The following is a 57671-nucleotide window of genomic DNA, read 5'->3' as shown; positions in this document are numbered from 1 at the left end:
GCTCGAGGCCGAAGACCAAGGCCGCCGCTTCGACCTCGAGACATCTTCTACCGAGCGGGCCGCGGATAGCCGAATACGCTGAGGATGGTGCCGAAAACACCTAGAGACTCGGCCCAGCCGCTGGTCAGAGCTGCGGCGGCGGCCAGGCTCGTAGCCAAAAACAGCACTATCAACGGGTGTACCTCGATGGGTCCTGGTTCTTCCGGCTGAGGGCAACCCTGTACGCGTGAATCCAAAGCAGGCATGATGATCCTGTCCGTGAGATTGGAATTTACATGGACTTGCCGCCCCTGTCTGGTGCATCAGATGGGGGTGGCCCCATGGGGACGGCACCCGCCATTGGACCACGTTCCGACCAATCGGCCAACGGCCAAACTTTGGGCTCGATCCTTCGAAAAGGATTGGGAACATTGCAGTTTGAGGGGGCAATCCCCCCAGGGGGTGGGGGTTCGCCCCCCACCCCCTGGGGGGGAACGAGGAGGGTACGAGCCCTGAGTGGGGGGAGAGCCCCCGGGGGTGGGCGGGGGGCTCCACGGGAGGGGGCGCGAGCCCGGGGGCGCGGCAGAAGCCTCCCCGCAGGTGAGGCATGGGGGTGAGCTGAGGGGAGGGGGTCGGGGGTGGGGAGGGGACCCCCAACGGGGGACGGGGACCCACGGGGACGCCCCCCGGGGGCGAGGACTCTCGGGGGGCGGGATCCCCCGGGGGGTGGATGGAGAGGGGCTATCAGCATGAGTGGCAGTCGATTCCGGCGGAGGCACCGACCGGAGGCCATCGAAGTGAAGTGTGACGAAGGCCATATCCTCAGCTCCGTGGCTGCGGCCACTTGTCGTCTAATTCGAGCCGCTTCGACGTCCCGATTTGCTCGCAATGTCCGGCCACTCGGCCGCCTGGGTGACAGGGCTCAGCGCTGCGGCCAGAACAACGCCCAGAGCAGAACGCACAGCGGTAGGCCGATCGCAACCGCCAGACCGAGCGCGATCACCGCGCCGACCCGACCGGGAACCACCGGGCGAAGGACAACCGGGGCAGCACCGTTTCCACATCGGCCACGTCCATAACCCGGTTCAACTCCAGCGGGTCCAGGTGGTTCGGGGCGGGCAGTATCACCACATCGGCCCCAGCGTTCCGCGCCTGGACGGCTACCGGTAGCACTGAGCGTTCATCCGGCCAGACCACGCGGTAGCCGAGATGACGCGCGAACCTCGACACCTGCGCCTGGTCCCAATCGGGCGAGGTGCTCACCTCATAGTTGATCCACCCCAACGCGGTCGGCTCCACCCTGATCCCCTGTCTTCTCCCGGACTGGCTTGCACCCGCCGCCGGGGTTGCGACAGCCACCCGGCGGCGGGGCTGGAAGAAGCCTCACACCGAGTCGAGCGCGCGCTGTTCCCCAGTGGAACAATGCACTCAAAGCGTGGGAACTCGACCGGGAAAGCGCAGGTGCGCGGCATGATCGACGAACCGGATACCTTCATCGGGCAGCGGGTGCGCCAGATCCGTGCGCGGCGCGGTATCTCCCAGCAGGTTCTCGCGGATCGGGCGGGGCTGACCCGATCGGTAATCGCCAAGTACGAGACCGGGATACGGCCCGTCGACTCCCGCCGGACCTTGCTCGCGTTGGCCAGTGCGCTCGGCTGCACACTCGGTGACCTGACCGGCAGCGATGACCGGATCGACCCGTCTATGAGTGCGTTTCACCGAGCGGTGCCCGATATCGAGACCGCGCTGTGGACACAGGGGAATATCACCGACACCGCGCCGCCGCGCACCGTGGATGAACTGACGTCGGCCGTCGAGCATGCATCGCGGCTGCGGCATGCCGGGGATTACGCTGCACTCGGCCCGCTGCTGCCCGGTCTGCTCACGGATGCCTACCGTCTTGCCGATGACGGTAACGCTCAGGGGTGGGACCTGCTGGCGACCGCCGCTTACGGCGTGGCGTCGGCGCTGCGACAGCGTGGTCACGATGCGCTCGCCTGGACGGCTGTGCAGGAATCCGAGCGTGCGGCGGCGCGTGCCGATTCACTCGCTCCGATCGCTGCCGCCGGTTTTCTGAAGTCACAGATTCTCGCTGCCCGCCCCGGCGCGCTGGGGGCTGCGCTCAGCGTCGCTACCGATATCGCTGATCGGCTGACCCTCGACGCACGCACGCTCGGCGAGCTGGAAACCGTCGGGATGGTGCGCCAGCAAGTCGGTTTCGCCGAGACGCTGGCAGGCGGTGACCCACATCCGCATCTCGCCGAAGCCGCCGAATTGGCCGGGCGCCTCGCGCAGGCTCCCTCCGGCCGGAGCACAGCACGCAACCGGACATTCGGCCCGGCGAATGTCGCTCTGTGGCAGGTGAGTTCTGCTGTCGAACGGCGAGAACCGGTCGAAGCGCTGCGGATTGCACAGACGCTGAACCCGGACGACCTCCCGAGCGGAGTGCGGCACGCCCAGTACTTCGTCGAGGTCGGCCGGGCGCACGCGATGCGTCGGGATCACCGCGCGGCGCTGCATGCCCTGCTGCGAGGTGAGCATGCCGCGCCACAGCATGTGCGCGGGATGGCGCCGGTTCGCGAACTGGTGGGCTCGATGCTGCGGGAGACCCGCCGTGACCTCACCACCGGGGAACTCGGACGGCTGGCTCGGCGTGTCGGCGTGGTGTCGTAGCCCGACGCCGAGGCAGGGGCGGAACCTGTCGGCAGTTGTCGCGGGTCAGGACGTTGGTGACGCCGAAGCGGACCGGGCGGATCGATTCGTGGCGATGACGAGTGCGCTGACTGCGAGCGGGAGCACTGCCCACAATGCCGCGGTGATGTAGCCGTTTTGGGTGGGGAGCATGGCGCCGGTCGGTGTGGCGGCGGCGAGGAGGGCTACTGCGGAGAGGACGGCGAGGAGCGACTGGTTGGCGGCGGCGAATACGAGTGCGGCGGCGATAGCGATCACGACCGAGAGCGTGTACGTCCAGCGTTCGGTGATGCGCGCGATGAGGCGCGGCACCGCCTTTCCGGCAACGAAACCGAGTAGCGAGAACGGGATCAGTGCCGCACCTGCGGCGACGCCGGGGAGTGCGAACCCATAGGAGGCGCCCACGGGTGTTTGCACATAGCGGGTGGACACGCTGAACAGTAGGTACAACCCGGCCCCGGCCACGAGTACTGCCAGGTTCGCGCGCACGATGGGCCCCTTGACCGAGCAGACGCAGGTTCGCCAGGGGTGCCGTGGTGCGCAATTCGATGAACGCCCACAGGGCCAGGACCGCGACGGAACCGGCGAGGAGGCCACCGGCGAGCCACGCGGTCGCCCATATCGAGGGTTCCGCGATGACCAGGAGGAGCCCGCGGGTGCCGAAAGCGAGGAGCAGCGCTCCGGTGACGTCGATCCGCGGCAGCTCTCCTGGGGCCTCGGCAGGCAGTGTCCGCCAGGCGACGACCAGTGCGGCGGCGGACAGGAGGAATCCGAGTCCGTAGGCGGCGCGCAGGCCGGCGAGTTGATCGAGCAGGCTGATCACCGGGTAGCCGACCCCGATGCCTACCGTCGAGGTGACCGCCGAGTGTCCGCACCCCGGAACCGGCCCGCCCGAGTCGACCCCTATTGTAGGATTGTCGACAATTCAGCCCAGGGCATGACCGGGCGCCGAGAGGGAGGAGCCGTCGCCGTGCTCACCGAAGAGACACTCACCGACGCCGAACGCGCTGCCGTCGAGTCCGTACCCGACGGCCTCTTCATCGGGGGCCGGTGGCGCCCGACCTCCGCCGCCATGCCGGTGGTCGATCCGGCCTCCGGGCGACAGCTGCGCACGGTCGCCGACGCCACGCCCGAGGAGGGTATGGCCGCGCTCGATGCCGCCGCGGCAGCTCAGTCGGCGTGGGCACGGACCCCCGCTCGCGAGCGCAGCGATATCCTGATGCGCGCCCATCGCCTGATGCTCGACGAGGCCGATCGCCTTGCACTGATCGCCACCCTCGAAATGGGCAAACCCCTCGCGGAGGCCCGCGGCGAGGTCACCTATGCCGCCGAGTTCTTCCGCTGGTTCGCCGAGGAAGCCGTCCGGCTCGACGGTGGTTACATGCCCGCACCCGGCGGCGGCTCCCGGTTCCTGGTCACCAAACAGCCCGTGGGTCCGAGCTTGCTCATCACGCCCTGGAATTTCCCGATTGCCATGGGGGCCCGCAAAATCGGCCCGGCGCTCGCGGCCGGCTGCACCTGCGTCGTGAAGCCCGCCGAGCAGACACCGCTGTGCACGCTGGCGCTCGCCGAGATCCTGGACCGGGCCGGGGTGCCCTCGGGCGTGGTGAACGTCGTGACGACCGCGGATCCCGGAGGTCTGATGACCCCACTGATTCTCGATCCCCGCTCCCGGAAACTGTCCTTCACCGGATCGACGGCAGTCGGCAAAGTGCTGCTGGAACAGTGCGCGCGCACCGTGATGCGCACCTCCATGGAACTGGGTGGCAACGCCCCCTTCCTCGTTTTCGAGGATGCCGATCTGGACGCGGCCGTCGAGGGCGCGCTGGCCGCGAAAATGCGGAATATCGGGCAGGCGTGCACGGCGGCGAACCGGTTCTTCGTCCACCGTGACGTGGCCACCGATTTCGCCGAGCGGCTCACGGCTCGGATGGGCCAACTGCCGCTGGGGCCCGGGACCGAACCCGGAGTCGTCGTCGGTCCGCTGATCGATGCCGATGCCGTGGCGAAGGTGACCGAGCTGGTCGCCGACGCCCGCGCCCGCGGGGCCCGGGTCCTGCTGGGCGGCGAACCCGTCGACGGCCCCGGCAACTTCTATCCGGCAACCGTGCTCACCGACGTACCCGACGACGCACTGATCTGCCATACCGAAGTCTTCGGTCCGGTCGCCTGCCTGAGCACCTTCGATACCGAAGACGAGGCCGTCGATCGGGCCAACGACACCCCATACGGCCTGGTGAGCTACGTCTACACCGAGAACCTGCGGCGCGGGCTGCGGGTGAGTGAGACCCTCGACACCGGAATGGTCGGGTTGAACCAAGGTGTCGTATCCAACCCGGCGGCCCCGTTCGGCGGGGTGAAAGAATCGGGCCTCGGCCGTGAAGGCGGCCTGGTCGGTATCGACGAATTCCTCGAGATCAAATACATCGGAGTGGCCCTGTGAGTTCCTATCGGATCGCGACCATCCCCGGCGACGGCATCGGCGTCGACGTGACCGTGGAAGCGGTGAAGGTCCTCGACCGGGTGCTGCCCGGTATCGAGTGGACCGAATTCGACTGGTCCTGTGAGAACTATCTGCGGACCGGATCGATGATGCCCGCGGACGGGCCGGAGCGGCTCGCCGGTTTCGACGCGATCCTGCTGGGCGCCGTGGGGTTTCCCGGCGTAGCCGACCATATTTCGCTCTGGGGGCTGCTGATCCCGTTGCGGCGCGCCTTCGGGCAGTTCGTCAACCTCCGCCCGGTGCGGCTGCTGCCCGGCACCACCTCGGCCCTGCGTGACCGGAGCGCGGACGATCTCGACCTGCTCATCGTGCGGGAGAACTCGGAGGGCGAATACTCCGAGATCGGCGGCCGGCACAACCCGGGCCGTCCCGACGAGTTCGTTCTGCAGGAGTCGGTGTTCACCCGCGTCGGCTGCGAGCGGATCATCCGTTACGCCTTCGAACAGGCAAGCGAGCGCAAGCGCCGGTTGTGCTCGGCGACCAAGTCGAACGGGCTGATCCATTCCATGCCGTACTGGGACGAGATCTTCGACCGGATCGCCGCCGAATACCCGGCCGTCGAGACCCGGCAGATGCATGTGGACGCGCTCGCGGCCGAGATCGTGCTGCACCCCGACCGGCTGGACGTGATCGTCGGCTCGAACCTGTTCGGTGACATCCTCTCGGACCTGGCGGCTGCCGTCACGGGGGGACTCGGGCTGGCGCCCTCCGGCAATATCAACCCCGACCGCACCGTTCCCTCCATGTTCGAGGCGGTCCACGGGAGCGCCCCCGATATCGCCGGGCAGGGCATCGCGAACCCGGTCGCGCAGATCCTCGCGGGAGCCATGCTGCTCGACCACCTCGGCGAGCACGCCGCGGCCGCCGCAGTGGACCGCGCCGTCACCGACGTCCTCGGATCGGGCGGTCCCCGCACCCCCGATCTCGGTGGCACTGCCACCACCACCGAGGCCGGTAGCGCCATCGCCGACCGGGCCGCCGCCCTGCTCCCGGCAGGCTGACACGCGGCAAGGTGCAGTCCTGCCGCCGGTCGGCGGACCCGTCCGCGGTGTCCGCCGGCCGGGAAATCACCCGGGAAAGGTGATCCCACCACCCGATCGGCGGGCGCCACGGCACGACACTTTCCAACCCGAGTACACGGTGACATCCTGGGTACAGCCAGTGTGTGGACGGTCTGCGGGCCAGCCCGTTTCTCGCGCTCGATCCGGCCGTCCCGTGAGGTCGCCGGCACCGCGCCGCGGTGCCGGCCGGACACGCTCGGAAGGAGACGCCGCGAGCATGACCAGCGAAAAGCCCGAAATCCTGACCACGGACGCCGGTATCCCGGTCGAAAGCGACGAGCATTCCCTGACGGTGGGGCCCGACGGCCCGATCCTGCTGCAGGACCACTACCTCATCGAACAGATGGCGCAGTTCAACCGGGAACGTATCCCGGAGCGCCAGCCGCACGCCAAGGGCAGCGGCGCGTTCGGCCGTTTCGAGGTCACCGGCGATGTCAGCGCCTACACCAAGGCGGCGGTGTTCCAGCCCGGCACCAAGACGGAGATGGTCGCCCGGTTCTCGACCGTCGCCGGTGAACGGGGCAGCCCCGACACCTGGCGCGATCCGCGCGGTTTCGCCCTGAAGTTCTACACGTCCGAGGGCAACTACGACATGGTCGGCAACAACACGCCGGTCTTCTTCATGCGCGACCCGCTGAAGTTCCAGAACTTCATCCGCTCCCAGAAGCGGCGCGCCGACAGCAATCTGCGCGACCACGATATGCAGTGGGATTTCTGGACACTGTCGCCGGAGTCGGCCCACCAGGTCACCTGGTTGATGGGTGACCGCGGGATCCCGAAGACCTGGCGGCATATGAACGGCTACTCCAGCCACACCTATATGTGGGTGAACGCGGAGGGCCAGAAGTTCTGGGTCAAATACCATTTCAAGACCGATCAGGGCATCGAGTTCCTCACCCAGGAGGAGGCCGACCGAACCGCCGGTATCGACAGCGATTACCACATGCGCGATCTGTTCCAGGCGATCGACCGGGGCGAATACCCCAGCTGGACGCTGTACATGCAGATCATGCCGTTCCGCGACGCCGAGACCTACCGGTTCAATCCCTTCGACCTCACCAAGGTGTGGCCGCACAGCGACTACCCGCTGGTCGAGGTCGGGCGGATGACGCTGGACCGCAACCCGACCGATAACCACACCGAAATCGAACAGGCGGCATTCCAGCCCAACAACCTGGTGCCGGGTATCGGCCCGAGCCCCGACAAGATGCTGCTGGCCCGCATCTTCTCTTACGCCGACGCCCACCGGGCCCGGCTGGGCGCGAACTACCAGCAGATCCCGGTCAACTCCCCGCATGTGCCGGTCCGCAGCTACAGCAAGGACGGCGCGATGCGCATCCACCCGGTCGCGGACCCGGTGTACACCCCGAACTCCAAGGGCGGGGTCCGGCCGGATACCGACCGCTACGGCGAACCCGCCGGCTGGCACACCGACGGCGACATCGTCCGGGCCGCGTACACCCTGCACGCCGAGGACGACGACTGGGGCCAGGCGGGCACCATGGTCCGCACTGTCCTCGACGATGCGGCCCGGGAACGCCTGGTGAACAATATCGTCGGTCACCTGCTGGACGGTGTGACCGAACCAGTTCTCCAGCGCGCCTTCGAGTACTGGCGCAATGTCGACAAGGAACTGGGTGACCGGATCGAGAACGGAGTCCGCACTCAGTCCTGATCGCCGGCTCGTTCGTTGTGGCCGCGGGGAATTCCCCGCGGCCACAAGACTGTTCGCGGGATTCGGGCCGCAAGCAAACCGGCTGGCCTGCAAGGGATACGGAAGATCGGCACGGGTGTTCGGGCTGCTGAGTCTCCGGGCAGTGAGTATGATGCTCCGACGTGGAACCCGTTGTGTGCGAATGTCTCGGTGGGCGTAACCGGTCGAGATCGGCGATATTGCCGGACCGCCGGTGCGTCGACGCAAACGCCGGTCGCACGCCCGCAGTCTTCTCGGTTTCCATGGCATGACCGGCGGCAACGGTCCACGGGCGTTCAGGCATATGCCTCCCGACGCACTGTCGTCGCGAGTTCGTGTGGAGGCGTTCCACGCCCGGCGCCGGCGGAAGCTATAACGCTGCAGCGGGCCAGCGCAGCCCAACGCCCGAGACCCTGAGCATGTTCGTCGTGTTCCTGTTACGTACCTGGAGTCACCGCATTGACCACACATTTCGAGTCACCGCATCACCAACCCCGGTATACCGGGAGTCAGCCCGTACCCACCATCCACGACCCGGCCCGGGTCCCGCTGTACCGGGAGGATTTCGCCGCGGACCCGCACCGCACCTACACCACTATGCGCGCCCGGCACGGTTCCCTGGCGCAGGTGGAACTGTCGCCCGGGGTCCCCGCAACGCTGGTGATCGGCTACCGGACCGCGGTGCGGATCGGCAACGATCCCTCCCATTTCCCGGCCGACCCACGCACATGGGAGCAGAGCATCCCCGACGCGTGCCCGGTGAAATCGATGATGCAGTATCGCCCGAATGCCCTGCGTACGGCGGGAACCGAACATCTGCGCTACCGCGGAGCCACCGTGGACAGCATCAATGAGATAGACCTGTACAACCTGCACAGGGAAATCGAGGGGATCGCTGTCCCGGAAGTCAACCAGTTCTGTGAAATCGGACAGGCCGATCTGGTCAGCCAGTACGCCGTTCCGGTCACCTTCGCCTATCTCAACACCATGGTCGGTTGTTCGGCAGAGATCGGCAATCGGGTCCGCCAGGGTATGGCCATGATGTTCGAAGGCGATCCGACCGGCGAAGGCAATCAGATGTTCGTGAGCGCGCTGTCGGACCTGATTCTGCTCAAGCGGGAGCAACCGGGCAACGATGTGGCCACTCGCTTGCTGCAGCACGGGGCAGGATTGGGGCACGAGGAACTCGTGCACCAGCTGGTCCCCATCTACGGCGCGGGAATCGAGCCACTGGCGAACCTGATCGCCAACACCCTGTTGCTGATGCTCAGCGACGACCGATTCCAAGGGGATGCGGCGCTGACGACGATCGATGCGCTCAACGAGCTGCTCTTCAAGGATCCGCCGCTGGCGAACTTCCTCATCACCTATCCCCCGCAGCCCATCCTCGTCGAGGATGTCTGGTTGCCCGCTCATCAGCCGGTCGTCACCAGTATGGCGGCGTGCAACAACGACCCCGAAATCGCGGGCAACTTCACCGATAACCGCTCACATCTGGCCTGGGGAACCGGGCCACACGCCTGCCCTGCGCAGTCGGTCGCGTATTCGGTCGCGCAGAACGCTATCGACCAGCTCCTCGATATGCTGCCCGAAATCAGGCTCGCGTGCCCGGCCGAGAAGCTGGTGTGGCGACCGGGGCCCTTCCACCGCTCCCTGGCGAGTCTGCCGGTGGTCTTCGAACCGGCCCGCCCGTTTCCGCCCGTCCCACGGTGAACGGCTGATTCGCCGACGGCCCTGGGATGATGCGGTACCGCATCATCCCAGGGCCGTCGGCGAGGGCAAGAGGTTCTTCCCGGCGGTAAGCCCGAACCGGGCCTACCGCCGGACGGTCAGCGACGGCTCGGCTCGTTGCAGCGAGAGTCCCAAGCGCCGGGCAGATCATCAGACAGCACCGGTGCGTCGAGAATCTCGTCGTCGAAGCCGAACGCCTCCAGCAGTGCGGGCAGGTTACCCGCCAGGTCATCGATGGCCCGGCGGAGTTCCTGCTTGACCTTCTGGGCACCCGCGATATCGAGCAGGCCGTGGGTGAGGTACCACGCGGCATGCTGGTCGAGATAGTGCAGTGCGAAAACGTCCCGCACAGCGGCTATCTCGGGGAGATCGGCATGTTCGTCGAGCAACCGCAAAGCCGCTTGGGCGCAATGGGCCTCGGTGAGATCGAGTGCGTGCGGAATAACCGCCAACCGATCCGTGAGCCCCGGATTGTCCAGGTGCGGCTGCGCCTCGTGCGCGATCGTCAGGGTGCGAGCGCCGAACAAGCGTGCGCGGTCGCCGGCGTCGGCGGGATCGTGCAGAACCGGTTCGGCCGGCGGCGTGGCGAGCAGCTGTTTGGCCAGCGCACGCCCGGCAACGGAACCGAGGACGGCGCAGTCGCCCTCGCCGGTGATGGCGGCATGACAGACCCCGAGGTAGTTGGCGATCCGGTTGGCACTGAACATGCCCTGCGCACCCATCTTGATACGGCAGTGCGTCACCGTGTCCAAGGCGTGGAGCTGGATGAAGTACTTGGCCAGCATCGCCGTCACGACGGTGTCGCGATCTGTCAGATCGCTGCCCGCCAGCATGCTCTTGACCTGGTTGCCGTAGATGGTCCTGGCCACGGTTCCGGCCAGATCGGTGAGCAGGGTGTCGCGGACATGGGGGATATCGATCATGTGTGGATGATCGACAGCTGTCATCGGTACCACCCGCCTGGTGGCGTAGCTCAAGGCAATGTAGAGGGCTGCGCGTGCCGAGGCGTTCAGACAGGACGCGAGTGCCATCCTCCCGACGGTCAGCTGGCTGATCGCCGACGGGAACGACCGCCGGCGGCTGTCCTCGTCCCGCCAGGTCAGCACACCGTTGTTGTCGACAGTGGCCAGGTCGTTGCTCAGCCAGGCAGTGCGATCGACCCGGAGGTTGTCGAAGCTGATGATCGCGTTGTCCATGACGACCAGCGGCTGATGGTCGAGCTGGGTGATCGTCACGCCGGGAGCCGGATCGCCGTTGGCGTCGCGCAGTCGCGCGGCGAACAGGTGCACGCCCTGATCGACACCCGCCCCGTCGACGTATCGGGCAGCGACGATGCAGACGCGGGACACCGGAATACCCACCGACGGCATGAATTTCCGCGCCCGCGGATCCGGGGTGTTGATGACGAACCCGTCACCGTCCCAGGTCGCGGTGGTCTGCATGAACTGGATATTCGAGCCGCACCCGTACTCGGTCAGCAGGATGACACCGATACTGGAGGCGTTGTCCAGGTCGTGCAGATACGGCGCGGCGGTATCGGCGTCGGTCAGGGTGGCCAAGCTGCCCGAAACCAGGTTGTAGTGCCCAGAGATCAGCGGGACCAGGTCCGTCGCCAGCACCGCGGACCAGTCGAACACCGCGAACAGGGCGGGCAGATCGGTGGCGGTGGCGCTGGTATCGCCGAACTTTCCGACCAGATATTGCAGCTGCTCGTAGGCATTGGCCCGCCGCTCCTCCTGGTTCTGCTTCTCGGTGACGGCGAAGTCAGGATTACTCAGGATCTCTTGCAGCTGCTGATGAATCTCCGGGCTACCGTGCCGGATCAGCTCGGCGAGCGATGTGCGTTCCATTGTCCGTCCCTTTCGAAACACATTGAGAAACCGAAACGATCGCGGGGCGCTCACGTGGATACTCCGATACGTGACAGAACCGGACCGTCTTCCCCCGGTCGGTATTTCACCCCGCGCAACGCTGCGCCGTACTGGTCGGCGGACGGCCTGTCCGCGCAATCGACCGCACATCCGTGCGTAACCATAATCGCCTCCTACTCACTTCCGATCCCGTCGGTCGCTCGTCCACCGCTGGGCATGCTGGGTCATCGCTGCCGACTACCGGGCATCGGAACCGACCGGCACCACACGTTCATGGGGCACCAGCCGGGGACCGGGCAAGAGAGCCGGATGATCACCTGTCAAGAGCTCAATACACCACACACCTTCACGTGGGGTTTCGTTCCAGCACCTGGCCGATGGAGAGCGGTGGCCGCACCAGGGCGGCGTCTACCGGATCCGGCTCTCCGTCAAGTGCGCGGGAGATTGCCGCGGTCGCGCCGCAGCACGTCCCTGCCGATACCGCGACCACCTCGACCGACAACGGAACCATTGCCGTAAAGTTGCCCACGAACCGCCCGAACACGAAATGTATTGTGCCACAGCCGGTATTCCCGTTCATGCGGAAACGTCACATGAATTGGTCTAGGCCGATGACCTGGCATTCTCCGAAATATCGACTGACCAGGCCGGACCCGCGCCGATCGGACAGCGGAACTGGCTGCAGATTCGCCCGAACTATTTACCTACGAGACGGTCGGTACTTTTCGGGATTCCCGCGATCGAGGCCGTGCGGTGCGATTCAGAACGATCCGCACCGCCACGCTGCCTGCAGCGAGCAGGCCACCCGGTGGCGAATGAAACCGTACGGGACTTCCGGCCGACCGCAGTCCGGTGACCGGCCGCCGATAGAGTCACGGACATGAGCGTCTCAGGGAACCGTGCTGCCTGTGCCGACCGGATCGACGGGGCAACCCCGTCGTGACGGTGCTCGTCGCCCCGGACAGTTTCAAGGGCACCTACACCGCGCCGGAGGTTGCCGAGGCCATCGGGCAAGGGGTCGAGGAGGCCGGGTCCCGAGCGATCCGGCTGCCCGTCGCCGACGGCGGCGAGGGGACCCTGGACGTGCTCATGGCACCGCTCGGTCTGCATTCGGTGACCGTCACGGCGCGTAATCCCTGGGGCGCACCGTGTTCCGTGTCATTCGGGCTGTCGGACAACGGTACGGCGGTGGTCGAGATCGCCGCGGCCAGCGGGATCACCACACCGCACGAGGGTCCGCGGGACCCGGTTGCCGCCGATACCTACGGCACCGGCATGGTCATAGCCGCGGCGGTGCGGCACGGTGCTCGGAAAATCGTGGTCGCGGCCGGAGGGTCCGCCACCACGGACGGTGGCGCCGGTGCCATCGCCGCGATCGAAGACGGTGGTGGAACGGGTGGGGCGGCGATCACCGTGCTCACCGACGTCACTACGCGTTATATGGATGCTGCCCGGGTTTTCGGACCGCAGAAGGGTGCCGATCCAGCCACCGTGGAGCTGCTCACGCGGCGTCTCGCCGAGACCGCGCGCCGCCTGCCGCGAGACCCGTCCGGTATCGATGCCACCGGTGCCGCGGGCGGGTTCTCCGGTGGAATGTGGGCACAGTATGGCGCCGAATTGCGTTCGGGCGCAGAGTATGTGCTGGATGCCGCCGGATTCGGTGCAGCGGTCGCGCAGGCGGGGGCAGTCGTGGTCGGCGAGGGCCGGCTCGATGGGCAGACCAGAGCCGGCAAGATCATCTCGGCAATTCTCGCGCGGGCCGCCGGAACGCCGGTGTACGCGGTGGTGGGATCGGTCGGCGACGACCTCGGCGAGTACCGATCGCGATTCGCCGACGTGATCGTGGCGTCGGATGCCGCCGCGATGCGCGCGGCGGGCCGGCGTATCGGCACGGAGATATCGCACGGGCGCCGGTAACCAGGTGTCCCGCGACCGGCCCATCATTTCCGGGGCGCCGCCGGACGCGTCAAGGCGGCAGCTGCGCCCCGGCTCGCCTACCTGGGTGGAAACCGGCTCGGAATGCGAAGGTACTCGGCGACTCGCCGCGGCGGGTGAATGCCTCAGCTCGCCGGGTCGTGCTCCGGCGGGAAACCGCCGGTGGCGACCGGACCCCAGCGCTCGATCGTGATCCGGATCAGTGATTTGTCCTGCCGGGCCATTGCGGCCCGGTAGTCGTCCCAGTCCGGGTGTTCGCCGGCGATACCCCGGTAGTAGTCGACCAGGCCGTCGAGCGCTTCGGGCATATCGAGTACCTCGGCTCGCCCGTCGACCTGCACGTAGGCCTCGTTGAAGTCGTCGGAGAGCACACAGATCGAGGTCCGTGCGTCACGCCGGATATTGCGGGTCTTGGCGCGGCCGGGGTAGGTGGAGACGACGATGCGCCCCTGCGGATCGAGACCACAGGTCACCGGGGACATCTGCGGTGACCCGTCGGCTCGGGTCGTGACGAGGACACCGTGGTGGCGCGTCCGCAGGAAGTCCAGCAGGGCGGCACGGTCGACGCTGGTGGCACTGGCGATTCGTGGCATGGAACCCTTTCGGTCGCTGCGATAGCTGCTTCCGCAGCATAACCAGCACCCCGCGACACCCGTTCGCCCTCGGGCCGGGTGCCGGCCCGTACTTCCGCGAGCGGAGGCTGGCCCGGCTGCCGCAAGACCGCCCGGCACCGGGAAAGGCCGCCGTTCCGCGGACCGGTCCGGCCGCACGGTTTACCGATGGTTCGACCGGGTAGGGCGCCCCGTGACGGTATCGGACATCGTCGACAGGAGGCGTCACCCTTCGGGTGCGTCCACGACCGAACAGGAGGCCGCTATGAACATTCAGCAGGAAACCGGCCAGTTCACCGGAACCAAGGACAAGGACTACAACCTCATCTGGTTCACGGAGGCGTGCTTGAGCAATGCGCTGCGCATGGAGGTCTATAGCCGGGACGCCGAGCGCGCGGGTGATACCGAGATCGCCGAATTCTTCCAGCGCGCACAGCACGAGAGCCAGAAGGGTGCCGAGCAGGCCAAAGCCCTGCTCGCCCAACGGCTGAGCTGAATTCGTCCCGCTGCGGAGCGGGTATTCCACCGGTTCCCAGAGCGGTACAGCGGACCGGGTCATCGTTGTGGTGACCCAGATCGCGAGGTTGCGCCCCGGTCCCCGACGGAAATCCCACCTGCACCGGGCCCGGCCGGGCAACCGCCCCGCGGGCCGCACGGGCCCGGATTGTCGGAGCGCACAACACTGGGTCACGTCGCCGGGGCCACTCGCAGCATCGCCCGAAACAGCGAGAGGACGACCATGCGTGACATCGATCCGCGACCTCTCCCGGATCCGGAACCGCACCCGGGCCCCGCACCGGTGCCCGATCCCCCGCCGCTTCCACCGGACCCAGGGGAGCCACCACCTCCACCCCCACCGGACCCAGGACGGCCACTACCCGACCCCGCTCATCCGCCACCGCCGCCTCCCCCACCGGACCCGGGCCGGCCGCCACCCGAACCTGCCCCGGACCGGCCACCGATACCCGACCCCGGCCATCCGGTGCCTCCTCCTCCGAACCCGATCTGAGCCGCACCGGCGGATAGGTATCCGGTGGTTCAACCCCCGCCGAGCGGGTATCCGGGCCGAAATACCTGGTCCTGAGCTCGACAGGAAGGAAACGACCATGGTGGCCGGACACGAGCCGCAACGCAGTGACGAACCGTACGAGCACCGCTTCCCCGACAACACGCGGACAACCCGATCGCATGCCGGAGAATCGATCGAGGACGCCCGGAACTGGCCGGGCATCATCCTGACGGCGCTCGGCATCGTGCTGGTGGCGCTCACCCTCACCGCCGCCGGTTACGGCTTCGAAGGCTGGGCGATCGTGGCCGGTATCTGCGGTGGCGTCTGCCTGGTGGCCGGTGTGGGGCTCGTGGTCCTCGAGCACCGCCGGGTCAAAACCGGCGAAGGCGCATCCCTCCGCGAGCCGCGTGGGCACTGACGGACGCGGCCGGGCCGATCTCGATCATTCCCGGGCGCCTCTCGTCGAAGCCCTGCACGATTACCACCGGCTCAACCGCTACGGGTTCACTCCGCCCGGGCATCGTCAGGGGCGCGGTGTGGACGAACGCGTTCTGGCGGTGATCGGCCGGGACGCGTTCGCCGCGGATGTACTCGCCACCCCGGGCCTCGACGACCGCCTGTCGCGGGGTGGCTATCTGGCCCGGGCCGAGGAGCTCATGGCCGATGCCGTCGGCGCGGATCAGGCGTTCTTCTCCACCTGCGGGAGTTCCCTGTCGGTCAAGGCCGCGATGATGGCCGTGGCCGGCGGGAGCGGGAAGGGGCTGCTCGTCGCCCGCGACAGTCATAAATCGATCGTGGCGGGCTTGATCTTCTCCGGGGTGCTGCCGCGCTGGATCACACCGCGCTGGGATACCGAGCGCCATTTCTCCCATCCCCCGTCACCCGACCAGGTGCGGCAGGCGTGGGAGCAGCATCCCGACGCGGCCGGCGCGCTGATCGTGAGCCCGAGCCCGTACGGCACCTGCGCGGATATCGAAGGTATCGCGCGGGTGTGCCATGAGCGCGGGAAACCGCTCATCGTGGACGAGGCGTGGGGAGCACATCTGCCGTTCCATCCGGACCTGCCGACCTGGGCGATGGATGTCGGCGCGGATCTCTGTGTGGTGAGCGTGCACAAGATGGGCGCCGGTTTCGAGCAGGGGTCGGTGTTTCATCTGCAGGGCGATCTGGTGGACCCGGTGCGGCTGCGGCAGTGCGCGGACCTGCTGACGACCACCAGTCCGAGCGTGCCGATCTATGCCGCACTCGACGGCTGGCGCAGGCAGATGGTGCAGCGGGGGCGTGAATTGTTCGATTCCGCGTTGCGCACCGCCGGGCACATCCGGGCGGAGCTGGACCGGATTCCCGGGGTGCGGGTGATGGACGAGGAATTGCTGGGGGTGGAGGCCTCGCACGACCTCGACCGGCTCCAGGTGCTGATGGATATTTCCGCGACCGGCGTCACCGGGTACGACGCGGAGGCGTGGTTGCGCGAACATTGCCGCATCGACCTGGGCATGAGTGATCACCGCCGGATGCTGGCGACTCTCTCGCTCGCCGACAACGCCGAGACGGCCGATACCTTGATCGCGGCCGTGCGCGAGTGGCGGGCACAGGCACGCGCCACGTCGGCGCCGCGCGAGATCCGGTTGCCCGAGCCGGCCGAATTACAGCTGGATACGGCGATGCTGCCGCGCGATGCCTTCTTCGGGCCCACTGAAATGGTGCCGATCGGCGACGCCGCGGGCCGGATCGCCGCCGAACAGCTCACGCCGTATCCGCCCGGGATTCCGGTGGTGGTTCCCGGTGAACGGCTCGACCCGGGTGTGCTCGAGTATCTGCGCACCGGGCACGACCACGGGATGAATGTGCCCGACGCCTCGGATCCGCGCCTGCGTTCGGTGCGCGTCGTCGCGCCCTGACAGCGCGGCCGGACGCCCGCCGGCGCGGTCCTGATTCGACCGGCGGGCCCCGGGTACGCGCCCGGTATGGAACTACTCGTGATCATCGGGATCGCGATCCTGGTCGCCGCGGTCGTCGGATACCGGCGGTGGGCCGGTCAGCGCCCGAAAACGCCCGAAGTCCCGGGTAACGACGGCAAGTGAGCCGGTGCTCGGCCGCTCGCCGAGCCCGCTGCGCCGCTCACCGCGATACCCGAGGAAGACCGCATCCGCCCTGGTGCGGCGGTACACCGATGCCGAAGTGTTTCGATCCGGTCACGACGGGGCACTCTGTTCACCGGGGCCAGGCGCGGCGCGCTGTCGCCGGCACCCACCACCTGCTCTCGCCGGCGTCGCGCCGCGCCGGCACCCGGTCCGGACGCGGTGAGGCCGCGACAGCCCCGCGGTACCGGACAACTGGAGGTTCACCCTGGATACGCTGTGGACCTTCGTCGTCGAGCGGCGGCACCAGCTTGTCGTGGATTCGTATCTGCACGTCTCGGCCGTGGTGCAGTCCTTGCTCATCGCCACCGTGGTCGCGGTACTGATCGGTGTTCTCGTCTATCGCAGCCCGATCGGCTCCGCGGTCGCCACGGCCGCGGCCGGCACCATTCTCACTGTGCCGTCGTTCGCCCTGCTCGGCCTGCTCATCCCGATATTCGGACTGGGTGTGGTCCCGACGGTGACCGCCCTGGTGCTCTACGCGCTGCTGCCGATTCTGCGCAATACCCTGGTGGGCCTGTCCGCCGTGGACAGTGCGGTCGTCGATGCCGCGCGCGGGGTCGGGATGAACCGGCTGCGGGTGCTCACCGCGGTGGAACTACCGCTGGCCTGGCCGGCGATTCTCACCGGAATGCGGGTCAGCACCCAGCTGATCATGGGCATTCTCGCGCTCGCCGCCTACGCCAAGGGCCCCGGGCTGGGCAACCTGATCTTCTCCGGCCTGGCCCGGCTCGGTAGCCCGAACGCCGTCCCGCAGGCGCTCACCGGCACGGTGCTCATCGTCGTACTCGCTCTACTCCTCGACGGGTTTTTCCTGCTCGTCGGCCGTTTCACCATTCCGAGGGGGATCCGTGACTGATTCCGATACCGCCGGGAACTCGGCGGTCTCCGGTGTCGAGATCGTGCTCGACGCTGTCACCAAGCACTACCCGGGACAGCGGCAACCGGCCGTCGAATCGGTGTCGATGACCGTTCCGGCCGGTGAGATCGTGGTCCTGGTGGGGCCGTCGGGCTGCGGCAAAACCACCACCATGCGGATGATCAACCGCCTCATCGAACCCACCTCCGGCACCGTCACGATCGACGGACGCGATGCCGCGGCAATGGACCCGGACCGGCTACGCCGCGGGATCGGCTATTCGATCCAGCAGGCCGGATTGTTCCCGCATATGACGGTCGCGAAGAACATCGCCACCGTGCCCGGGCTCATCGGCTGGGACCGGAAACGGATCGCCGCCCGTACCGACGAGATGCTGGACCTCGTCGGCCTGGACCCCGGCACCTACCGCCACCGCTACCCGCGGCAACTGTCCGGCGGGCAGCAGCAGCGGATCGGGGTGGCGCGCGCCCTGGCCGCCGACCCGCCGGTGCTGCTGATGGACGAACCGTTCGGCGCCGTCGACCCCATCACCCGCGGCCTGCTGCAGGACGAATTGCTCCGCCTGCAGGCGGAACTGGGCAAGACCATCGTGTTCGTCACCCACGACTTCAACGAGGCGGTCAAGCTCGGCGACCGGATCGCGGTACTCGGCGACCGGTCGCGCATCCTGCAATACGACACGCCCGCCGCGATCCTGGCCGACCCGGCCGACGACACGGTGGCCGGGTTCGTCGGCGGCGACGCCTCCCTCAAACAGCTGACCCTGACCCGTATCCGGGATATCGAACTCGCCGACTGCCCCACCGTCACCGAGGACGATACGGTCGAGTCCGCCCGCGCGGCGGTCGCGGACCGGCCGTGGGCCCTGGTGCTCGACGCCCGCCGCCGGCCACTGCGCTGGATCTCCACCGGACAACTCGCGCACGCGGACTCGGTGCGGGCCACCGGGACCCCGCTGGGCGAAACCCTGTCCATGGCGTCGACGCTGCAGGACGGGCTGGAAGCGCTGCTGACCGACCACCACGCCACCGGAGTCGTCACCGGCGCCCGCGGCGAATACGCCGGGCTGATCACGATCGACACCCTGGTCGCACACCTGTCGGCACTACGCGCCGAGCACTCCGGTGACCCGGTCGCGACGGACGCGCCGGCATGACGGCCGCGACCACGCCGCCCGCGACCGAAACGGGCACACCGCAGGCTGTCCGGCGCGCCGACGGGCTGCGGCTGCTCGTACAGCCTGTCCTCGTGCTGCTGCTCACCGTCGGGGTCCTGATCTGGGCGTTGCGACGCGATCTCACCATGACCCAGCAGGCCAGCCTCACCGCGGGCAATATCGCCACCGTCACCTGGCAGCATGTACTCATCACCGCCGCGGTGGTGTTGATCGTCGTGGTGGTCGCGGTACCGCTGGGCACCCTGCTCACCCGGCCCGGGTACCGCAGGCTCGCGCCGTTTTTTGTCGGTATCGCGAATATCGGTGCCGCCGCGCCGGCCATCGGCCTGATCGTGCTGTTCTATCTCGTCACCCGGACCACAGGCTTCTGGATCGGTGTCGCGCCGATCGCGTTCTATTCGCTGCTGCCCGTGCTGCGCAACACCATTCTCGGTTACCAGCAGGTGGATCCGCTGCTCATCGATGCCGGCCGCGGGCAGGGGATGTCCGCGGCGACGGTGCTGCGCCGGATCGAATTCCCGCTGGCCGTGCCCTACATCCTGGCCGGGCTGCGCACCTCGCTGGTCCTGGCCGTGGGAACGGCCACCCTGTCGTTCCTGGTGAGTGCCGGCGGGCTCGGAATTCTCATCGACACCGGATACAAGTTGCGCGATAACGTCACCTTGGTCGTCGGCGCGGTGCTCGCGGTGGCGCTGGCGCTGCTGGTCGACTGGCTGGGCGCGGTCGCCGAACGCGTGCTCGGACCCAGGGGGCTGGTATGAGCGCGCCGCAGGGCACGAACCCGCTCCGCGCTCCGGGCCGCACGAGGGCGCACAGCGCACAGCGCCGGATGAGGGCGCTGCGCGCACGGGGCCGCACGCGTGTGCTCCGCCCACTGTCCGCACTGCTGATCGCCGGGATGCTCCTGCTGGCGGGTTGCGGTCTGCAGTCCGGTGGCGCGGTGCCGTTACGGGTGGGTGCGGGCAGTATCGGGCCGGTGCCCGAACTCCGGGACGTGCCGATCACGGTCGGGTCCAAGGATTTCAGCGAACAGCAGATCCTCGGCTACATCATCGAGTTCGCGATGGTCGCGGCCGGCGCCGAGGTACGAGATCTGACCAATATCCAGGGTTCGAACAGTTTGCGCGACTCCCAGCTCAGCGGCCAGATCGATATCGCCTACGACTACACCGGGACGGGCTGGGTCAACTACCTCGGCAACGAGAAGCCGATACCGGACGAACAGGGCCAGTTCGACGCGGTCCGCGACGCAGACCGCGCCGCCCATGGGATGGTGTGGGCGGCAATGGCCCCGATGAACAACACCTACGCGCTGGCCACCGCCCGGCGGACAGCCGAACGCACCGGTGTGTGGTCGCTATCGGACTACGCCGAACTCATCGCCACCGATCCCGCCGCGGCGACCTGCGTCGGCACCGAATTCAATGTGCGTCAAGACGGATATCCGGGAATGGCGCGTGCCTACGGTATCGACGAGAGCCGGGTGACCAAGCGCATCGTCCAGGATGCCGTGGTCTTCCAGGCGACCGCCGACGCCCAGCAGTGCACGTTCGGTTCGGTGGCGGCCACCGACGGCCGGATCCCCGGGCTCGACCTGGTGCTGCTGGAAGACGATCGCGCGTTCTTCCCGAAGTATAATGCTGCGCTGGTGATGCGTGCCGAGTTCGCCGACGCGCACCCGGAGGTGACCGCCGTCATGACGCCGATCTCCCGGTTGCTCACCAACGAGACGATCACCGAACTGAACCGGCAGGTCGATGTCGACGGGCGTGAACCCGCGGAAGTCGCGCGTGATTGGATGGTTGCGCAAGGGTTCGTCACCGAGGGCTGACCTCCTCCCGGCCCCCGAGGATCGGGATTCCCACCCCTTGCAGACCGGGTTTCCTGTTCCACCGCAGACCGTCGAGGGGGACATTCCGGCGTTGTCCCGGTGCACGGCTGAACGAGGAGGCGGTGGAAAGTGGTTGTCCCGGATGGCCCGAAGATACCGTCTCCCGCACCGGCCAGGTCGGTGCTGTTCGGGCTGCCGCCCGCGGGCCGCCGTTTTCCCGGCGCCGCCCGCGCCGCGGTGGCGTTCGGGGCGCCCGCGCTGCTCGCGGTGGCTCTTGGGCATGAGCAGCAGGGCTTGATGGCGGCCACCGGCGCGCTGGCTGTGATCTTCGGCGAAGGTCAGGTGTACCGGCGCCGCTGGCGGGTGATCGGCGTGGCGGCGCTGGGGCTTGCCATCACGGCGTTCGCCGGTGGTCTCACCGGTGAGCTGATCCAGTCGCGGCTCGCCGCCGGCGGGTCGCACTGGTGGCAGTTGCTGCTGGTCGTGCTGATGTCGGCGGTCGCGGTGGCAGGTACGTTCGTCAACTCGGCACTGCGCCTGGGCCCGCCGGGCGGGTTCTTCTTCGTCCTGGCCGCCGGCGTCGGATCGCTGATCACCGGTCACGGGGTTCCGCCGGATCAGGTGGGCCTGTGGACGGCCCTCGGTGGGATCAGCGCGCTGATCGTCGGTATGTCGGCGGCGCTCACCCGCGCCCGCCCGCCCGAGCAGCGGGCGGTGGCCGCCGCGGTCGCCGCGGTCCGCGATTTCGCCGCCCTCGACCCCGGCGCGGGCGATCGCACCGACGCCCGCTACGCCACGGCGATGAAGGTGCAGACGGCGTGGGCGCTCCTCGACGATGCCCGGCGGACCGGGTCCGGGTCGGACGATCTGGTGGACGCCCTCACCCGCGCCCAGCGGTCCTTCGCCGAGGCACTGCGCGGGATCGGGGACGACGAGTCGGACCTGCTGTTCGACACCGGCCGCCCCGCCCCGACCCCGCGCCCGTCGCTGCGGTACCGGATGCTGCGCTCCCTGTCGCCGGACAGCCATGCCGCGGTGTCGGCGAACCGGATCGGTATCGCCGCGCTGCTGGCCGGCGGCCTGACCGTCGCACTGGACCTGGGACGCCCCGACTGGGCTGTCCTCACCGTCACGGTCCTGCTGCACCAGGGCCCCGACCGCGTGCGCGGCACCTATCGGGGTGTGCACCGGATCGGCGGTACCGCGCTGGGACTGGTGCTGTTCACGGGTCTCTACGCCCTCGAACCGCGGGCCTGGGCCCTGATCCTGACCCTGATGGCCTTGCAGTTCGCGATCGAAACGTTCGTCGCCCGCAATTACGGGCTGGCGGTCGTCTTCATCACTCCGCTGGCGCTGCTGATGGGTGGTGGCGGACAGTACGGCAATGTCCTGCCTGTTGTCCGGGACCGGCTGACCGAGAGCGTGATCGGCGTCGTGATCGGCCTGGCGGCCCTGTGGTCGGTGGATCGCCGCGCACACCGGCGGGTGCTGCTGCGCAACGACCAGCGGGTACTCGAAGTACTCGATCGCATGCTGCCACTGATGACCGGCCCTCCGGACACGCGCCCGGCACTTTCCGGCCCGCGACGGGAGCTGGAATTCGAACTCATGGGTTCGACCCTCGGCGCCATCGACGCCGCGCACAACGAACCCGAGTGGACGCAGGCGCACTGGACCCGGCATCAACGCATCCGCCGGCTCGGGCACGGCGTCCTCGCCACCGACTCGTCCCCGGCCGCCCCACCGATCGATCCCGGCAAGCTGGACCGATGGTCGCGCAGTCTCGCGGAACTCGCGTGACCCGGCGGCACCCGGCCGGACATTCCGGCGTTCGCCGCGATCAAGGAACGATCGGCTCCCGCAGAAGTGCGTCGAGGTCGTCACGATCGCCGGCGACGGCGAGTTCCGCCTCGTCCACGGTCATCCGGCCCCACAGCAGCAGCGCCAGCCCCTCCGCCGAACCCGAGACACGCAATGCCACGCCATCGATGTCCCGGCCGTCCCCGCCGAGCACCCAGCCGGGAGTGCTCTCGACATCCGTGGCCACCAGCGCGAGCGGGAGTCGCAGCGGTGCCATACGCCCGGTACCCACCTGGCGCGGGTAGAAGACCGTCACCACTTCGTCCACCGTGTCGGCCCATATCTCGGGCACCGCCCGCATCAGACCGAATGCGGGTTTACCCGCGATCGCCGCGCGTAGATCGTGTCCGTGGACGAGTGTTTCGTGGACCTGCCGGCGATGCCAGAACGAGACCGGCCCCGCACCCATCGGTTCCGGGTGCGCCAGAATCCGCGCGGTGGCCGCGGGGTCCAATTCGGCAAGCGTTTCGCGTAATTCGGTCGCACAGGTGGCGTAGTGGTCGGCCAGGTCGAACGGGCCGTCGCCGAGCCGCGTCGCCTTCTCCGCGCGCGCGTTGGCGGCGGCCCAGTGGTGGGTGAATGCGAGATGCTCCACGAGTTCGCGGACCGTCCAGTCGCCGCACCCCGGGATCGTGGCCGCCGGATCCGCGTCGGCGATGGAGGCCAGGAATTCGCCCTGGTACTCGGCGAGCAGAAGCGGAAAGTCCAGGCCGGTGTGCGCGCTCATGACGCAAAACTACCGTCGATCGGCACCGTCGGCACCCCGGATCGCCGCGAGGTGGCATACCTCTCCCGGGTTTCCGGATCCGCCCGCCGGCTCGGGACATCGCTACCGCGGTGACCCATACCTACCTCGCCGGCACGGTCGGATAGCCTGCATACATGCTCGCCGACAGTCCACCGCAGCGGCCCTTCAGCAGTATCCGCTGGACCGCGGCGCAGCGCCGGACGATGGCGGCCGCGCTGGACCTGATCGGCGTGCACGGAGTGAGCGGAACGTCGCTGCAGATGATCGCGGATGCGGTGGGTGTCACCAAGGCCGCGGTGTACTACCAGTTCAAGACCAAGGAAGAGATCGTCGTCGCGGTCACCGCCAGCGAGCTGGCCATCCTCGAGGATGCACTGATCGCTGCCGAAGCCGAACCGGATCTGGCCCGCGCCCGCAGGGTGCTGCTCGACCGGGTCATCGATCTCGCCGTAACGCGCCGGCGCTGGGTGAGCACATTGACCAACGATCCGGTGATCGTCCGGATCCTCGGCGAGCACGAACCGTTCCGGCAGTTCATCAGCCGCCTGTACACGGTGCTCCTCCACGAGGAGCACGGCGACGATACGCTCGCCCGGGTCTCCGCGGCCGTGCTGTCGGCGGCAATCGCCGGTGCGGTGATCAACCCGCTGGTCACCGATATCGACGATGACACCCTGCGCACCACCCTGATCCACCTGACCCAGCGGATGCTGGATCTGCCGGACTGAGCAACGCACCCGCGCTACCAGAGATAGATACCCAGCACCGCACCCCACAGCACGACTAGCCAGGCGTCGGTGGCGATCCGCAGCCGGCGCGGCGCGGTGCGCACTTCCATGAAGTAGCCGACGATCAGCCGCCCTTTGACTACGCCGAGCAGAACGACCAGCACTGTGATCGGGGTGCTCGGCGATACCGGCGTTTCGCCGTGTCCCGGCGCCAGCGCCCAGGACAGCAGGGTGATCACGGACAGCAGGAGCCATACCGTGGTGGTCGCCTGCGCGGAAACGGTTCGGAGCACCGATGTCACCTCATCACGTACAGGAGGCCGAAGATGACGATCCAGAGCAGATCGACCATATGCCAGTAGACGGCCCCGGATTCGGCGACCGCGATGCGCCGCCGGTGCGGATCGCGCAGTTCCCGGACCACGATGCCCAAGATGAGCAACCCCAGGGCGACATGGAACAGATGCACGCCGGTCAGCATGTAGTAGAAGGTGAAGAACTCGCCGGCGGCCAGCGTGTAGCCGCCGGCGACCTCGGCCGACCACTCGTAAATCTTGATTCCGATGAACAGCGCCCCCAGCCCGGCCCCGGCGTAGATCAGACGCAGTGCTCGTTCGGTCGAACCGGCTCGCGACGTCTGAACGCTCCGCGCGACGCACCAGGAACTGGTGAGCAGGACAAGGGTGTTCACCGTGCCGAGGTCGATGTTCAGATGCTGTTGCGCGGCCAGGAATTCCTGCGGTGCCATCGCACGATGCACCATGAAGATCACGAAATACGCGCCGAAGATCAGCAGATCGCCGAGCACCATCACCCACATATGACCATCGCCGGGCAGCGGGAGACGCTCGGTGACCGCCGGACGGGACTCGCGCGTTTCTTCGGATGCGGCGCTGAGGGACCGGTCGGTGTCGGTCATCACGAACCCCTCTCGTCGGGACGGTATCTCGGCGCCCGGGGTCACGGCAGCGGCGGTTCGCCGGCCGGCTGCAACTGCCCGGCTCTGCGCAGGAAGGTGATCACACACATCAGCCAGAATCCGAACACCACGGTGCCCATCCAGAAAGAAATCGACCCGTTCCAGGCGAAGGGACCCGCCATGGAGAGAAACACAGGTGTGGCGAGTATTTCCGTGACGATCTGCCAGATCGTCACGTAGCCGAGCCATTTCGGGAAGATTTCGTTGCGGTCGTAGAAGATCGCGATCGCGAACCCGAAATATGCTGTTACGAAACAGCCGAGCGACCCCACATACGAGAGCAGACCCAGATCGTAGAGGAGTGCGAGAATCTCGGGATCGCGGTCGTCCCGGTAGACGGCAACCAGGAAGCAGAAGGCTACGAGCAGGCAGCCGGGCAACGCTCCGACGGCCATACCGGCCATATAGATGTAGGCGCCCACCGAACCCGCCGACATCCGTTTCATGTGATAAACGACGATGCCGTTCGATATTCCCGCACCGCCGACAATCAACAGCAGTATCGCGAAACCGATCTGGATGGTCACGGTGTGGGCGTCGAAGAAATTCCCGATCTGCGCCGGACCGGTATCGGGCCGGGGCGGGGGCATCACCCGGGCGAGCAGAACGAAGATCAGCCCGAAAGCGGTGTAGAAGGCCGGGACGATCGCGAAGCAGACCCAGACATCCCTTTTCCCAGCCGGTTTCGCGCCTTTCGCTCGCGGTTCCCGGTCGACCGCTCTGTCGAATACGGGCTGCGGAACTCTCATCGCGACCCACCCGCCTCCGCGGCCTGTCGGCGCAGCACGGTACGCAGCACGAAGAACAACACCACGATGAACGCCGCGAAAGCACCGTTACGCAGCCAGAACGAGATGGCGCCGTCCCAAGCCAGCGGACCGCTGGTCACCACCGCTGCGGCGGTGGCCGGCGCCATCGCGATCGCCGTGCCGACAGCGTAATGGGCTACCCAGCGCGGGAATACCGGGCGCGGCCCGTCATCGAAATAGATCGCCACGGCCAGCAGCAGGTTCTGTGCCACCAGGATGCCCACCGGGGCGATGAAAACGATCCAGGCCATATCGTTGAGCAGCAGAATCAATTCGGGATCACGGTCGGGCCGGAAGGCCGCGACAAGATAGAAGATATCCGCCAGCGCGAATATGGTCGCGCCGCTCACCGTGGCGGTCAGGTAGCAGTAGGCGAACACATGACTCTGGGTGGCCATCCGTTTCAACTGTGCGACGATCACCATGAAGAACGGAATCAGCATGATTCCACAGAGATTGAAGGTGATCATGCTGAATCTGATCAGCGCCTGATTGTCGGCGTAGAACGCGGCGACTTGTTCCGCCGGCATGTGCGGGGATATCGGTGGGAAGAAACCCGGAAACGCCAGGAATGCGATCAGCAGGATCACCCCGGCCACCGGCCCGGTCCAGATACCGATCCGCTGGATCTCCAGATCTGCGGCGGAGCTGGTTTCTTCCGCTTCGGCCGGAATCTGCATCGCACCTCGATTCGCTGCGGATCGGCGCCGGGCGCGGTCCCGCATCCGTCGTATCGGGACGACCCGTCGATCTAGCCGATCGGCTAGGTCGACTGTAAACGGATGGCCCTGAATTGTCGATACCCGCTCACCGACTCCTCCTGCGGCACAGACGGCTACCACACAGCACACCGTTTGTACGCGAGTTTCCCGCATATCATTTTTTCTAGCCGATCGGCTAGCACGGCGTAACCGGATCCGTTAGCCTCGCTCCAACGCCGCTGAGCAGAAGCTGATTACTCAGCGGGGGGCGGAGGTTTCGTGAGCATCGAACCAATCCTCGACACAGACAAGACCGCGGCAACCGACCAGATTGCGGCCTGGTTCCGCGGTTACTTTCGACGCCATCCGATTGCGGCCCTGGAAACCCTCGGCCGCCAGGTACTCATGGGCCGCCGGGCTCTGCGCTACCTGATCACCGACCTGGCCACCGGCCGCTTCCCGGTGGGCGAATTCGTGCACCAGGCCGCCTTCATGGTCCGGACTTCCTGGTTGCCGACCGTCGCTGTCGCACTTCCGATCAGCGCGACCCTGTCGATCCAATTCGGTTTGCTGGCCGGGCAGGTCGGGGCGACTTCGCTGGCCGGCGCCGCGAGCGGCCTGGCGGTGATCCGGCAATCGGCCCCCATGGTCACCGCGATCCTGCTCGCCGCGGCGGTGGGCTCCGCGATCTGCTCGGACCTCGGCGCCCGGACCATCCGCGACGAAATCGACGCCATGGAGGTCATGGGCGTCTCGGCGCTGCGCCGCCTGGTGGTGCCCCGGCTCGCCGCCGGCATCGTTGTCGCCACCGCCTTGACCGGATTGAGCTGTTTCATCGGATTTCTGGCCGGCTACCTGTTCAACGTCTATGTGCAGGGCGGGACTCCGGGCAGTTTCATGGCGACCTTCTCCTCCTTCGCCACGGCGAGCGACCTCTATCTGGCCATGGTCAAGGCGGTCGTCTTCGGGGTGATCGTGACGGTGATCGCCTGCGAGAAGGGGCTGAGCAGTAAGGGCGGGCCGGGTGGCGTGGCCGACGCTGTGAACGCCACGGTGGTCGCCTCCATCATCTTCCTGATGGTCGTGAACGTCGGATTCACCGAGATGTACACGATCCTGTTCCCCAGGACGACGCTCTGATGGCCGCGACCTATCAGTTCCCGGGGACCGCGCTGCCGATCGCGGTCGTCCGGGCATGCGGTCGCACGTTCATCAAGCTCGGCCATATGATCACGTTCTTCGTGCGGGCGGTCGTCTCGATACCGGTGGCGCTGCGCCACTACAACCGCGAATCGATGCGCATTCTGTCGGATGTGACCTGGGGAAACGGATCACTGGTCGTGGGCGGCGGCACCGCGGGCGTGATCATAGTGCTGGGGGCCGCCGCGGGCGCGATCGTCGGTATCGAGGGCTACAGCGCGTTGAAACTGCTCGGGATGGAACCCGCCACGGGTATGGTCGCCGCGACTGCCGCCACTCGCGAACTGGCGCCGATCATGGCCTCCATCGCCTTCGCCGCGCAGGCGGGCTGCCGGTTCACCGCCCAACTCGGCGCGATGCGCATCGCCGAAGAGATCGACGCCCTGCACGCCGTAGCGATCAGGCCGATCCCCTACCTGGTCTCCACCAGGTTGCTCGCGTCGATGATCGCGGTGGTGCCGCTGTATCTCGCCGCGCTGGCCGCCGACTATCTGGCGGTGGAATTCTTCGTCTGGGTCGCCGGTGGCGAATCGTTCGGCACCTACGAGCACTATTTCAACCTCGTGCTCGGCGGCACCGATGTGCTGTACTCGATGCTCAAGGCACTGATCTTCGTGGTCATCACCACCACTGTGCAGTGCTACTACGGCTACTACGCCGCCGGCGGGCCGCAGGGCGTGGGAGTTGCCGCCGGGCGGGCCATGCGGGCCAGTATCACGGTGATGATCTCGGTGAATCTGTTGCTGACCCTGACGCTGTGGGGTTTCGACACCGGTTCGCGGATCAGCGGGTAGGGGGTAACTGTGCCGAGTCCTTTCGAAGCAGACGACCGGAACCTTCCGGACTGGAAGCTGGTGCTGCGCGGGATCGGGTTCGCGCTGGTCGCCACCGTATTGATCACCGCCGGGATCGCCCGCTCACAGGGAGCTTTCGAGTCCACCGTGCCGGTCACCGCGCTGATGACCGATATCGGGGACGGGCTGCCGGTCAAGTCGGATGTCAAATACCGTGGTGTCCTGGTCGGCATCGTCACCGGTATCGAGCCCGGCGCCGCGGGCGGGCCGAATCGCGTCGGGATCGAGCTGTGGCCGGAGCAGGCGCGCGGAATACCCGCCACGGTCACGGCCCGCGTCGTCCCCAGCAACGTCTTCGCCGTGCCCTCCATCCAGTTGGTGGACAACGGGCCCGCCCCCACGCTGCGCGCCGATGCCGAGATACCGCAGGACCACAGCCTGGCCACCGTCCAGTTGCAGACCTCGCTGACCGCGCTGAGCCGGATCGCGGCGGCCGCGGGCCGCTCCCCTACCGATCCCACGGTCGGGATCCTGGCCACTGTGCAGGCCGCGACCAGCGGTCGCGGCGCGGAGATGGTGCAAGCCGGCGCGCAGCTGGAACGAATTGCCCAGGCGCTCAACGAGTTCGCTGCACCAAATGGCGCGCCTTCGACCATCGATGTGCTCGCGCGTGCCCTGGCCGGTTTGCAGTCGTCGGCGCCGGATCTGCTGGCGGCGGTGAATCATACGGCCGGGCCGATGCGCACCGTCGCCCAGCAGCAGGACCGCATCACCGCCCTGCTGTCCGGCGGGCTGGTCACGTCGACAAGTGTCGGTACCGCCCTCGCGAACCACACCGGCACCCTCACCGATATCACCGGCAAGATGGCACCCGTTCTGGATGTACTGGCCCGCGGGAGTCAGAACTTCGTGCAGATGACCACCTCGCAGGCGCGTCTCTCGCGCAAGTTCGGGACCGAGATCTGGAAACCCGAAACCCAGAGCGCCGCCGCCGCGGTCATCGTCGAACTCACGCCGCACAAGCAGTACACCCGCGCCGACTGTCCCCGCTACGGCAATCTTGCCGGACCCAGTTGCGCAACCGGCCCGGCCGGATCCGCGCCGGTGATTCCCGGCGGGTTCGTGCCCGCCAGTGCGGACTCCGGCGCGACCGGCGGTCCCGGCGAGCGCGACCGAGTGGCCGCGGTACTGGGCAGCGAAGCCGACGAACTGTCGACCCTACTGCTCGGGCCACTGGTACGCGGCAACGATGTCACTGTCACACCGGCCGCAACGGAGGGGCCGCGATGAGCTACCGCCGACCCCTCATCGGACTGTCGATCTTCCTGGTCATCGCCATGACCCTGACCTGGATGGTGTATCTCACCCTACAGCGCGGCGTCGCCGGGGAGACCCATTCGTATGCGGCGGTGTTCACCGATGCCTCGGGGCTGCGCGCCGGCGACGATGTGCGGATGGCGGGGGTGCAGGTGGGGCGCGTCGACTCGATCGCCGTCGACGGTACCCATGCCCGGGTCACCTTCGAGGTCACCCGGGATCAGACGCTCTACGGCAACACTCTCGCCACGGTGACCTACCAGAACCTGATCGGCCAGCGGTACCTCGGGCTGGCACCCGACGATTTCGGCAGTCCCGAACCGCTCGAGCCCGGGTCGGTGATCCCGGTCGAACACACCGAACCGTCCTTCGATATCTCCGGTCTGCTCAACGGTTTCCAGCCGCTGTTCAGCATGCTCGAACCGCACGATATCGACAAGATCACCGCCGCGCTGATCAGGGCGCTACAGGGTGAGGACGGGGCGCTGCTGGCACTGATCACCGAAACCAGCGCGCTCGTGAAATCGTTCGCGGGCCCGGATCAGGTGCTCGGCGCGATCATCGACAACCTCGGCCGGGTACTCACCGATCTGGCGCGGCACAGCGGCGAATTGCAGACCACGATCACCCAGACCCGCAAGATCTTCGACAGCCTGCACGCCCGGCGCGACACTCTTCTCGCGCAGACCACCGATATCGCCGTCGTCCTGGACCGGGCGGCGCAAGCCGTCGGGGGCGCGGCCCCGGCACTGAGCCAGTTCGTCGCCCGCGAACCGGGTTTCGCGCGGCATTTCCTCGAGAACAAACCGAAGTTCGCCTATCTGGGGGCGAACCTGCCGCTGATGCTCAAGGCGCTGGCACGGATCGTCGACAAGGGCGCCTATATCAATGCCTACGTCTGCGATATCGGCTTCAGCATGGTGCCCGGTTTCGACCCGCTCATAGCCCAGGTACTCGCGCTCGCGTCGCCCAGTGGGCGCGTCGAACATTCGGCGATCTGCAGGTGAGGACAAGTGACATCGATACTGCGCACGGTCGGCGGATACACCGCGACACTTCGGAATCGGCTACCGGCACCGCGGCGGCACACTGCCGCGGCCGGCCGCTCGGCCGGTCCGCTACGTCTCGGGATCGTTTCGGTCGCCCTGGTGGCGGCGGTTCTGGGGGCGACCGTATTCGTCAACTCGCTGCAGCTGGGAAAGACCACCTATCGCGCGCATTTCCAGCAGGCCGCGGGGATATCCGCCGGTGATTCGGTGACCTATGCCGGGGTACCGGTCGGCACGGTCACCGGTACCCGGCTCGACGGCGACCGAGTATCGGTGACGATGAAGATCGACCGAACTGTGCAGCTCGGCGCGGACACCCGGGCAGCGATCAAGCTCACCACCCTGCTGGGCTCGCGGTATGTCGAATTGCGTTCCGCCGGAACCGGTGTCCTGCCCGACCGCCTGATCCCACTCGACCGGACCAGTGTTCCCTACGCTCTGGAAACCGCCCTGCAGGACGCGACCACCACGTTCGGCGGGGTCGACGCCGACCGGATCGCGGCGTCGATGACCACACTCGCGCAGCAGTTGCGGGGACTGCCCCCGCTGGTCCCGCAGGCACTACGGAACATCGAGACCGTGGCCGGCGTCATCGCTCAGCGCCGCGACCAGATCGGTGCGCTGCTCCAGAGCACCGAGCAGGTCACCACCGTATTGCGCGACCAGCAGGCCGATCTCGGGGCATTGATCGGCCAAGGCCGCACCGTTCTCCAGGAGATCACCGCCCGGCAGGCGGCGCTGCGCCGGCTCCTGGAAGCGACCACGACACTGGTGCGGGAATTGGAGCCGATCGTCGTCGATGACCGCGGCAAGATCCAGGCACTGCTCGACGATCTGCGGGCGATGACCGCCATGATCGCGGATAACGACGCCCTGCTACGCAATATATTGCAGGTCCTGCCGGTCCCCTGGCGGCTGTGGGCCAATGCCACCGGCACCGGGGTGGAACTGTCGGCGAACGCCCCCGACGGCGCGTTCATCGACGCCTTCATGTGTGCCCTCAGCGGGCGCGCTGTCCAAATGGGTAAGGCACCGTACTACGAGGATTGCCGATGAACCGATTTACCCGCCGGATCGTGCTCGCTCTCATCGTGCTGGGGGTGGGCTTCAGTGGTTGTTCGAACGCGCCCGGCCTCCGTGACGCCGACACCATCATCACCGCCCGCTTCGCCAACGCCAACGGCCTCTACACCGGTAACGCGGTATCGGTGCTGGGTATGCGGGTCGGTGAGATCACCCGGATCCGGCCGGGAGGTACCAGTGTGGATATCGAGTTGCGGGTCGACGGATCGGTCCGGCTTCCCGCCGATGTGCTGGCGGTGGCGGTATCGGATTCGGTGCTCACCGACCGCCGGATAGAACTGAGCCCCGTGTACCGGGGCGGCGCCGAACTGCCCCGGGAGGCGGTGCTGGGTTCCGACCGCACCAGGACCCCTGTCGAATTCGACAGCCTGCTCACCATGGTGCAGCAGCTCGCGAACTCACTCGGCGGCGACGGTGCGGGAAACGGGCCGGTCGGTGATCTGCTCGACCTCGGCACCGGGGTCACCGCCGGCCACGGCGAGCAGATGCGCACCGCGCTGGGCGAACTGTCCCGGGCACTGCAACTCGGGAGCGACCGGGGCGCCGCGACACGCGAGGCGATCACCGCGGTGGTCACCAACCTCGACGCGCTGGCCGCGGTCGCCGCCCGGAACGATACGACGCTGCGCGAATTCGGCGCCGGGGTACACCAGCTCAGCGACTTCCTGGCCGCGCAGGGCCTCGGGTCCGGGGATACCGGTGCCCGGCTGAACCGGATCGTCACCACGGTCACCGAACTGCTGCAGCAGAACCAGGGCAACCTCGGCACCCTCGCGGGCAATACGAATACGATCTTCGGTGCCCTGGCGGACTATCAGGCGAATATCGGCGAATTTCTCGATGTCTTTCCGCTGGTCGTCGACAACGCCTACAACGCTATCGACCAGAACGCCGGCGCCCTGCGCGTGACATTCGATCTGAACCGGTTCCTGCTCGACGGGCAGATGGTGAAGGAAGTGTGCAATCTGCTGCACCTCACCGAACTCGGCTGCGACACCGGAACCATGCGCGATATGGGACCGGATTTCGGTCTCACCGCGATTTTGCAGGCATTGGCGGAGGGACAGCCACGATGACCTCGAGTCGATTCACCGGATTCCTCGCGGCGGCCGCGGTCGCGGCGTGCACGGCCGCCGCCACCGGCTGCTCGGCGAGCCTCGACGAATTGCCGTTGCCCGCGCCCGGTGTTCCCGGCAACTCCTGGTCACTCACCGCGACCTTCGCCAACGCGCTCAATCTGCCGACCAAAGCGAAGGTGCGATTCAACGGCGCCGATATCGGTCTGGTCGAGTCCATGGTGGCACGTGACTACACCGCGGTGGTCACCATGCGGATCCGTCCGGAGGTGGAACTACCGGCCGGAACAACCGCCGAACTGCGCTCGGCCACCCCCATGGGCGATGTCTACGTCGCGCTCGCCGCGCCGCCGGAGTCGCCCCCGGAGGCCGGGCTGCTCCGCGACGGTGCCACCATCCCGCTCGCCTCCACCTCCGCGGCCGCGACGATCGAAGAGGTCCTCAGCCGATCATCGCTACTGGTGAACGGCGGCGCGGTCAAGAACCTCACCGAAATCGCCCAGGCCCTCGGGGAACATCTCGACGGCCGGGGCGACCGGGTCGCCGCGGTGCTCGATCAGACGCGGCAATTACTGGAAACGCTCACCTCACGCTCCGATCAGATCGACGCGATTCTCGCGAGCGCCGCGGGACTGAGTACGACCCTGGGCTCCCAGCACACCGCCCTGGGCGACGCCATCGCCGCGGCGCAACCGGCCACGCAGGTTCTCGGCGCCGAAACCGATGCGCTCATCGACCTCGTCGACCGGGTGCACGCCATCACCCGGCAACTCGCCCGCTTCCCCTCGATCCAGGGCACCAACCAGGGCAGTATGGTCGCCGATATCAACGCGCTGGCCGCGGGTCTCAATGCCGCGGCGCTCAATCCGGAAGCGGATCTGGGCACGCTCAACGACATCTTGTCCATTGTTCTCAAGGTGACCAACGGGTCGTCGGCGCATGCCGATATCGACGTCGCGCAACTCGCCCTGGGCGCGGTGCCCGACCCCAATTTCCCGGGTGATCCGGGCGCGCGGCTGCCGGACAGCACCGACTGGACGGCCTTCGTCGGGTCACTGCAGTACATGCTGCAACGGCTCGGCGGGCGACTGAACGGTCCCCCGCGATGAGTCCCCGCGGCGCCCTCGTGGAACGGCCCGCGCGGATCGTCGTCGGCACGGTCGGCCGGGTCCGGCGTTACCGCGCCACGACATCTCTGCTGGGCTTACTGCTCGTCCTGCTGACCGGTAGCGGATATCTGCTGTTCGGTGCACTCGATATCAATCCGTTCGCCGCGAATTACCAGCTCCGGGTGGAACTGCGCGAATCCGGTGGGCTGCTCCCCGGCCAGGACGTCACGCTGCGCGGGGTGCCGATCGGCGAGGTCGCCTCGGTCGAGGTGGCCGGTGGCAAGGTGGTGGCGGTCGCGTCCATCGACGAACGGATCAGGATCCCGCATACCGGGCGGGTACGCACGGCCGCCCTGTCGGCCGCCGGCGAGCAGTATCTGGATTTCCTGCCGGAAACCGACGGCGGGCCCTTCCTCGCGCCGGGAGCGGTGGTGACCCAGGACCGGACGTCGAGCCCGGTTCCGCTGTCCACCATGCTGGAAGGTCTCTCCGGCATCCTTGCGCAGGTCGATCCCGCCCAACTCCGGGCGATCTCCGACGAACTGGGTGTCGGCGAGGCGGGACCCGGCAAACTGGCCGCCATCATCGACGGTGGTTTCTTCCTGATCGCCACCCTGGACGGGGTCCTGCCGGAGACCGTGAGCCTGCTGCGCAACAGCCGGACCGTACTCACCACTGTCGCCGATTCCGCGCCCGGACTCCGCGACACCGCCGCCGGCCTGGCCACCACCATGGGCGGGATCGCCGCCATGACGGGCGGATTCGAACACTTCGTCGACCGCACACCCGAAACCCTCGCGGCGATCGATACTCTCATGGCCCAGAACGCCCCGACGATGGTGCAGTTGCTCGGCGACCTCACCACCGTCGCGCAGATGGCGAACCCGCGAGTACCGGCGTTCGAGGAATTCTTCTTCCCGGGACAGCGGGCCGGCTCCGCGCTCGACGCCATGACCACCGCCTTCCACGACGGAAAGATATGGGCGCTGGCCAGTATCTACCCGCGCTATCAATGCGATTACAACGTCCCGCGCGCACCCGGACCGGTCCCCGATTATCCGGAGCCGTACCTGTATGCCGACTGCACCGACCCGGACCCCGCGCTGCTACCCCGCGGCGCGCGCAACGCTCCGCGCCCACCGGGGGTGAGCCCGCTGCCGGTGGTACCACCGGGCGCGGACCCGCTGGCCACCGCGGACCCGACCCCGACCGGGCCGCTCACCATCCCGACCCCCTATGGCGGGCCGTATACGCCGACTTATGTGCCGCCCAACTGAGGAGCCGTCAGTGACATCACCGGATGACCCCACCACGGATGCGGAACCCGACACTCCCACAACGGTTTCCACTGCCGAAAGGGAGAAGGATACGGGCCCGCCCACCACCGAATCGACCGGCGCCGGGCGGCCGGTGCGCATACTCGTCGCGGTCATGGCGCTGCTACTGATCGGCACCACCGGCCTGGCCGGCGTCCTCGGCTGGCAATGGAAGGACCGCCGCGATACCGACCGCGCGGCCACCGCCGCCCTCGCCGCCGCCCAGCAGTACGCGGTCGCGCTGACCAGTATCGACACGATCCAGATGGACGCAGACTTCGCGGCCATCGCCGACGGTGCCACCGGCGAGTTCAAAAATATGTACACCCGGTCCGCCGAACACCTCAAACCCCTTCTGGCACAAGCGCAATCGGTGAGCAAGGGACGGGTCGTCGCTGCGAGTATCCAGTCGGCGTCGCGAGACCGGGTCGTGGTCATGTTGTTCGTCGACGCCGAAATCACCAATACCACCACGCCGGAGCCCCGGCTCGACCGCAACCGCATCATCATGACCATGGACCGGGTCGGCGACCGCTGGCTGGCGGGCGAAGTCGAACTCGTCTGACCGGATTCAGCCGATCGGCAGCCGGGAGTCCAGCAGGAACGGCAGCAGGAAATCGCGCAGCATGGCCCGTTCCTCGGCCTCGTCGACGGGCGGCAGGGTCAGCAAGGACACGATGACCCGCACCGCCCACCGGCCCAGCCGCTGCGCTGCGTCGGGCGGTAGCTCGGGCCGGAACCGGGTGACGAATGCGGTGACGAGGGCGTCGATCACGGTCGACGAATCCGACAGCCGCGCCACGATTCCCGCGTTCGCCGGTTCGAACCAGACGGCCAGATGCGGTGTCTTACGGGTCTCGGCCAGGGTGGCGGCGATCCCGTCCAGCAGCCGTTCCGCCCGATCCGGCCCGTCCAGCCGCTGCTCCCGCCAGACCCGTTCGATCAACTGGGTCGCCTCCCGACCGGCAAACGCCACATACAACGACTGCCGGCTGTCGAAGTACCGGTAGAGCGTCGCCCGCGAACAGCCTGCGGCCTCGGCGATCTCGGCCATCCCGACGGAACCCGCGCCTTTGTCGATGACCAGCGCCCGCACGGCGTCCAGAATGCGCTCCGCGGCCAATTCGGTCCGCCCGGCGGCCAGCCAGTCACCACTCACGACAGCACCCGCGCTCCCGGGCCTGACTCGCTCATGCTCTGCCTATCGGGCATGAGCGAGGGCCCTGCGTGGTGACGCTGCGCTGCCGCCTCCGGGCCTGACTCGCTCATGCCGCGCACCGGAACGGCACGCTGGTGGGCCGCCGGACATAGGGGCCGGGAGCGTAGGTGACGGCGTCGATATCGACTCGGTAGTCCGGGAAGCGGTCAAGCAGTTCCTCCAACGCCACCCGCGCCTGCATCCGGGCGGCGGCCGCGCCGAGACAGTGGTGGGGGCCGTGACCGAAGGTCATGATGCGCTGCGGGTTGCGGTCGATGTTCAGTTCCGCCGCGTCGGCGCCGAAGGCCTGTTCGTCGCGATTCGCCGAGCCATACACCAAGAGCACTTTACGGCCTGCCGGAATCGTCCCGCCGGTCAACTCCACGTCCCGTGTGGTGGTGCGGGCGAGTCCCTGGACCGGTGAGGTGAGCCGGGCGAGTTCCTCGATCGCGACCCGGATTCGTTCGGGGTCGGCGGCGAGCGCGGCCCGCTGGTCGGGGTTCTGCTGGAGCAATTGCACGGCACCGCCCAGCAGCCCGGTGGTGGTGTCGTTACCCCCGGCCACCATGGTCCAGGTGTAGGCCAGGATCTGCACCAGCCCGTCCACATCGGAGTCGTCGGCCGCCATTCCGGCTTGCACCAGCAGCGACACCGTATCGTCGCCGGGGTCGGTGCGCCGCCGCTTGATCAGTTCGGCGAAATACCCCAGCATCTGCATCGATGCCACCTGCGCGTCCTCCGTGCGCTGTGTACTGGCCGCGACCACGGCATCGGTCCATCCGTCGAACAGCGGCCGGTCCTCCTCCGGTACACCCAGGTAATAGGCCACCACCATCGTCGGCAGGGGTTTGAACAGGTCGGTCACGATATCGCCGCCGCCCTGCTCCGCCAGCCGGTCCAGCCGTTCCCGCACGAACCGGCGGACCACCGGTTCCACCTCCTCCACCTGGCGCGGTGTGAACCCGCGCGCGACGAGCTTGCGGAAGTCGGTGTGCTGCGGCGGATCCTGCATCACCATCGGCGGATTGGCGGTGAGCCCGATCTGCTCGAGCTCACCGTACTCCACGGTCAGGCCCTGGCCGGAGGAGAAGATTCCGACGTCCCGGGCGGCCGCGTACACGTGTTCGTGCCGGGTGAGGACCCAGAAATCGTTCTCCGGATGCGCGGCCGGCACGACCCGGTGCACCGGGTCGTGCTCCCGCAGCCCGGCGTACATCGCCCACGGCGACCGCCACGTCTCCCCCGAGCACAGCTCGAAGCGCGCCTCACCCTGATACGTCTGACCCGTCATGTCGTAACGGTAAGACAGAATCAATCTTTTGTCTAAGAAATGAGCGGATTTCTTGGACAGCACCCGTCGAGCCATTGACCCGGCGCCTCGTAGGCTCGCCAACCATGAGCGTTGTCCGGTCCATCCTGCTGTTCGCCCTCGCCGCCGTTGCCGAGATCGGCGGCGCCTGGCTGGTGTGGCAGGGCATCCGCGAACACCGCGGCTGGATCTGGGTAGGCGCCGGTGTCGTAGCGCTCGGGCTCTACGGCTTCGTCGCCACCCTCCAACCCGACGCGAACTTCGGCCGCATCCTTGCGGCCTACGGCGGCGTCTTCGTCGCCGGATCGCTCCTCTGGGGCATGGTGCTGGACGGCTACCGCCCCGACCGCTGGGATATCGCGGGCGCGCTGCTCTGCCTGACCGGCGTCGCGCTCATCATGTACGCGCCCCGCAATCTCCCGGCCTGAGCAGCTCCGCTCACTGCCATCCGGGGGGCCGCCGATGCACGGCTGATCGATCCTGAGATCCGCTGCGGCCCTCGGAATTTGGACACGCTCGATCAGCTGATCCTGTCGAGGACTCCCCGGAGGATACCGGCGAAGGCCTCCGGCTCGCCCGGGTAGCCGGACTCGGGACCGGTGAATCCGCCGTGATGGCTGGGGAACAGAACCGGCTGCAGACCGAGTCGGCCGGCGATCGCCGTCGAGGTTCGGGCGGTGACCGTACCCGTCGACTCCTCGCCGTAGCCGATGACGATCCGGGTCGGTGCCGCGGCGAGAGCGGCGATGTCGGCGCGGTAGCCGACGACCGGCCACGAACGCTCCGACAGCAGCGGGTCGTCGCGAGCACCGTCGTCCTCGGCCGGTAGCCCGAATGCCGCGGGGTCCGCGGCGGGCGCGGCGAAATAGTCGTCGGTGAATTCGCCCTGCCAGGATGTCATCGCGATGAAGGCCGCCATTCCCGCACCGAAGCCTTTTGCCGCATAGGCCTCGCGATACCCGGCCGCCGCACGTTCGGCCGCCGCAGCATCGGGGAGCACGGCGAGCAGCGGTGGTTCGTGCGCCACCACTGTGGTCACCTCATCGGGGTGGGCGGTTACGAGCGCGAGCGCGACGATGGCCCCGCCGCTGCTGGCGAAGATCTCGACCGGGCCGGAGTCGAGGGCCTCGATGACGGCGTGCACGTCGCCGGCGTGGACGGCGGGGACATTGTCGACCCGGCCGTCGGTGCGGACGCTGCGGCCGAGTCCGCGCGGGTCGTAGGTGACGACCGTGCGATCGGGAAAATACGAGGCGAGCGCGCCGAAACCGCCGGCATCCATCGGAAGACCGATCATGAGCAGCGGCGGCCGCCCATCGGCGGTCGGAAGGGGTCCGAGGACGTCATAGGTGAGCGTTGCTCCGGGAATTTCGAGCTCGTGTGTCGTCATGCCGATACCGACGTGCCCGGAGACGCGAACTCATCGGCACATGCCCATCCGCTCGCACCGAACACACCGTCGAACCCTGAACCACCTCGACTCCGCCGGTCACCACTTCCGGCTACCGCTCGCGCCAGCGGCCCGGCGGTCGGTCAGTATTCGAGCTCGGTCCAGGGAATCCGGATGGGGAACGGATGGTCGATCTGTATGCCGTTCTCGTCGGCGGGTGTCCACTCGTCGACCAAGAGGTAATTGGTCGGATGCAGCGGATGGACATCGTCGGGCAGGGACGCGTATCCGGTCTGCAGGGCGTAGGCGCGGACCGCGGATATCGCACTGCGCGCGGACGCCAGGGTGACCTCCCAGTACCAGGGGATACCGGCGGCCGCATAGCGGCCCTTCTTCGCCTCCATATCCGACTGCTTGTTCGACGGTGACAGTACTTCGCCGACCAGCAGCGTATCGGCGGCCCGGACATCTCCGAACGGCGAGTCGAGACAGCGGTACACCAGAAAATCCGGTGTCAGGAAATCGGACTTCCCGCTGTTACCGAGGAAAACATTGGTCTCGAGGTTCACGGTCCAGCAGGTCTCGGGGTCTTCCGACATGCTCTTACGCGCGCAGCGTTCGAATGTGTTCGTCATGCGGCGGGTGAACGTCTGATGCTCACCCGGACCACGACGTAGCCACACCACGCGACCGTCCCAGAGCTCGATCTGTTCCGCGATCTCCTCGGGTAGCCGCTCCAGTTCCTCCCAGGTCATGTACTCGGGAAGGTCGGGGCGGTCGCTCTCCGGCAGGGACATATCGTCATGATAAGTGAACGCCCGGTGCCTGGCCGACGGGTCATTCCGGGCCACCATGCCATCGATTCCCTCCCCGCCCGGCGCAGAACCAGGCCTCTCCACTCACCCGGTGGCGGGCCTCGCGCCTGCGGCGGTGACGGGGCATAGTTGCAATCGGAGCGAACATAACCATGGACATTCCGGAGCCGGCGACCATAGCTTTGACGGGCCGCAGCGGTGCACGGGCCGCGGCAGGCCGGAATGCGTGTGCCCGAAGCTGTTTCGCTGCGCCGTCCGGTGCGATCGGCTGTAACCTCGACCCCTATAGGAGTACTCCGCGATGACCGAATCCACGCCGCCGGCCGATCCCAGCGCCGGCTGGAGTTTCGAAACCAAGCAGATCCACGTCGGACAGGTTCCGGACGACACGACCAATGCCCGGGCGCTGCCGATCTACCAGACGACCTCCTACACCTTCCGCGATACCGCGCACGCGGCGGCGCTGTTCGGGCTGGCCGAGCCCGGCAATATCTACACGCGGATCATGAACCCCACCCAGGACGCGGTGGAGCAGCGCGTGGCGGCGCTGGAAGGCGGCGTCGCGGCGCTGCTGCTGTCCTCCGGCCAGGCCGCCGAAACACTGGCCATCCTGAACCTCGCCGGCGCCGGTGATCACATCGTCTCCAGCCCGCGCCTCTACGGCGGCACCTACAACCTCTTCCACTACACCCTGCCGAAGCTGGGCATCGAGGTGTCCTTCGTCGACGATCCGGACGACCTGGACCAGTGGCGGGCCGCGATCCGCCCGAACACGAAGGCCTTCTACGGGGAGACGGTGTCCAACCCGCAGAACCATATCTTCGATATCCGCGGTATCGCCGATGTCGCGCACCATGCCGGGCTCCCGCTCATCGTCGACAACACCGTCGCGACTCCCTACTTGATTCAGCCCATCGCGCACGGCGCCGATATCGTCGTGCACTCGGCGACGAAGTACCTGGGCGGGCACGGTGCCGCCATCGCGGGCGTGATCGTCGACGGCGGCACCTTCGACTGGACGGTCCGGGCGGGTGACGCACCCCGGTTCCCCGGATTCACCGAACCGGACCCGAGCTACCACGGTGCCGTATTCGCCGATCTCGGTGCGCCCGCCTTCGCGCTCAAGGCACGGGTGCAGTTGCTCCGCGACCTCGGCGCCGCGGTCGCCCCGTTCAACGCTTTCCTGATCAGCCAGGGTCTGGAGACGCTGAGCCTGCGGGTGGAACGGCATGTGCAGAATGCCCAGGCGGTCGCAGAATTCCTCACCGAACGGCCGGAAGTCACCTCGGTGTCCTATGCGGGTCTGCCCTCCTCCCCCTGGTACGAACGCGGTAAGGAACTCGCGCCGAAGGGCACCGGCGCGGTGGTGGCGTTCGAACTCGCCGGCGGGGTGGATGCGGGCAAGAAGTTCGTCGACGCGCTGACGCTGCACAGTCACGTCGCCAATATCGGCGATGTGCGTTCGCTGGTCATCCACCCCGCGTCGACCACCCATTCCCAGTTGACACCCGAGGAGCAGCTGAGCTCTGGGGTCACGCCGGGGTTGGTGCGACTCGCGGTCGGTATCGAGGGGATCGACGATATCCTCGCCGACCTGCGCGTGGGTTTCGCGGCCGCGGCCTCCTAGGCTCCGCCCTCGAACAGCCGTTCTGCGAAAGCCGGGCCCGCTTCCCAGCGGGCCCGGCTTCGTACTGTCGCGCGCCCGGCCGGCCCGGTCGGCGACCGCCGCGACGAATGGATCGAACTCGGATATACGCGCCCGCCGACTCGCCCGTGGCCGTAGGCCGTCCCGCGCCGAAGACCGGACACGAAGTTTGCTTGCCGGACGGTTCTACTGGCGTGGGCGGACGATGAGCGCCGCGCGCCGGTACCAGAAACTGGCGGTATTTCCTTCGTTGCCCGTGTATCCCTCGATTTCCGACGCGAACGGCTCCAGCGTCGAATTCGATTCGCCCGAACACAACTCCTCGTCCCGAATCTCCCGCACCTCGGGCTCACCGGCTGCCCCCGACCGGTCGATCAGCCAGGTCAACCTGATATTCGACCACCGCAGGTCGCCGAGATCCTTCGACCCCGGTGCCAAGTGAAGACTGGAGCGTATGGGAATGCTCGCGGGGTCGACGGGCGCGGGCTCCACCATATCCCCGTCGTCGTCGAACTCGACCTCCGAGCTTTCGACGCATTTCCACCCGTCCTCGACGCGTTCCCAGCGCTCGCGGTAGATCATCATCCACGAGGTGTAGTCCTCGTCGTAGGACTCCATGGCCTCCGCGAGGGCCAGCACTGTGTCGTATCCCGCGCTGTCGGCCGCCGCGAGCATCATCGCGGCGCGGGCAGCATCGCCGCCCTTGAGCTGATCCCACCCGAACCCCTGCTGGGAATACTGATGATCCAGCAGGTAGACCAGCTGACGCGGCAGACGTGTCACCGGCTCGCGGTCGGTTGACCTCGTCGGCATTTCCACCGGTGTGGTGAAATGCGCGCGGAACTGCTCGGCCAGGAGCGCGACCGACGGATGCGTGGCGAACGCGGCGGCATCCGGTCCGGTACGGCCCCGCGCCACCAGGTTGTAGGTCAGCGTGATCCGGAAACCGTCGGTGACCGGCAGCACCTCGTGCTCGCAGTCACCGTAGAACGCGACGAAGGACAGTTCCGCCGGCGAACCCTGGTCGGTGATCTTCGTCCCCTGCTGCTCGATCACCAGCTCCCCGCCGGTGAACACCGAGGGCAGAGTCACCACCAGCGTGCCGATCATCCCCTCGGCCTTCTCCGAATCCTGGTGGCGCCGAAAGAATTGTCCCGGCTCGTACACCAGCATCGAATGCGGCTCCGCCGACAGTTCGCAGTCCGGCGCCAGACCCAGCTCGGCCCGCAGTAGGTCCACTACGGGCAGCAGCGTCTCGTGCCACCGCTGCTCGTCGATCGTCACCAGGTTCCGCGGAACCTCCCAGGTGTCACGCACATTCGCGTCCAGCAGGGTCTGGTCGCGCCGACCGTACCGCGCCGGCCGGGCGACCTCGCACAGTTGCCGCGCCCGATCCGGCGTCACCGGAAACCCGATCGGCCCCACCCCCTCGACTTCGATCGCCAGGTTCTCCGCCGAACCCGTACGGCGCGCGGCAAAGGAACCGGCCGGCGGCACCGCACCCATGAGCTCGCCGACAACCCGTAAAGTCTTCTCCGTCATGCACTTCTCCCGTATTCGACAACGTGCACGCGCATCCTGTCAGGACCCACCGACGATCCGGCCCGGGAACCCACTCACGGGCCCGACGCACACCTCGGCGCCGCACACCGGCCGACCGCGCAGGCTGTGCGAACACGGGCCGGGGCAACCCCACCCGTACGACTCGCTGCTGTGGCCGGCGGGCCGATCGCGGCGGCGCCGCTCACGAGGTCCGGCGGCTGCGTCCCCGATCACCTACCGGCGACGTTCTCAGATCGGGACGCAGGGCGTGCCCGACGAGTACACGTGCAACACGCAGCGGACGGACAGGATGATGGCGTCGGCCAACTCGGCCGGGGTGTAAGCGAACGGGTGCATGAACAGTCCTCCGTTGTGCGGGGCCGGTGGTTCCGGCCGGGCGGCCATTCTTTGCGTGATGCGTTCCCGTCAAGCCTGCGCTCTCCTCACTGTTCGCGCGCCGATTCGCCGGATACGACTCCACATCGACTTCGGGTGCCCCGGTCCGGTTCGTCATGGGTGTCCTGCGGCCGACGTCCGCACGGTGGGGCACCCGGCAGCGGTGGCACTGCAGTGACCGTTGTTCCCGGACCCGGCGGATCGCCGGAGGCAGAGTCGCGGGGGCGGTTGTTCCGGGCAGCGGAGGCAGGCCCGGGCGCATGGAAGGCGTCAGGGCGGGGACGTGGGGCGTAAAGGACTCGTCAACGTGCGGGGCGCCGGGGTGCGCGGCTCGTAGTTTCGATCCGGTCGGGCAGCCGCAACCGGTCGGTTGTGTCGTGCTGCCCCCCGGATTTCGGAAACGGAGGCGAGAGTGTCGATCCTGGCCTATCTCCTGGTCACGGTCGCGGTGTTCGGTCTGCTCGGGTTCGTGCAGCGGATGGTGGAGCGCTTGTGAACGTCGTGAATGCCGTGGGCCTGGCCCTGGCTGTCCTGGTCACCGGTCTGCTGGTGGCCGCCCTGCTGTTTCCCGAGAGGTTCTGAGTGAGTACCACCGTTGCGGGTGTGCTGTTCCTCGGCACGCTGGTGGCCGCGCTCGCCGTGGTCCATGTGCCGCTGGGGGACTACATGTACCGCGTCTATACCCGCACGACCCATTCCCGCCTCGAACGCCGTATCTACCGCCTGATCGGCGCCGATCCCGGCAGTGAGCAGACGTGGGGCGGCTACGCGCGCAGCGCGCTCGCCTTCTCGGCGGTGAGCGTGGCGTTCCTGTTCGTGCTGCTGGTCGTGCAGGACAAGCTGCCGCTGTTCCCGGACGATACGGCCACACCGATGTCCGCCGCGCTGGCCTGGAATACCGCGGCCAGTTTCGTCACGAACACCAACTGGCAGAACTACTCGGGCGAATCCACCCTCGGCCCGCTGGCCCAGGCCGCGGGTCTGACGGTGCAGAACTTCGTCTCGGCCGCGGTCGGGATGGCGGTCGCCATGGCCGTGGTCCGCGGATTGGCGCGGGCACGGACAGGCACGCTCGGGAACTTCTGGGTCGATCTGGTGCGCGGTACGCTGCGCATCCTGCTCCCCCTCGCCTTCGTGGCGGCCGTCGTGCTGATCGGCGGCGGAGTGATCCAGAACCTCCACCTCAACGATCAGGTGGCGACCACTCTCGGGGGCACCCAGCAGACCCTGCCCGGTGGCCTGATCGCGAGTCAGGAGGCCATCAAGGAGCTCGGGACCAACGGCGGCGGGCCGTTCAATGCGAACTCCGCGCACCCGTTCGAGAACCCCACCGCGTGGACCAACTGGCTGGAGATCTTCCTGCTGATGGTGATCGCGTTCTCACTGCCGCGCACCTTCGGCCGGATGGTGGACAGCCGCAAGCAGGGGTATGCCATCGCCGCGGTGATGACCGTGCTGGCCCTGGCCAGTGTCACGTTGGTCAGCGTTTTCCAGCTCCAGCACCACGGCACCGTGCCGGCCGCGGTCGGGGCGTCGATGGAAGGCGTGGAGCAGCGCTTCGGCGTGGCGAATTCGGCGGTATTCGGCGCCGCCACGACCCTCACCTCCACCGGTGCCGTGGATTCGATGCACGATTCCTACACCAGCCTCGGCGGCATGATGCTGCTGTTCAATATGCAGCTCGGCGAGGTGGCGCCCGGCGGCGTGGGATCCGGGCTGTACGGGATGCTCGTCCTGGCGCTGATCACGGTGTTCGTCGCCGGACTGATGGTCGGGCGCACCCCGGAATACCTCGGGAAGAAGATCACTCCCCGCGAGATCAAACTGGCCGCCGCGTATTTCCTGGTGACCCCGGTGATCGTGCTGACCGGCACCGCGCTCGCCATGGCGATGCCGGGACAGCGGGCCTCGATCCAGGATTCCGGGCCGCACGGCCTGTCCGAGGTGCTGTACGCGTTCACCTCGGCCGGGAACAATAACGGTTCCGCGTTCGCCGGGCTGTCCGGCAACACCGAATGGTTCAACACCGCGCTCGGCCTGGCCATGCTCTTCGGCCGGTTCCTGCCGATGATCCTGGTGCTGGCCCTGGCCGGTTCGCTGGCGCGGCAGGGCACCACGCCCGCCTCGGTGGGGACGCTGCCCACCCACCGGCCGCAGTTCGTCGGCCTGGTCGTCGGTGTCACCGTGATCCTGGTCGCTCTCACCTTCCTGCCCGCGCTCGCGCTCGGGCCGCTCGCCGAGGGAATCCACTGATATGTCCGCTCCCACCATCGAACCGACCGCCGTACCGGCGGTCTCGCAGCCGGAGAAGAGCCGGGTCCGCGGCGGCCTGCTCGACCCGCAGATGCTGCTGACCTCACTACCGCAGGCCGCGCGCAAACTCGATCCGCGCACCCTGTGGCGCAATCCGGTGATGTTCATCGTCGAGATCGGCGCCGTCTGGGCGACCGTGCTCGCGATCGCCGACCCCGGTTTCTTCGCCTGGGCGATCGTCGCGTGGCTCTGGCTGACCGTGGTGTTCGCCAACCTCGCCGAAGCCGTCGCCGAGGGGCGCGGCAAGGCGCAGGCCGATACCCTGCGCAAGGCCAAAGCCGATACCGTCGCCCGGCGGCTGGTCGACTGGGTGCCGGGTGCGAACCCGGTCGAAGAGCCGGTCCCGGCGCCGGAATTGCGCCGGGGCGACCATGTCGTCGTGGAAGCCGGCCAGGTCGTCCCCGGTGACGGTGATGTGGTCGAAGGTATCGCCTCGGTGGACGAATCGGCCATCACCGGCGAATCCGCCCCGGTGATCCGGGAATCCGGCGGTGACCGCTCGGCGGTGACCGGCGGGACCACGGTGCTGTCGGACCGGATCGTCGTGCGGATCACCCAGGAACCGGGCCAGAGCTTCATCGACAAGATGATCGCGCTGGTCGAGGGTGCCTCGCGGCAGAAGACGCCGAACGAGATCGCGCTGAACATCCTGCTGGCCGCCCTGACTTTGATCTTCCTGGTCGCGGTCGTCACCCTGCAGCCGATGGCGATCTTCGCCAAGGCGAACAATCCCGGGGTGCCGGACAGTCTCGCACTCGGCACCTACGGTGTCACCGGGATCGTGCTGGTGTCGCTGCTGGTGTGCCTGATCCCGACGACGATCGGGGCGCTGCTGTCGGCCATCGGTATCGCGGGTATGGACCGGCTGGTGCAGCGCAATGTGCTGGCCATGTCCGGCCGGGCCGTGGAGGCCGCGGGCGATGTGAACACGCTGCTGCTGGACAAGACCGGCACGATCACCCTCGGTAACCGGCAGGCCACGGCGTTCCTGCCGCTGACCGGGGTCGGCGAACAAGAGCTGACGGACGCCGCGCAGCTGTCCAGTCTCGCCGACGAGACCCCGGAGGGCCGGTCCATCGTGGTCTACGCGAAGGACACCTACGGGCTGCGCGAACGCACCCCGGGGGAACTCGCCCACGCCGAATGGGTGCCGTTCAGCGCCACCACCCGGATGTCGGGGGTGGACGTGGACGGACACCGGTTGCGCAAGGGGGCGGCCGGGTCGGTCGCGGAATGGGTCCGCGCCCAAGGCGGCACCGTGCCCACCGAGCTGGGAACCGTGGTCGACGAGATCTCCTCGGCGGGCGGCACCCCGCTCGCGGTCGGTGAGATCCGCGACGGGAACGCCCGGGTACTCGGCGTGATTCGCCTCGAGGACGTGGTGAAGCAGGGCATGCGGGAGCGTTTCGCCGAAATGCGGCGGATGGGTATCCGGACCGTCATGATCACCGGCGACAATCCACGCACCGCCAAGGCGATCGCCGACGAAGCCGGAGTGGACGATTTCCTCGCCGAGGCCACGCCCGAGGACAAACTGGCCCTGATCCGGCGGGAACAGGAAGGCGGCCGGCTGGTCGCGATGACCGGTGACGGCACCAACGACGCGCCCGCGCTCGCGCAGGCGGACGTCGGGGTCGCGATGAACACCGGCACCTCGGCCGCCAAAGAGGCCGGGAACATGGTCGACCTCGACTCCGATCCCACCAAACTGATCGAAATCGTCGAGATCGGCAAACAGCTGCTCATCACCCGCGGGGCGCTGACCACGTTCTCGATCGCCAACGATATCGCCAAGTACTTCGCGATCATTCCGGCGCTGTTCGTCGGGTTGTTCCCGGGGCTGGATCTGCTGAATGTCATGCGGCTGGCCAGTCCGCAGTCGGCGATCCTGTCGGCGGTGATCTTCAACGCGCTGGTCATCGTCGCGCTGATCCCGCTGGCGCTGCGCGGGGTGCGGTACACGCCCGGTAGCGCGTCGAAACTGCTCAGCCGGAACCTGTCGATCTACGGGCTGGGCGGGATCGTCGCGCCGTTCCTCGGGATCAAACTCATCGACCTCATCGTCCAATACCTGCCCGGGATGTCCTGATATGCCTGTTTCCGATCTCATCCGCCAGCATCTCGCCGGACTGCGGGCGCTCCTGGTACTGACTGTGATCACCGGTCTGGCCTACCCCGCCCTCGTCTGGGTAGCGGGTCAACTGCCCGGTCTGCACGACAAATCGCACGGTTCGATCGTCGAGGCCGACGGCCGGGTCGTGGGCAGCTCGCTGCTCGGTCAATCGTTCACCGACGCGAACGGCGACCCGATCACCTGGTATTTCCAGAGCCGGCCCTCGGCGGCCGGGGACGGCTACGACGGCCTCGCCTCGGGCGGTAGCAATCTCGGTCCGGAGAATATCGTCGACACTCCGGCCGACCCGGCCCTGCTGTCGACGGGTTCGGACGCGGAATCGGCCGGATTCGAGCCGAGCCTGCTCACCCAGGTCTGCACCCGCAGCCGGGAAATCGGCCTGCGGGAAGGCGTGGACGGCAGCCGGCCGTTCTGCACGCCGAGCGGAGTGGGGGCGGTGCTCTCGGTTCTCGGCCCGCAGACCGCGGACGGCGTGGTGACGCCGGCGCGCGTGGTCAGCGTCAACGAACCGTGCCCGGCCGATCCCGCGGAAACCCCGGCGCCGGTGTTCCTGGCCGAATACCAGGGTATCCGGGTCGAATGCGCACGGTACGGCGAGGACTATGCGGCCGGGCGGATCGTGCTGATCGCCGGGAACGCCCCCGCCGAACCGGCGGTCCCCGCGGACGCGGTGACCAGCGGCGGTAGTGGTCTGGACCCGCACATCTCCCCGGCCTACGCGGAGATCCAGGTGGACCGGGTGGCCGCGGCACGCGGTATCGACCCGGCCGCGGTGCGGGCCGTGGTCGCGGCGCACAGCACCGGCCGCGAACTCGGCTTCGCCGGGGAACCGCGGGTCCATGTGCTCGAGCTCAACCTCGATCTGGACCGCCGCTACCCGGTGTCCGGTACCGCGAGCGGCGACTGAGCCGTGCACGGTGACATGATTCCGAAGTGACCACGACACCCGACCGCACCCCGGGTGAGCTGCGCATCTATCTCGGCGCGGCCCCCGGGGTCGGTAAAACGTTCGCGATGTTGGGCGAGGCACATCGCCGATTGGCCCGCGGCCAGGATGTGGTGGCCGCCGTGGTCGAAACGCACGGCCGCGCGCAGACCGCGGATCTGCTGGAAGGTATCGAGCAGCTGCCCCGGATCGCGATCCCCTATCGCGGCACGGTGCAGTACGAACTGGATGTGGACGCGGTGCTCGCCCGCCGGCCCGACCTGGTGCTCGTGGACGAACTGGCCCATACCAACACCCCCGGCAGCCGTAACCGCAAGCGCTACCAGGACGTACAGGAACTCCTCGCGGCCGGGATCGATGTGGTGTCCACGGTGAACATCCAGCACCTCGAGGGCCTCAACGATGTGGTCGAGCAGATCACGGGTGTGACGCAGCGGGAGACCGTGCCCGACGCGGTGGTGCGGGCCGCCGACCAGGTCGAACTGGTCGATATCACGCCGGAGGCGCTACAGCGGCGGATCACGCTCGGCAATGTGTACGCGCCGGAGAAGGCCGATGCTGCGCTGTCGCATTATTTCCGGCGCGGCAACCTCACCGCATTACGCGAACTCGCGTTGCTCTGGCTGGCCGACCAGGTGGATGCCGCGCTCGCGAAATATCGCGCCGACCATCGGATCACCGCCACGTGGGAGGCCCGCGAGCGCGTCGTCGTCGCGGTCACCGGCGGCCGGGAATCGGAAACCCTGGTCCGCCGCGCCGGGCGGATCGCGGCCAAATCCAGTGCCGAACTGCTCGTCGTGCACGTGATCCGCGGGGACGGACTGAGCGGGGTCGCCGCCCCGCAAATGGCGGCAGTCCGCGAACTGGCGGCCCACCTGGGTGCCGAACTGCATACGGTGGTCGGCGACGATGTACCCACCGCCCTGCTGGATTTCGCGCGGACGGTCAACGCCACCCAGCTGGTGCTGGGTACCTCCCGGCGCTCCCGCTGGGCGCGGGTACTCGACGAGGGCATCGGCGCCGAAGTGGTCCAGCAGTCCGGCAAGATCGATGTCCACATGGTGACCCACGAGGCAGCGGGACGACGACGGCGACGGCAGAAGCCGCGGCCCAGGGTGCGCCGCACACAGGCCTGGGTGGCCGCGTTCGTGGTGCCCTCGGCGATCTCGGCGCTGCTGGCGGTCTGGCTGGACCGCTACCTCGATCTGGTGAGCGAGAGCGCACTGTACTTCGTCGCGGTGCTGGCGGTCGCGTTGTTCGGCGGTGTGCTGCCGGCGATCGCCGCTGCGCTGCTGGCCGGGCTGCTGCTCAATGTCCTGTTCACCGACCCCCGCTACAGCGTCACCATCCAGGAGCCGAACAGCTTCCTGCCCGCGGTGCTGCTGCTGGTCGTGGCGGTCGCGGTGGCGATCCTCGTCGATACCGCCGCCCGCCGTGCCGAACAGGCCGGGCAGGCCTCCCGGGAGGCCGAACTGCTGACCCTGTTCGCGGGTTCGGTGCTGCGCGGCGCCGATCCGACCGCCCTGCTGGACCGGTTGTGCCAGACCTACGGCCAGCGCGCGGCGAGCCTGCGGCACCGCACCCGCGGTGCGCTCGCCGCGGTCGGCACGGATCCACCCGAACGCGCCGACGCGGCCGATACCGCCGTCGAGGTCGGGGACGACTATTGGCTGCTGCTGTCCGGCCCGACCCTGCGGGCCCGGGACCGGCGGGTACTGGAGGCCGTGGCCGGCCAGGCCGTCGGTCTGGTGCAGCGCCGCGAACTCACCGAAGAGGCGAACCAGGCGGCGGCCCTCGCGGAGGCCGACCGGTTGCGCCGGGATCTGCTCTCGGCGGTGAGCCACGATCTGCGCACCCCGCTGGCGGCGGTCAAGGCGGCGGTGTCGAGCCTGCGCTCCGACGATGTGGAGTTCTCTGCGGAGGACCGCGCCGAACTGCTCGCCACCGTGGAGGAGTCGGCCGATCAGCTCACAGCGCTGGTCGGCAATCTGCTCGATTCCTCCCGGCTCGCGGCGGGTGTGGTGCGGCCGCGGCTGCGGCCGGTATACCTGGACGAGGTGGTGCACCGGTCACTGGTCAGCGTGGGCGTGAGTCCGCGTGGTGCGCGCCGCGGCGCGCTCGACCGCGTGCGAGTCCTGGTCGGGGCGACCGCGGTGCAGGCCGATCCCGATCTGCTGGAGCGGATTCTGGCCAACCTCGTCGACAATGCGTTGCGCTACGGCGCGGAATCGGAGGTCACAATAGATGCCGCGGCGGTGGACGGCCGGGTACTCGTGCGGGTCGTGGATCACGGGCCGGGGCTGCCCGGCACCGATTCCGAACGCGTTTTCGACCCGTTTCAGCAGCTCGGCGACCGCGACAACACCAGCGGTCTCGGCCTGGGACTGTCGGTGGTACGCGGATTCGCCGATGCCCTGGGCGGTTCCGTGAGCGCCGCACCCACCCCCGGTGGCGGGCTCACCGTCACCGTCGATCTCCCGGTCGCGGCCGACCGGGACGACGCGCTGCCCACGGAGGTATCCGGATGAAAACCGCACCGCAGCCGGAGCACGGGCCACAGCGGCAGCCCACGGTACTGGTCGTCGACGACGAACCGCAGATCCTGCGGGCACTGCGGATCAACCTCTCGGTGCGCGGTTACGAGGTGGTGACCGCGGCGACGGGTGCGGGCGCCCTGCGCGCGGCGACCGAGCGCAAACCCGATGTCGTGGTTCTCGACCTCGGGCTCCCCGATATCGACGGCATCGAGGTGCTCGCCGGCCTACGCGGCTGGACGAAAGTGCCGATCATCGTGCTCTCGGCCCGCACCGATTCGGCGGACAAGGTGGACGCGCTCGACGCCGGCGCCGACGACTATGTGACCAAACCCTTCGGGATGGACGAGTTCCTGGCCCGGCTGCGCGCCGCGCTGCGGCGGGCAGCGGACTCGGCCGATATCGACGAACCGGTGGTCGTCACCGATTCGTTCACCGTCGACCTGGCGGCGAAGAAAGTCCTCAAGGCCGGGGCCGAGGTACACCTGACCCCGACCGAATGGGGCGTGCTCGAGATGCTGGTGCGCAATCGTGGCAAGCTCGTGGGCCGGCGGGAGCTGTTGCGCGAAGTGTGGGGTCCGGCCTATCAGGCCGAAACCCACTACCTGCGCGTCTACCTCGCCCAACTGCGCCGCAAACTGGAGGACGACCCGTCCCACCCCCGGCATCTGGTGACCGAGCCGGGGATGGGCCACCGCTTCAAGGAATAGTGGTCAGGGCGTGACGATCGGGAAGCGGGGATCGGGTGTGTCGAGCAGACCGATGAAGGTCTGCAGCAGGCTTTCATCACCCTTCATGGTGACCCCGTCGAAACCGCCCCCGCTCACGGCTTTCAGCAACTGTGCCTTGGTCAGCGTCAGGGTGAGATCCGCGGGGCCGGGGGCCGGTGTCTCCGGTGTGGGCGTGCGGTGGGTGAGAGCGCCGTGGGACAGGGTCAGGCGGTGTACCCGGTTCTCGTCGGACAGCTCCCAATCCATGGTGAAATCGGCCGCCGCGGCGCGCAGGCCGTCGATCCGGACCGCGAGGGAGTCGACGATCATGTCGAGCGACAGTGCGTTCAGCATCTCCGGACCGGCCGTACTCGTCGCCGTCGGGCTCGGACCCGTGCGCAGTTCTTGCGCGCCGACCAGGTAGAAGTTGCGCCAGGTGCCGTTCTCGGCGCCGTGGCCGAGCCGTTCGTAGACCTGCGCCAGCTCCTGTTTGGCACCGTCGTGTCCCGGTTCGGCGAAAACGGCGTGCTGCAACAGCGTGGCGGCGAAGCGGAGATCCCCGTCGGTGGCGTACCGGTGGCCGGTGGCGACGATCGCGTCTATACCGCCGTAGTCGGCGACGTACCGACGCGCCTGCTCGACCGGCGGGTGTTCCCACAGGTGCGCGGGATTCCCGTCGAACCAGCCCATATACCGCTGATAGATCGCCTTCACGTTGTGACTCGTGGAGCCGTAGTAGCCGCGATTCGCCCACATTGCGTCGAGCGCGGGCGGGAACTCGAACTGCTCGGCGATCTCCGGGCCGGTGAAACCCTGGTTCGTCAGGCGCAGCGTCTGGTCGTGCATATAGGCGTACATATCCCGTTGGCCGGCGATGAAGGCCGTCCAGTTCTCCCGGCCCCACGTAGGCCAATGATGCGACGCGAACGCGATATCGGCCTTGTCTCCGAAGCGGGCGATGGCCTCGTCCAGGTACTTGGCCCACACTCGGGAATCACGGACGACGGCACCACGCAGCGTGAGCACATTGTGCATATTGTGTGTCGCGTTCTCCGCCATGCAGAGTGCGCGGCGGTCGGGAAACAGGAAGTTCATCTCGGCCGGCGCCTCGGTACCAGGGGTGAGCTGAAAAACGATGCGGACGCCGTCGATCTCCTCTTCCTGCCCGGTCCGGGTGATATCGACCGTCGGCGGGATGAGGGTGACGGTCCCGAGGGACGTGGTCATTCCGAGCCCGGCACCGATCTGCCCCTCGGGCGACTTGTCCAGTACCGCGCCGTACATGAAGACCGCGCGCCGGTTCATCGCATTCCCGGCGTAGACGTTCTCGCTGACGGCGTGTTCGAGGAATCCCTCGGGAGCCAGGATCGGTATAGGTGGATGTCCCTCGGGAACCACGCCCCGGGCCCCGCCGAAATGATCCACGTGCGAATGGGTGTAGATCATCCCGGTGACCGGACGGTCGCCGCGCTGCGCGCGATACAGCGCCAGTCCCGCCGCCGCGGTCTCCGCCGAGATCAGCGGGTCGATCACGATGACGCCCTCGCGGCCTTCGACGAACGTCATATTCGACAGATCCAGGTTTCGCACCTGGTATATCCCCTCGGTGACCTCGAACAGCCCCTGCTTGTTGCAGAGCTGCGCCTGCCGCCACAGGCTGGCGTTCGCGGTGGGCGGGCAGTCGCCGTCCAGGAACCCGTAGGCGCCGGCGTCCCAGACCACACGTCCGTCTGCGGCTGTCACCACCGGCGGGTCGAGTTCGGCGACGAAGCCCCGTACCGCGTTCCCGAAATCGGCGGTGTCGTCGAAGTCCAGTTGCATGGTCATCGTTACCTCACTCTGCGGTATCGCGGCTCATGTTCGGTTCCGGCGCGGAGGTTCGAGCACCCGCCGCCGCTCGCTCGATCCAAGGTCTTGTGGGCCTGGATCGGACCGGTCACACCGGCGGTGCCCCCGACGCTAATCAGGGCCGGGCTGGACGGGTATCACCTGCGGGGGGTGAATTCACCCGGCTGCCGGGTCCCGGGACTGCCCGGCGGGCAGCACACAACTCATCCGCCGCGGGTGATGTCCGGTAGCAGGCGCGGTAGCACACTCGTCGGTATACCGTCAGCCCACCGTTCGGAGGACCGGATGACCACCCAGGACGCACCGAAGCGGTCACTGCTGTCGCGCATATCGTTGAATCAGTGGCTGGCCGCAATCCTGATCGTGCTGGCGGTGGTGTTCATCGCCCAGAACCGGGACCGGGTGGATATCAATTTCCTGCTCGTCACGGTCACTGCGCCGATGTGGCTGGTCCTGCTGATCCTGTTCCTGGTGGGAGCGCTCGCGGGTGTGCTGATCAGGCGCCGGGCACGCCGGTGAAATCAGACGGCCCGTCGCCCCTGCGGCGAAGCCGACGGGCGGACACCGCGCCGGATCCCGCGAGCTGATCCGTCCCGCCCCGGGCGGCGAGACCCTGCGAAATCAGTGTCCCGGATACGTAGTACCCGCCGGGCGCGGTGGTTCGGCGGTCGCGGCGGCGACGCTGGCATAGACCGCAATACGGTGGGTTCCGGTTTGCGCGGCCGTTAACTCGTCGCCGAACTGCCCGATCGATCGGGCGATACGGAAGTCGATACCGCGATGAGCGAGGCTGTCTCTGAGATCGACCAGCATCGCCGCCGCGGTCACATCGATCGCGGGGGACGTTTCGGCGTCGAGCACCACCAATCGCGTGTTCTCCGTACACAGCTGCTCGATCCGGCCCCGCACATGGTCTGCGTTGACGAAGTACAGCCCCGACTCCACCCGCACCACGAGCTGGTCCGGGCGCTGTGCGAGGCCGGGGTGGCGCTGGACATCCAGCCACAGGCCGTCGCGGGGGCCGAGCACCGCGATATGGGGCTGGGAGCCGCGGTAGACCAGCAGCACGACGGAGACACCGACGCCGATCAGCAGACCCGGAAGCGTATCGAACAGCAGCACACCCAGCATGGCGGCGATCGCCGCGACGAAATCGGCACGCGCGGCGCGACCGTAGATAGTGCCCAGCCACTGCGACCACACCCGGTAGAGCCGGCGCAGCGCCGCGATATCCACCAGTTCGATCACCGCCGCGATCACCACCGCCGCCAGCGTGGCCTCGGGCAGCTGTTCGAACAGGCCGGTGAGCAGCAGCAGGGTCAGCACGGTCAGCACCGCCACCATCAGTCCGCTGACCTGAGTTTTCGCGCCGGCCGAACCGTTCACCGCGGTTTTGGACAGACTGCCGTTGACCACCATCCCGGAGACGAAACCCGCCCCCAGGTTGGCCGCGCCGAGTCCGAACAGTTCCTTGTTGGGGTCGATTTCGTAGCCGGCCTTCGCCGCGTAGGTTTTGGCCGCGCCCAGCCCCTCCGCGAACCCGATCAGCAGTACCCCGACCGCGGGGCCGAGCAGATCGAGATAGCCGCCCCAGCCCACGCCCTCGGGCAGACCGGGCACGGGCAGCCCGGAGTCGATCGGCCCGACTATCGCCACCCCCTTGTCGTCCAGATCGAACAGCGCCACGGCCAGGATCCCGGCCAGCACGGCGAGCAGCGCACCCGGAATCAGCGGCAGCCACTTCTTCACGGCGAGCACCAGCAGCAGACCGAGCCCGCCGATCAGCAGGGTGCGCCACTGCGTGTCCCCCAGACCGGTCAGCACACCCCATAACTGCTCGAAGAAATCACCCTCGTGTTTCTCGATCCCGAGCAGTTTCGGCACCTGGCCGATAATGATCACCAGCGCCAATCCGACGATGAACCCCTTCAGCACGGGCTCGGAGATGAACGAGGCGATGAACCCGAGCCGCAGCAGTCCGGCCAGCAGGCCCACCACACCCGTCGCGATGGCGAGCGCGGTGGTGAGCGCGAGATAGCGGCCGCCGTCGGCGCCGGCCAGCGGTGTGATCAGCGCGGCCGACAAGGCGGCGGTCGCCGACATCGGACCCACCACGAGGTGCCGGGAGCTACCGGCCAGCGCGTACAGGACCAGCGACGGGACGGCGGCATACAACCCGACCACCGGCGGCACACCCGCGATCGTCGCGTAGGCCAGCGCCTCCGGGACCAGTACCGCCCACACGGTCAGGCCCGCGATGAGATCCGGCCGCAGCCAGGCACGCCGGTAACCGTGCAGGGGCGGGAACAACTGGGCAGCGAACGCCCGCGCCGGGCTCTCGTGTCCGGTTCCGGAAGGCCGGGTGGGCTCGTCGCTCACAACTCACCGTGCCTTTCGTCGACGAGGAGGACCACGGCGCGCCGGCGTACGGCCCGGAGTCCGTACCGGCGCAGCGTCAGGTCCGCGGGTGCCACGTGGCGATGGCCCAGATCGCCACGACGCTGAGCGCGATGATCAACGTCGACCACCACGGGTAGTACGGCAACCAGAGGAAGTTCGCCACGATGGCCAGCGCCGCGAAAACGATCGCCAGCGCCCGGCCCCAGGCCGAACCCGTCATCAGGCCCAGTCCGGCGAGCACCAGCGCTGCTCCGAGCCCGATATGGATCCAGCCCCAGGTGGTGACATCCAATTCGTAGACATAGGAGCCGCCGAGGACGAACAGATCGTCCCGGGCTACCGCGGCGATCCCTTCGAGCAGCGATAACGCGCCGACGGTCAACATCAGGACCGAGGTGGCGATCGCGGCCCCCGCGGCAAATCCGTGTTCCAGCGGGGCCTCCACGGTGGCTTCCGTGGCGTAGTGCGGTGCGGTGGTCAATTCCACTCCTTCCGGGTGCACTCCTGCCGCGCGCGGTGATACGACGACTGTCGCTGGTGCCGGGGCCGTCCCGCCTCACCCCACCTGGGTGAACCCGCGCCCGCTCACCCGGGCGGGTCCGGGGATTC

Annotated in this window: 51 protein-coding genes (1 of these 51 cut by a window edge); 33 read left to right on the top strand and 18 right to left on the bottom strand. The window is 67.8% G+C overall.

The genetic code is table 11. The annotated features are described in order from the left end of the window. Positions 1–978: 978 nt before the first annotated feature. On the bottom strand, positions 979–1242 hold the full coding sequence (locus tag ACIA75_RS33300) for a hypothetical protein (protein ID WP_397111020.1): 264 nt from the start codon (positions 1240–1242) through the stop codon (positions 979–981). A 207-nt stretch (positions 1243–1449) separates the two neighbouring features. On the opposite strand from ACIA75_RS33300, the gene ACIA75_RS33295 reads away from it, so the two are divergent. Continuing rightward, complete coding sequence (locus ACIA75_RS33295; protein WP_397111019.1) at positions 1450–2652, top strand: helix-turn-helix domain-containing protein; 1203 nt, start codon at positions 1450–1452, stop codon at positions 2650–2652. Between the two features lie 45 nt (positions 2653–2697). Here the strand turns inward: ACIA75_RS33295 and ACIA75_RS33290 are convergent, their stop codons facing one another. Next, positions 2698–3159, bottom strand: coding sequence for a hypothetical protein (locus tag ACIA75_RS33290; protein ID WP_397111018.1), 462 nt, complete (start codon positions 3157–3159; stop codon positions 2698–2700). Positions 3160–3742: 583 nt separating this feature from the next. Between ACIA75_RS33290 and ACIA75_RS33285 the strand changes: the two genes are divergently transcribed. From ACIA75_RS33285 to ACIA75_RS33270, 4 genes are all read left to right on the top strand, one after another. Next, positions 3743–5113: an NAD-dependent succinate-semialdehyde dehydrogenase gene (locus tag ACIA75_RS33285; protein WP_397111115.1), complete on the top strand. Its 1371-nt coding sequence runs from the start codon at positions 3743–3745 to the stop codon at positions 5111–5113. After that, a complete protein-coding gene (locus ACIA75_RS33280; protein WP_397111017.1) occupies positions 5110–6174 on the top strand; it encodes a tartrate dehydrogenase in 1065 nt (354 codons plus the stop codon). Before ACIA75_RS33285 ends, ACIA75_RS33280 begins: the two co-directional genes overlap by 4 nt. A gap of 277 nt (positions 6175–6451) precedes the next feature. Next, positions 6452–7909, top strand: coding sequence for a catalase (locus ACIA75_RS33275; protein WP_397111016.1), 1458 nt, complete (start codon positions 6452–6454; stop codon positions 7907–7909). A 477-nt stretch (positions 7910–8386) separates the two neighbouring features. Next, positions 8387–9640 (top strand): cytochrome P450, encoded by a 1254-nt coding sequence (locus tag ACIA75_RS33270; protein ID WP_397111015.1) that lies wholly within the window; start codon positions 8387–8389, stop codon positions 9638–9640. A gap of 116 nt (positions 9641–9756) precedes the next feature. Here the strand turns inward: ACIA75_RS33270 and ACIA75_RS33265 are convergent, their stop codons facing one another. Then, positions 9757–11508: a hypothetical protein gene (locus ACIA75_RS33265; protein ID WP_397111014.1), complete on the bottom strand. Its 1752-nt coding sequence runs from the start codon at positions 11506–11508 to the stop codon at positions 9757–9759. 960 nt (positions 11509–12468) lie between these two features. Here ACIA75_RS33265 and ACIA75_RS33260 point away from each other — a divergent pair. Continuing rightward, positions 12469–13446, top strand: coding sequence for a glycerate kinase (locus ACIA75_RS33260; protein WP_397111013.1), 978 nt, complete (start codon positions 12469–12471; stop codon positions 13444–13446). Positions 13447–13589: 143 nt separating this feature from the next. Here ACIA75_RS33260 and ACIA75_RS33255 read toward each other — a convergent pair whose 3' ends face one another. Next, positions 13590–14057, bottom strand: coding sequence for a PPOX class F420-dependent oxidoreductase (locus ACIA75_RS33255; RefSeq protein WP_397111012.1), 468 nt, complete (start codon positions 14055–14057; stop codon positions 13590–13592). A gap of 283 nt (positions 14058–14340) precedes the next feature. Between ACIA75_RS33255 and ACIA75_RS33250 the strand changes: the two genes are divergently transcribed. The 8 genes from ACIA75_RS33250 (at position 14341) to ACIA75_RS33215 (ending at position 22913) form a co-directional block, all read left to right on the top strand. After that, positions 14341–14571 carry a hypothetical protein gene (locus tag ACIA75_RS33250; RefSeq protein ID WP_397111011.1) on the top strand — a complete coding sequence of 77 codons (231 nt, stop codon included), beginning with the start codon at positions 14341–14343 and terminating at the stop codon, positions 14569–14571. Between the two features lie 610 nt (positions 14572–15181). Continuing rightward, positions 15182–15502, top strand: coding sequence for a hypothetical protein (locus tag ACIA75_RS33245; RefSeq protein ID WP_397111010.1), 321 nt, complete (start codon positions 15182–15184; stop codon positions 15500–15502). Continuing rightward, entirely contained in the window at positions 15492–16985 is a 1494-nt protein-coding gene (locus tag ACIA75_RS33240; RefSeq protein ID WP_397111009.1) for an aminotransferase class I/II-fold pyridoxal phosphate-dependent enzyme, read from the top strand. Before ACIA75_RS33245 ends, ACIA75_RS33240 begins: the two co-directional genes overlap by 11 nt. Before the next feature lie 448 nt (positions 16986–17433). Further along, positions 17434–18084 (top strand): ABC transporter permease, encoded by a 651-nt coding sequence (locus ACIA75_RS33235; protein WP_397111114.1) that lies wholly within the window; start codon positions 17434–17436, stop codon positions 18082–18084. Next, positions 18077–19261, top strand: coding sequence for an ABC transporter ATP-binding protein (locus ACIA75_RS33230; protein WP_397111008.1), 1185 nt, complete (start codon positions 18077–18079; stop codon positions 19259–19261). The genes ACIA75_RS33235 and ACIA75_RS33230 overlap by 8 nt, the downstream gene beginning before the upstream one ends. Beyond that, positions 19258–20043, top strand: a complete 786-nt coding sequence (locus ACIA75_RS33225; RefSeq protein ID WP_397111007.1) for an ABC transporter permease — start codon at positions 19258–19260, stop codon at positions 20041–20043. Before ACIA75_RS33230 ends, ACIA75_RS33225 begins: the two co-directional genes overlap by 4 nt. Positions 20044–20180: 137 nt before the next feature. Continuing rightward, positions 20181–21113 carry a glycine betaine ABC transporter substrate-binding protein gene (locus ACIA75_RS33220; RefSeq protein ID WP_397111113.1) on the top strand — a complete coding sequence of 311 codons (933 nt, stop codon included), beginning with the start codon at positions 20181–20183 and terminating at the stop codon, positions 21111–21113. A gap of 129 nt (positions 21114–21242) precedes the next feature. Next, positions 21243–22913, top strand: coding sequence for an FUSC family protein (locus tag ACIA75_RS33215; protein WP_397111006.1), 1671 nt, complete (start codon positions 21243–21245; stop codon positions 22911–22913). Between the two features lie 40 nt (positions 22914–22953). Here ACIA75_RS33215 and ACIA75_RS33210 read toward each other — a convergent pair whose 3' ends face one another. Then, positions 22954–23700: a maleylpyruvate isomerase N-terminal domain-containing protein gene (locus ACIA75_RS33210; protein WP_397111005.1), complete on the bottom strand. Its 747-nt coding sequence runs from the start codon at positions 23698–23700 to the stop codon at positions 22954–22956. A gap of 155 nt (positions 23701–23855) precedes the next feature. On the opposite strand from ACIA75_RS33210, the gene ACIA75_RS33205 reads away from it, so the two are divergent. Then, positions 23856–24449 (top strand): TetR/AcrR family transcriptional regulator, encoded by a 594-nt coding sequence (locus ACIA75_RS33205; RefSeq protein WP_397111004.1) that lies wholly within the window; start codon positions 23856–23858, stop codon positions 24447–24449. A 14-nt stretch (positions 24450–24463) separates the two neighbouring features. On the opposite strand, the gene ACIA75_RS33200 is transcribed toward ACIA75_RS33205, so the two are convergent. The 4 genes from ACIA75_RS33200 to ACIA75_RS33185 are packed head-to-tail and all read right to left on the bottom strand — an operon-like array spanning position 24464 to position 26917. Then, positions 24464–24742, bottom strand: coding sequence for a cytochrome C oxidase subunit IV family protein (locus tag ACIA75_RS33200; RefSeq protein WP_397111003.1), 279 nt, complete (start codon positions 24740–24742; stop codon positions 24464–24466). Between the two features lie 5 nt (positions 24743–24747). Next, the gene (locus ACIA75_RS33195; protein ID WP_397111002.1) at positions 24748–25368 is read right to left on the bottom strand and encodes a cytochrome c oxidase subunit 3 family protein; all 621 of its coding nucleotides are present in this window, start codon (positions 25366–25368) and stop codon (positions 24748–24750) included. 41 nt (positions 25369–25409) lie between these two features. Then, positions 25410–26177, bottom strand: coding sequence for a hypothetical protein (locus tag ACIA75_RS33190; protein WP_397111001.1), 768 nt, complete (start codon positions 26175–26177; stop codon positions 25410–25412). After that, the gene (locus ACIA75_RS33185; protein ID WP_397111000.1) at positions 26174–26917 is read right to left on the bottom strand and encodes a hypothetical protein; all 744 of its coding nucleotides are present in this window, start codon (positions 26915–26917) and stop codon (positions 26174–26176) included. Before ACIA75_RS33185 ends, ACIA75_RS33190 begins: the two co-directional genes overlap by 4 nt. A 306-nt stretch (positions 26918–27223) precedes the next feature. On the opposite strand from ACIA75_RS33185, the gene ACIA75_RS33180 reads away from it, so the two are divergent. From ACIA75_RS33180 to ACIA75_RS33140, 9 genes are read left to right on the top strand one after another with little or no spacing between them, the layout of a single operon-like run. Next, positions 27224–28078 (top strand): MlaE family ABC transporter permease, encoded by an 855-nt coding sequence (locus tag ACIA75_RS33180; RefSeq protein WP_397111112.1) that lies wholly within the window; start codon positions 27224–27226, stop codon positions 28076–28078. Further along, positions 28078–28932 carry an ABC transporter permease gene (locus ACIA75_RS33175; protein ID WP_397110999.1) on the top strand — a complete coding sequence of 285 codons (855 nt, stop codon included), beginning with the start codon at positions 28078–28080 and terminating at the stop codon, positions 28930–28932. The genes ACIA75_RS33180 and ACIA75_RS33175 overlap by 1 nt, the downstream gene beginning before the upstream one ends. A gap of 9 nt (positions 28933–28941) precedes the next feature. After that, positions 28942–30222, top strand: coding sequence for an MlaD family protein (locus ACIA75_RS33170; RefSeq protein ID WP_397110998.1), 1281 nt, complete (start codon positions 28942–28944; stop codon positions 30220–30222). Beyond that, positions 30219–31256, top strand: a complete 1038-nt coding sequence (locus ACIA75_RS33165) for an MCE family protein (protein WP_397110997.1) — start codon at positions 30219–30221, stop codon at positions 31254–31256. The genes ACIA75_RS33170 and ACIA75_RS33165 overlap by 4 nt, the downstream gene beginning before the upstream one ends. 6 nt (positions 31257–31262) lie before the next feature. Beyond that, the gene (locus tag ACIA75_RS33160) at positions 31263–32354 is read left to right on the top strand and encodes an MCE family protein (RefSeq protein WP_397110996.1); all 1092 of its coding nucleotides are present in this window, start codon (positions 31263–31265) and stop codon (positions 32352–32354) included. Continuing rightward, a complete protein-coding gene (locus ACIA75_RS33155) occupies positions 32351–33457 on the top strand; it encodes an MCE family protein (RefSeq protein ID WP_397110995.1) in 1107 nt (368 codons plus the stop codon). Before ACIA75_RS33160 ends, ACIA75_RS33155 begins: the two co-directional genes overlap by 4 nt. Then, a complete protein-coding gene (locus tag ACIA75_RS33150; RefSeq protein WP_397110994.1) occupies positions 33454–34566 on the top strand; it encodes an MlaD family protein in 1113 nt (370 codons plus the stop codon). The genes ACIA75_RS33155 and ACIA75_RS33150 overlap by 4 nt, the downstream gene beginning before the upstream one ends. Continuing rightward, entirely contained in the window at positions 34563–35843 is a 1281-nt protein-coding gene (locus ACIA75_RS33145; RefSeq protein WP_397110993.1) for an MCE family protein, read from the top strand. The genes ACIA75_RS33150 and ACIA75_RS33145 overlap by 4 nt, the downstream gene beginning before the upstream one ends. A gap of 10 nt (positions 35844–35853) precedes the next feature. Beyond that, on the top strand, positions 35854–36447 hold the full coding sequence (locus tag ACIA75_RS33140; RefSeq protein ID WP_397110992.1) for a hypothetical protein: 594 nt from the start codon (positions 35854–35856) through the stop codon (positions 36445–36447). Between the two features lie 6 nt (positions 36448–36453). Here ACIA75_RS33140 and ACIA75_RS33135 read toward each other — a convergent pair whose 3' ends face one another. Beyond that, positions 36454–37041, bottom strand: coding sequence for a TetR/AcrR family transcriptional regulator (locus ACIA75_RS33135; protein WP_397110991.1), 588 nt, complete (start codon positions 37039–37041; stop codon positions 36454–36456). A 106-nt stretch (positions 37042–37147) separates the two neighbouring features. Further along, positions 37148–38371: a cytochrome P450 gene (locus ACIA75_RS33130; protein ID WP_397110990.1), complete on the bottom strand. Its 1224-nt coding sequence runs from the start codon at positions 38369–38371 to the stop codon at positions 37148–37150. Positions 38372–38475: 104 nt separating this feature from the next. On the opposite strand from ACIA75_RS33130, the gene ACIA75_RS33125 reads away from it, so the two are divergent. After that, positions 38476–38817, top strand: a complete 342-nt coding sequence (locus ACIA75_RS33125) for a YnfA family protein (RefSeq protein ID WP_397110989.1) — start codon at positions 38476–38478, stop codon at positions 38815–38817. A gap of 92 nt (positions 38818–38909) precedes the next feature. Here ACIA75_RS33125 and ACIA75_RS33120 read toward each other — a convergent pair whose 3' ends face one another. Together ACIA75_RS33120 and ACIA75_RS33115 are read right to left on the bottom strand one after the other, a co-directional pair. Next, the gene (locus ACIA75_RS33120; protein WP_397110988.1) at positions 38910–39779 is read right to left on the bottom strand and encodes an alpha/beta fold hydrolase; all 870 of its coding nucleotides are present in this window, start codon (positions 39777–39779) and stop codon (positions 38910–38912) included. A 143-nt stretch (positions 39780–39922) separates the two neighbouring features. Next, the gene (locus tag ACIA75_RS33115; RefSeq protein WP_397110987.1) at positions 39923–40576 is read right to left on the bottom strand and encodes a Uma2 family endonuclease; all 654 of its coding nucleotides are present in this window, start codon (positions 40574–40576) and stop codon (positions 39923–39925) included. A 319-nt stretch (positions 40577–40895) separates the two neighbouring features. Between ACIA75_RS33115 and ACIA75_RS33110 the strand changes: the two genes are divergently transcribed. Further along, a complete protein-coding gene (locus tag ACIA75_RS33110) occupies positions 40896–42221 on the top strand; it encodes a bifunctional o-acetylhomoserine/o-acetylserine sulfhydrylase (protein ID WP_397110986.1) in 1326 nt (441 codons plus the stop codon). A 204-nt stretch (positions 42222–42425) separates the two neighbouring features. Here the strand turns inward: ACIA75_RS33110 and ACIA75_RS33105 are convergent, their stop codons facing one another. Then, on the bottom strand, positions 42426–43781 hold the full coding sequence (locus ACIA75_RS33105) for a 2OG-Fe(II) oxygenase (protein ID WP_397110985.1): 1356 nt from the start codon (positions 43779–43781) through the stop codon (positions 42426–42428). An 888-nt stretch (positions 43782–44669) separates the two neighbouring features. On the opposite strand from ACIA75_RS33105, the gene ACIA75_RS33100 reads away from it, so the two are divergent. Genes ACIA75_RS33100 through ACIA75_RS33075 form a run of 6 tightly spaced genes read left to right on the top strand, consistent with a single transcriptional unit; the run spans position 44670 to position 52814 of the window. Then, positions 44670–44759: a potassium-transporting ATPase subunit F gene (locus ACIA75_RS33100; RefSeq protein ID WP_397110984.1), complete on the top strand. Its 90-nt coding sequence runs from the start codon at positions 44670–44672 to the stop codon at positions 44757–44759. Beyond that, positions 44760–46430, top strand: a complete 1671-nt coding sequence (gene kdpA, locus ACIA75_RS33095; RefSeq protein WP_397110983.1) for a potassium-transporting ATPase subunit KdpA — start codon at positions 44760–44762, stop codon at positions 46428–46430. A 1-nt stretch (position 46431) separates the two neighbouring features. Continuing rightward, positions 46432–48579, top strand: coding sequence for a potassium-transporting ATPase subunit KdpB (kdpB, locus tag ACIA75_RS33090; protein WP_397110982.1), 2148 nt, complete (start codon positions 46432–46434; stop codon positions 48577–48579). A gap of 1 nt (position 48580) precedes the next feature. Continuing rightward, positions 48581–49531 (top strand): potassium-transporting ATPase subunit C, encoded by a 951-nt coding sequence (locus tag ACIA75_RS33085; protein ID WP_397110981.1) that lies wholly within the window; start codon positions 48581–48583, stop codon positions 49529–49531. 26 nt (positions 49532–49557) lie between these two features. After that, positions 49558–52098 (top strand): ATP-binding protein, encoded by a 2541-nt coding sequence (locus tag ACIA75_RS33080; protein ID WP_397110980.1) that lies wholly within the window; start codon positions 49558–49560, stop codon positions 52096–52098. Beyond that, positions 52095–52814, top strand: coding sequence for a response regulator (locus ACIA75_RS33075; RefSeq protein ID WP_397110979.1), 720 nt, complete (start codon positions 52095–52097; stop codon positions 52812–52814). The genes ACIA75_RS33080 and ACIA75_RS33075 overlap by 4 nt, the downstream gene beginning before the upstream one ends. Positions 52815–52817: 3 nt before the next feature. Here the strand turns inward: ACIA75_RS33075 and ACIA75_RS33070 are convergent, their stop codons facing one another. Continuing rightward, on the bottom strand, positions 52818–54635 hold the full coding sequence (locus ACIA75_RS33070) for an alkyl/aryl-sulfatase (protein ID WP_397111111.1): 1818 nt from the start codon (positions 54633–54635) through the stop codon (positions 52818–52820). A 312-nt stretch (positions 54636–54947) separates the two neighbouring features. Between ACIA75_RS33070 and ACIA75_RS33065 the strand changes: the two genes are divergently transcribed. Then, the gene (locus ACIA75_RS33065; RefSeq protein WP_397110978.1) at positions 54948–55181 is read left to right on the top strand and encodes a lipopolysaccharide assembly protein LapA domain-containing protein; all 234 of its coding nucleotides are present in this window, start codon (positions 54948–54950) and stop codon (positions 55179–55181) included. 102 nt (positions 55182–55283) lie between these two features. Here the strand turns inward: ACIA75_RS33065 and ACIA75_RS33060 are convergent, their stop codons facing one another. The 3 genes from ACIA75_RS33060 to ACIA75_RS33050 all read right to left on the bottom strand — a co-directional run. Next, positions 55284–56972: a SulP family inorganic anion transporter gene (locus ACIA75_RS33060; protein ID WP_397111110.1), complete on the bottom strand. Its 1689-nt coding sequence runs from the start codon at positions 56970–56972 to the stop codon at positions 55284–55286. A 145-nt stretch (positions 56973–57117) separates the two neighbouring features. Beyond that, a complete protein-coding gene (locus ACIA75_RS33055; protein ID WP_397110977.1) occupies positions 57118–57549 on the bottom strand; it encodes a hypothetical protein in 432 nt (143 codons plus the stop codon). A 98-nt stretch (positions 57550–57647) separates the two neighbouring features. Continuing rightward, positions 57648–57671, bottom strand: the end of a protein-coding gene (locus ACIA75_RS33050) for an AI-2E family transporter (RefSeq protein ID WP_397110976.1). The gene runs 1107 nt beyond the window's last position; the window shows 24 of its 1131 coding nt (coding positions 1108–1131); its start codon lies off the right edge, out of view — the gene reads right to left on this strand; the stop codon is at positions 57648–57650.

It is taken from the genome of Nocardia sp. NPDC051750, assembly GCF_044453135.1.
In the GTDB taxonomy this organism is placed as follows: domain Bacteria; phylum Actinomycetota; class Actinomycetes; order Mycobacteriales; family Mycobacteriaceae; genus Nocardia.
This window is presented reverse-complemented; position numbering and strand designations above follow the sequence as displayed.

Bases quoted from the DNA above. Each gene is read 5' to 3' on its own strand.
- ACIA75_RS33265 (WP_397111014.1), bottom strand. From the start codon at position 11,508: ATGGAACGCACATCGCTCGCCGAGCTGATCCGGCACGGTAGCCCGGAG.
- ACIA75_RS33185 (WP_397111000.1), bottom strand. From the start codon at position 26,917: ATGCAGATTCCGGCCGAAGCGGAAGAAACCAGCTCCGCCGCAGATCTG.
- ACIA75_RS33120 (WP_397110988.1), bottom strand. From the start codon at position 39,779: ATGACGACACACGAGCTCGAAATTCCCGGAGCAACGCTCACCTATGAC.
- kdpB (WP_397110982.1), top strand. From the start codon at position 46,432: ATGTCCGCTCCCACCATCGAACCGACCGCCGTACCGGCGGTCTCGCAG.
- ACIA75_RS33245 (WP_397111010.1), top strand. From the start codon at position 15,182: ATGGTGGCCGGACACGAGCCGCAACGCAGTGACGAACCGTACGAGCAC.
- ACIA75_RS33190 (WP_397111001.1), bottom strand. From the start codon at position 26,177: ATGAGAGTTCCGCAGCCCGTATTCGACAGAGCGGTCGACCGGGAACCG.
- ACIA75_RS33065 (WP_397110978.1), top strand. From the start codon at position 54,948: ATGACCACCCAGGACGCACCGAAGCGGTCACTGCTGTCGCGCATATCG.
- ACIA75_RS33085 (WP_397110981.1), top strand. From the start codon at position 48,581: ATGCCTGTTTCCGATCTCATCCGCCAGCATCTCGCCGGACTGCGGGCG.
- ACIA75_RS33225 (WP_397111007.1), top strand. From the start codon at position 19,258: ATGACGGCCGCGACCACGCCGCCCGCGACCGAAACGGGCACACCGCAG.
- ACIA75_RS33175 (WP_397110999.1), top strand. From the start codon at position 28,078: ATGGCCGCGACCTATCAGTTCCCGGGGACCGCGCTGCCGATCGCGGTC.
- ACIA75_RS33275 (WP_397111016.1), top strand. From the start codon at position 6,452: ATGACCAGCGAAAAGCCCGAAATCCTGACCACGGACGCCGGTATCCCG.
- ACIA75_RS33205 (WP_397111004.1), top strand. From the start codon at position 23,856: ATGCTCGCCGACAGTCCACCGCAGCGGCCCTTCAGCAGTATCCGCTGG.
- ACIA75_RS33210 (WP_397111005.1), bottom strand. From the start codon at position 23,700: ATGAGCGCGCACACCGGCCTGGACTTTCCGCTTCTGCTCGCCGAGTAC.
- ACIA75_RS33165 (WP_397110997.1), top strand. From the start codon at position 30,219: ATGAGCTACCGCCGACCCCTCATCGGACTGTCGATCTTCCTGGTCATC.
- ACIA75_RS33075 (WP_397110979.1), top strand. From the start codon at position 52,095: ATGAAAACCGCACCGCAGCCGGAGCACGGGCCACAGCGGCAGCCCACG.
- ACIA75_RS33110 (WP_397110986.1), top strand. From the start codon at position 40,896: ATGACCGAATCCACGCCGCCGGCCGATCCCAGCGCCGGCTGGAGTTTC.
- ACIA75_RS33255 (WP_397111012.1), bottom strand. From the start codon at position 14,057: ATGCCACGAATCGCCAGTGCCACCAGCGTCGACCGTGCCGCCCTGCTG.
- ACIA75_RS33150 (WP_397110994.1), top strand. From the start codon at position 33,454: ATGACCTCGAGTCGATTCACCGGATTCCTCGCGGCGGCCGCGGTCGCG.
- ACIA75_RS33155 (WP_397110995.1), top strand. From the start codon at position 32,351: ATGAACCGATTTACCCGCCGGATCGTGCTCGCTCTCATCGTGCTGGGG.
- ACIA75_RS33285 (WP_397111115.1), top strand. From the start codon at position 3,743: ATGCCGGTGGTCGATCCGGCCTCCGGGCGACAGCTGCGCACGGTCGCC.
- ACIA75_RS33295 (WP_397111019.1), top strand. From the start codon at position 1,450: ATGATCGACGAACCGGATACCTTCATCGGGCAGCGGGTGCGCCAGATC.
- ACIA75_RS33125 (WP_397110989.1), top strand. From the start codon at position 38,476: ATGAGCGTTGTCCGGTCCATCCTGCTGTTCGCCCTCGCCGCCGTTGCC.
- ACIA75_RS33220 (WP_397111113.1), top strand. From the start codon at position 20,181: ATGCTCCTGCTGGCGGGTTGCGGTCTGCAGTCCGGTGGCGCGGTGCCG.
- ACIA75_RS33145 (WP_397110993.1), top strand. From the start codon at position 34,563: ATGAGTCCCCGCGGCGCCCTCGTGGAACGGCCCGCGCGGATCGTCGTC.
- ACIA75_RS33195 (WP_397111002.1), bottom strand. From the start codon at position 25,368: ATGACCGACACCGACCGGTCCCTCAGCGCCGCATCCGAAGAAACGCGC.
- ACIA75_RS33130 (WP_397110990.1), bottom strand. From the start codon at position 38,371: ATGACGGGTCAGACGTATCAGGGTGAGGCGCGCTTCGAGCTGTGCTCG.
- ACIA75_RS33070 (WP_397111111.1), bottom strand. From the start codon at position 54,635: ATGCAACTGGACTTCGACGACACCGCCGATTTCGGGAACGCGGTACGG.
- ACIA75_RS33115 (WP_397110987.1), bottom strand. From the start codon at position 40,576: ATGTCCCTGCCGGAGAGCGACCGCCCCGACCTTCCCGAGTACATGACC.
- ACIA75_RS33105 (WP_397110985.1), bottom strand. From the start codon at position 43,781: ATGACGGAGAAGACTTTACGGGTTGTCGGCGAGCTCATGGGTGCGGTG.
- ACIA75_RS33250 (WP_397111011.1), top strand. From the start codon at position 14,341: ATGAACATTCAGCAGGAAACCGGCCAGTTCACCGGAACCAAGGACAAG.